The following is a 51,720-nucleotide window of genomic DNA, read 5'->3' on the forward strand; positions in this document are numbered from 1 at the left end:
CCTTGCAAACGGGATGTGTTCATATAAGAGTTATGTATCCCGTCGACCTTCATATGCATACCGTTGCCAGTACACATGCATATAGCACATTAAGTGATTACATTGCCCAGGCCAAACAGAAAGGCATTAAACTTTTTGCGATCACCGATCATGGCCCTGATATGGAAGATGCACCGCATCACTGGCACTTCATTAATATGCGTATCTGGCCGCGAGTCGTCGATGGGGTGGGGATCCTGCGTGGCATCGAAGCCAATATCAAAAATATTGATGGTGAAATTGATTGCAGCGGCAAAATGTTTGACTCGCTGGATCTGATCATTGCTGGTTTTCATGAACCGGTTTTTGCGCCGCATGATGAAGCTACGAATACTCAGGCCATGATTGCCGCGATGGCGAGTGGGCATGTGCACGTGGTTAGCCATCCCGGAAATCCACGATATCCAATTGATTTTAAAGCTGTTGCTGAAGCTGCTGCTAAGTATCAGGTGGCGCTGGAAATCAATAACTCCTCATTCTTACATTCGCGTAAGGGCAGTGAAGATAACTGCCGTGCGGTTGCCGCTGCGGTGCGCGATGCCGGAGGTTGGGTCGCGTTAGGATCGGATTCTCATACCGCTTTTACCATGGGCGATTTTGAAGAATGCCGTAAGATCCTCGACGCAGTGGATTTTCCGGAAGAGAGAATATTGAATGTTTCGCCACGCCGTTTGCTGAATTTCCTTGAATCTCGCGGCATGGCGCCGATTGCGGAATTTGCTGATCTTTAATTGCTATTAACGGAAATAAATTAATGAACGAGTTTTCTATCCTGTGTCGTGTGCTGGGTTCGCTCTATTACCGTCAACCGCAGGATCCTTTACTGGTTCCGCTGTTTACCTTAATTCGTGAAGGGAAACTGGCGGCGAACTGGCCGCTGGAACAGGATGAATTGCTGGCGCGTTTGCAGAAAAGCTGTGATATGGCGCAAGTTTCTGCCGATTACAATGCATTATTCGTCGGTGATGAATGCGCAGTTTCACCTTATCGCAGCACCTGGGTTGAGGGCGCCACAGAAACAGAAGTCCGTACTTTCCTTTCCGAACGCGGTATGCCGTTAGCGGATACGCCAGCCGATCACATTGGTACTTTGCTGCTGGCCGCTTCCTGGCTGGAAGATCTGTCAACAGAGGATGAAAGCGAAGCTCTGGAAACACTGTTTAGCGAGTATCTGTTGCCCTGGTGCGGCGCATTTCTCGGTAAAGTTGAGGCTCATGCGACTACACCGTTCTGGCGCACCATGGCACCGCTAACCCGCGATGCAATCAGCGCAATGTGGGATGAACTTGAGGAAGAATCAGAGGAATAAATGTGATCGGAATCACTCATTACTGCAATCTATATATAGCTGTTGCATAAAATGTGTGCTCGATCTCATTCATAGTCGCGTTTTCTGCTATCATGCGCGGCATGAACATACTTCTCTCTATTGCAATCACAACAGGCATTCTCTCCGGTATCTGGGGCTGGGTGGCTGTTTCCCTTGGCTTACTTAGCTGGGCAGGTTTCCTGGGCTGTACGGCCTACTTTGCCTGTCCGCAAGGTGGGCTAAAAGGGCTGGCTATTTCCGCTGCAACACTGCTTAGTGGCGTGGTGTGGGCGATGGTTATTATTTACGGCAGTGCTCTGGCACCACATCTGGAAATTCTCGGTTATGTCATAACCGGTATTGTCGCTTTTCTGATGTGTATTCAGGCGAAACAGGTATTGTTGTCGTTTGTTCCGGGGACGTTTATTGGCGCATGTGCGACGTTTGCCGGGCAAGGGAACTGGAAGCTGGTGCTACCTTCGCTGGCGCTTGGGCTGGTGTTTGGTTACGCAATGAAAAACAGCGGTCTTTGGCTGGCGGCGCGCAGTGCTAAGTCCGCTCACCGTGAGCAACAAGTCAAAAATAAAGCGTGAGGAGCACTCACGCTTTAGATTGAATCGTAAAGGGCCGGAATAAACTCCGGCTTTTTTATGTATCAGGATTCCGGTGGTACTGATAAGTGACGGTATTTCACCAGAATGTCATTCTGCCGCTCTGATTTATTCTGTAAATCCCACAAGCCACGGTCGATGCCGTCGTTAATCAGGAAGATAACGCCTGTTTCGATGGCGGACATTAGACAGAGCATAACCGGTTCGTTAGAGGTATAACCCACTTCCCCTTCCAGTAACCGCTGGTAGTCAATAAAGCGGAAGACACCCGCCTGGACTTCATAGGAAAGGATCGTCTTACTGGTGTTCACCGAAGAGAGGATCTCACCGGTACTTACATTGACGACGCGCAGGTTCACGGCAATCTGATCAAGTTGGTATTGCGTATCTGCACCAATACCAAAATATCTCGCCCCAACACCGCCCGATTTGACGTTGCTTTCATAACCAATAATAGAGCCTTCAACCATGATATTGGCTGCGGTCAACGATTGAAGCGGGATTCGGTTGTTTACCGCGACAGTGCCGTTTTCCTGTGCCGCACGAATAATCTTGCGTTCGTTGAGCAGGTTTTGTAAGCCCTGACGTTCCAGCGGTATAAACCAGCGAGAATCTTTCAATGCCGTGACCAGCATCGCAGTGGCGCTTTGCGGAACAGCAGTGGAGAAGTTACTCGCCGGGTAGGGTTTAAATTGCCCGGTTTCGTCCTGAATGTTGTATACCGAAACAAAGATCTTACCCGTTGGCGCTGGCAGGTGGGTCAAATCTTTGTAGCTCTGGGCACGAGGCATTAATGTCGGTCTGGCGGCTTCTTTAGGTGGGGCGGTTAAGCATCCGCTCAGCAACATGACGGCAACCAAAACAAATAAGCGCTGCATGATTATTTTCCTTATGAAGCTGGGGCTTAAAAATCGGTTGAGTTATTTTGTAAACCCGAAACCTGGATGGTCGAGGTTTGTCCTGTCTTGCGATCCGTCACATTCAACTGCAATTGACCATCGCGGTTGGCAATATCAACAATATATTCATTGGTTACCATTCTCCCTGGCTGACCCGTGTTAATATTCGACAACAGTCCACCTAAAATTTGGGACTGAATGGCCTGAGTAAAGTTATCTAACGCCGATGGCGTTTCAATACCAAAGTCATCGTCATAGCTCGGATCTTTATACGAGTTCTGCGCCTGGGCACTATTTAATAAAAAAGCGCCGTTATTCGGGTTACCACCAAAGTTTGGATTGCGGAACTGGAAAGTCATATTTCCTGCCCAACTTAATGGTGAAATAAGCATGAGTAGAACTACTGCATGTTTGACACGCATTGCAGCCTCCGAACAATTTTTTATTTAAAATTCATCATGCGCCAAATCGCCCGTACTCAATAACGCCTGATTTATCTGGCGACGATTTAGTGCTTCTTCAGTTTGAATCAGTGCAAAGACAACAGTTTTCTCGAAGTCTCTTTTCAATGGGAATAAAAATGTCTGGAAAATAACGTCCTGATTCACCGTTATTGTGATCCAGCTTCCCCATCGTGCACTGGGTCTTTCATTAATTGTTAAGTTACCGGTGTAGTCACTTTCCCATTTATCACTAAAGGCACGGTAAAAATCATGGCCAATAGAGGAAACAGTATGGTCAGTTAACAATCCCGGTACTTCTACTTCAACGGCGTGAACATTTCCCGCAGCGAAGAGAAGTTCTACTGCTACAATCCAGCATAAATAACGTTTCATGGCTTTATCGCCTGAGGTTATCGTTTGCCCATGAGACCGCTTGTGTTCGGTTTTTAACTGCTATCTTTTTGAAAAGATTATAAAGATGCGTTTTTACCGTGTTTTCGCTGATGAACAGCGAACGAGCAATCTCGTTATTGGAGGCGCCGATACGCAGCTTATTAAGGATCTCTTTTTCCCTATGAGTAAGGAGGGCAGATTCCGTGCTGTTATAACGATAGTTACCGGAATGTGTAATCAAGTAACTGGCAAGCTTTTGCGTAAAGTAGCATTCACCACGTAAGACGCCTTGCAACCCATTGACTACGCGTTCTTGATCCTCCATGGCGTAAAAAACACCATTGATATGCGGCCAGTTTTCAATGTCGCGGTACGGGTAATCATCTGGAGTATTTAACAACAGCGTTTTAATGTTGTTGTGTTTTCTGCTTAATGTATCCTGCCAGTAATGAATGAGCTTTTTATCTGCTTCCATCATATCCAACAGAATAATGCAGCCAGAAGATATATCGTCCAGAGAACGTTGAATATTATGCAGTTTTCCTGTGATTGCCAGCGATTGTTTTAAATGCTGCAATAACGCAGTCGCCTGCAAAGAAGGTTTAGTGATCAACAGTAATGTATGACCATGAATACTATGGACTTCATTAAACATGATGAAACCCCGCTTTTTTTATTAATCGCACACCTGACAGCTGCCTTTATAAAATAGAGGCACCAGAAGTACTGACAGATGTTGCACTGCTGTGTGTAGTAATAAATCAACCCTAAATGGGTAAAATATAAAACTAATGGATTACATCTGATTTCAATCTAGCCATTACAAATCTTAAATCAAGTGTTAAACGTGTAACAAAATGTAATCTGGAATTTTAAAATATTAACGCAGCGTGGTTGTGGAGTTTAGAATTGATAGAAAAGTTGTACATATGGCTTTTATTGCACAATTTTAAAAAGTCATACAAATTACGCTAAGTCCATAATTATCCATATAAAAATTATTTTCACATAGTTCTTTTGTCGTGTGAAAATTTCTTACTTTCTCTGATGTTGCCCATGGACAATTTTTTGCCGTAAAAAGACGATGTTTGTCACGGCTTGTCAAACAGACATATCGACGTAATCTTCGCGAATCATGAAGGAAGGCTGACTGTCGATTTTTTGCTGTCAAAAAACGGTACTTTAAAAGAAAACAAAATAATTTTTGCGTAAATAACAGCGTATTTGCGCGAGTTTTAATACTTTGGTATGAACAAAAAAAGCAAAATACAACGCGCGGGTGAGTTATTAAAAATATTTCCGCAGACATACTTTCCATCGTAACGCAGCGTTAACAAAAAACGGTTTGCGTTAACAACCAAGTTGAAATGATTTAATTTCTTAAATGTACGACCAGGTCCAGGGTGACAACATGAAAAACAAATTGTTATTTGTGATGTTAACAATACTGGGTGCGCCTGGGATTGCAGCCGCAGCAGGTTATGATTTAGCTAATTCAGAATATAACTTAGCGGTAAATGAATTGAGTAAGTCTTCATTTAATCAGGCAGCCATAGTTGGTCAAGCTGGTACTAATAATAGTGCACAGTTACGGCAGGGAGGCTCAAAACTTTTGTCGGTTGTTTCGCAAGAGGGTAATAGCAACCGGGCAAAGATTGACCAGACAGGAGATTATAACCTTGCATATATTGATCAGGCGGGCAATGCCAACGATGCCAGTATTTCGCAAGGCGCATATGGTAATACTGCAATGATTATCCAGAAAGGTTCTGGTAATAAAGCAAATATTACGCAGCATGGTACTCAAAAAACGGCAATTGTAGTGCAGAGACAGTCGCAAATGGCTATTCGCGTGACACAACGTTAATTTCCATTCGACTTTTAAATCAATCCGATGGGGGTTTTACATGAAACTTTTAAAAGTAGCAGCAATTGCAGCAATCGTATTCTCCGGTAGCGCTCTGGCAGGTTCTATTCCTCAGTACGGCGGTGGCGGCGGCAACCACGGTGGTGGCGGCAATAACAGCGGCCCGAATTCAGAGCTGAATATTTATCAGTACGGTGGCGGTAACTCTGCTGTTGCATTGCAGGCTGATGCCCGCAACTCTGATCTGACTATTACCCAGCACGGCGGCGGTAACGGCGCAGACGTAGGACAAGGTTCTGATGACAGCTCAATTGAACTGACCCAGCGTGGCTTCGGTAACAGCGCCACTCTTGATCAGTGGAACGGTAAAAACTCTGAAATGACTGTTAAACAGTTCGGTGGTGGCAACGGTGCAGCAGTTGACCAGACTGCATCTAACTCCAGCGTCAACGTAACTCAGGTTGGCTTTGGTAACAACGCGACCGCTCATCAGTACTAATACAGAATTTGTATGACAGAAACAGGGCGCAAGCCCTGTTTTTTTTCGGGAGAATAGTATGAACGCGTTATTACTTCTCGCGGCACTTTCCAGCCAGATAACCTTTAATACAACCCAGCAAGGTGACATGTACACCATTATTCCTGAAGTTACTCTTACGCAATCATGCTTGTGCCGGGTTCAGATATTGTCACTACGCGAAGGCAGTTCGGGACAAAGTCAGACGAAGCAAGAAAAGACCCTTTCATTACCCGCTAATCAACCCATTGCCTTGACGAAGTTGAGTTTAAATATTTCCCCGGACGATCGGGTGAAAATAGTTGTTACGGTTTCTGATGGACAGTCACTTCATTTATCACAACAATGGCCGCCCTCTTCAGGAAAGTCTTAATGTATTAATAGTTGAGCATAAAACGAGCCGGAAGAGAACGGTCTGATGCGAATCGACCAACCTGAAAGCATGGATAACCCCCTCAAGGATGATTAATCATTGAGGAAACAGAATAGATGTTCAGACCGTTGTTAAACTCCCTTATGCTCGGCAGCCTGGTTTTTCCTTTCTTTGCAACAGCGGAAAGCAATGCGCAAGGTGGCGTGATTCATTTTTATGGTCAAATCGTGGAACCCTCGTGTGACGTGAGCTCCCTGCAAACGCCAGTTGAAATGACCTGTATGCAAAATGGTCCAGTACAGAGCAAAACGTATTCCAGCAAAGAGTTAATGAGTGGCAAAGTTAAAAATGCGCAAATTGCCTCAGTAAAAGTGCAGTATCTTGATGAGCAGAAAAAGCTGGCTGTGATGAACATCGAATATAACTAAGTTTCTGAACTACTCACGTTGCTGACAAGAAAAATGCGATTTACCTAAAAACACTGCTGTACACTTAAGAAACAAGAGGGTGTAAGGAGGCGTTATGAAATCGCGTATTCATGTTGTGCAGGGTGATATTACTAAACTAGCCGTTGATGTTATTGTTAATGCGGCTAATCCGTCACTAATGGGGGGCGGCGGCGTTGATGGCGCTATTCATCGCGCAGCCGGCCCGGCGTTGCTGGATGCCTGTTTGAAAGTTCGCCAGCAACAGGGCGATTGCCCCACGGGACATGCAGTGATTACTCTTGCGGGCGATCTCCCTGCCAAAGCTGTTGTGCATACCGTTGGGCCTGTCTGGCGCGGTGGCGAACAAAACGAAGACCAGTTATTGCAGGATGCCTATCTCAATAGTCTACGACTGGTAGCGGCGAACGGCTATGCGACAGTGGCATTTCCTGCCATCAGCACCGGCGTTTATGGTTACCCGCGTGCTGCAGCGGCTGAAATAGCAGTAAAAACCGTTTCAGAATTTATTACCCGTCACGCTTTGCCTGAGCAGGTATACTTTGTCTGTTATGATGCAGAAAATGCCCACCTCTACGAAAGACTCCTTACCCAACAAGGAGATGAATGATTTGCCCCGGCTGGCGAGCGCGGTGCTGCCGCTGTGCTCGCAACATCCTGGGCAGTGCGGCATTTTCCCCCTTGATAAAAGTCTGGATGCGTTTGCTGCACGATATCGTCTGGCAGAAATGGCGGAGCATACGCTGGATGTTCAGTATTACATCTGGCAGGACGATATGTCGGGGCGATTGCTGTTTTCGGCTCTGTTAGCCGCAGCGAAGCGTGGCGTTCGCGTCCGTTTGCTGCTGGATGACAATAATACTCCCGGTCTTGATGATATTTTACGCTTGCTCGATAGTCACCCGCGTATTGAAGTTCGACTTTTCAATCCTTTCTCTTTTCGCTTGTTACGTCCGCTTGGTTATATCACCGATTTTTCCCGCCTCAATCGTCGTATGCACAATAAAAGTTTTACCGTCGATGGCGTGGTAACGCTGGTGGGCGGGCGCAACGTTGGCGATGCCTATTTCGGCGCGGGAGAAGAGCCACTTTTTTCAGATTTAGATGTCCTGGCAATAGGGCCGGTTGTTGAGGATGTTGCCGATGATTTTGCCCGCTACTGGTATTGCAAATCAGTTTCACCGTTGCAGCAGGTGCTGGATGTTCCCGATGGCGAAATGGCTGACCGTATTGAGCTACCTGCGTCCTGGTACAACGACACCGAGACACATCGCTATTTGTGCAAAATGGAGTTAAGTCCGTTTATAAATCAACTGGTTGACGGAACATTGCCGCTTATCTGGGCAAGAACGCGTTTATTAAGTGATGATCCGGCAAAAGGGGAGGGCAAGGCAAAACGGCATTCACTGTTACCGCAGCGCCTGTTCGATATCATGGGCTCCCCCAGCGAACGTATTGATATTATCTCTTCCTATTTTGTGCCAACGCGCGCGGGAGTGGCGCAGCTTTTACGAATGGTCAGAAAAGGGGTCAGGATAGCTATCTTAACCAATTCACTTGCCGCTAACGATGTCGCTGTCGTTCATGCCGGGTATGCTCGCTGGCGCAAAAAATTGCTCCGCTATGGCGTTGAGTTATATGAACTGAAACCGACGCGGGAACAAAGCAGCACGTTGCACGATCGCGGTATAACTGGTAATTCCGGCGCAAGCCTTCATGCTAAAACATTCAGTGTCGATGGCAAAATAGTGTTTATTGGCTCATTCAATTTCGATCCGCGTTCAACGCTGCTCAATACTGAAATGGGCTTCGTGATAGAGAGCGAAACGCTGGCACAATTAATCGATAAACGCTTTATTCAGAGCCAGTATGATGCGGCCTGGCAGCTCCGTCTGGATCGGTGGGGACGAATCAACTGGGTCGATCGCCATGGGAAGGAGGAAATTATCCTCAAAAAAGAACCCGCCACCAGTTTCTGGAAGCGGGTTATGGTCAGACTGGCGTCAATATTGCCCGTTGAATGGTTATTGTAAGTATGGTTTAGCGAGCTGGCGCTTTGTCATTCTCGCGTTTTACGATCGGTTTGCCGGAGAACAAAAACTTCAACAACGGAATGCGTAAATGAATTTCGTACAGAATTATCGCAATCCCTACCACAAATATCAGACCGCAGAGGAAACCCAGCAGATTTGATGTAATGTGCGGAGTGATGTAAGCACCGAAAAAGAGCGTTAACGGGTGGTGAACCAGATAAATAAATAGCGACGCGTTTACAAAATAGGTTACCCGCGCTGACTGGAAATTAAGCAAACGGTGGCCAAAGGAGAAGACCACATTCACCATCCACAGGCCGAGCACCATCGTGATCACTGACTCGGTTTCATACATCCAGGCATCGCCGCTGCCGTAGCGTTGATTGAGCAAATAAGCAACAAATGCCAGTGCTGCCGCGAGAGTGCATCCACGAGACGGTGTGGTAAACAAGGCTTTTAGATTAGGAAAAATGAAAGCCAGCGCACCGAGAATAAAGAACGGCATATAAAACAGCGTCTGCATGAAAATAAAATTGAACATGCCATCGCTTAAAATGGGTGGATAAACGATAAATAGCGTTCTTCTTATTGCTGCATAGCCAGTTCCCAGACAGAAAAATAGTATCGATAGCTTAACCATCGAGAAAGTTTTATTTGTTTTATCTGAATTTTCTAAATTATTTCTTTTTCGTTTAAATATCCACACGCAAAGTGTCGTCATAACGACCAACACCAGTAAAAACCACAGGTGTGAAATTAACTCCCAGGCCAGAGTATTATATTTGTCATACAATGATAGCCCAGGCCAGCTTTCCGCTTTGCCCTTGACATATTGCAGCATAATGAATTGCGGCAAGGTGAGCAGGGGAATAGCCGTTAACATCGGGATCCCTACGCGTTCAACGCGCACTTTCCACCATTTTTTCAACGGGTAGCGCAAAAACAGCATGTAGGAAAAATATCCGGAAATAACGAAAAATACCTGCATACGGAAGGCGTGGATGAAATCGTTAAAAAGCGTCAGCCACCATGACGGTTCTGCGCTATTCACATGCCAGGTGTGGCTTGAATAGATTAAAGAAATATGAAAAGGGATCCCTAACAACATCAACCATGCGCGGATGGAGTCGAGGAAATATTCACGCTGCGCGGGTACTGGATTCATATATGGTTAACTAATCTCGGATTTTTCGTCTTATCCCCGCCGGGTAATGCCTTTAGGCTTTTGCCGTAACGACACTGACCTGCTGCATGAGGTGCAGGCTTCAAATGTGTTTTTGCGCGGCATAGCCGCAATCACTAACCAAAATGGAAGCGCCTGTAAGACGGTTGATAAATAAATTTGCCGGCAAACCCTACACGAACTCGCTCCTTCTGTCTTTAGGATAAGCACGGAAAGTGAAAACGGTTGCAATCAGGTGCTTAATCCATGAGCCGGCGCGCTGAATAATACCGGGATTCTGTTGTCGGAATGGCTGGTTATCCATTAAAATAGATCGGATCGATATAAGCACACAAAGGGGGAAGTGCTTACTTATTATGAAACATAAACTACAAATGATGAAAATGCGTTGGTTGAGTGCTGCAGTAATGTTAACCCTGTATACATCATCAAGCTGGGCCTTCAGCATTGACGATGTCGCAAAGCAAGCTCAATCCTTAGCCGGGAAAGGCTATGAGGCGCCTAAAAGTAACTTGCCCTCCGTTTTCCGCGACATGAAATACGCGGACTATCAACAGATCCAGTTTAATCATGACAAAGCATACTGGAACAATCTGAAGACCCCATTCAAGCTCGAGTTCTACCATCAGGGTATGTACTTCGACACACCGGTCAAAATAAATGAAGTCACTGCAACGGCAGTAAAAAGAATCAAATACAGCCCGGATTATTTCACTTTCGGCGATGTTCAGCATGACAAAGACACGGTAAAAGATCTTGGTTTTGCCGGTTTTAAAGTGCTTTACCCGATCAACAGCAAAGATAAAAATGATGAAATCGTCAGCATGCTCGGGGCCAGCTATTTCCGCGTGATTGGCGCAGGTCAGGTTTACGGTCTTTCTGCCCGAGGCCTGGCTATTGATACCGCTTTGCCATCAGGTGAAGAATTTCCACGCTTTAAGGAGTTCTGGATCGAGCGTCCAAAACCGACCGATAAGCGTTTAACGATTTATGCGTTGCTTGATTCGCCGCGTGCGACAGGCGCTTACAAGTTCGTTGTTATGCCGGGACGTGACACGGTTGTTGATGTGCAATCGAAAATCTACCTGCGCGATAAAGTCGGCAAACTGGGCGTTGCGCCGTTAACCAGTATGTTCCTGTTCGGGCCGAACCAGCCATCTCCGGCGAATAATTATCGTCCGGAATTGCACGACTCCAACGGTCTGTCTATCCATGCTGGTAACGGTGAGTGGATCTGGCGTCCGCTAAACAACCCGAAACATCTGGCGATCAGCAGCTTCTCGATGGAAAACCCGCAAGGCTTCGGTCTGTTGCAGCGCGGCCGCGATTTCTCCCGCTTTGAAGATCTCGACGATCGTTACGATCTCCGTCCAAGCGCGTGGGTGACACCGAAAGGGGAGTGGGGCAAAGGCAGCGTTGAGCTGGTGGAAATTCCAACCAACGATGAAACCAACGATAACATCGTCGCTTACTGGACGCCGGATCAGTTACCGGAACCAGGTAAAGAGATGAACTTTAAATACACCATTACTTTCAGCCGTGATGAAGACAAACTTCACGCGCCTGATAACGCCTGGGTGCAGCAGACGCGTCGTTCAACGGGGGATGTGAAGCAGTCGAACCTGATTCGACAGCCTGACGGCACTATCGCTTTTGTGGTCGATTTTACTGGCGCAGAGATGAAAAAACTGCCAGAGAATACACCGGTCACTGCACAAACCAGCATTGGCGATAATGGTGAGATTGTAGAAAGCACGGTGCGCTATAACCCGGTCACCAAAGGCTGGCGTCTGGTAATGCGTGTGAAAGTGAAAGATGCCAAGAAAACCACTGAAATGCGTGCTGCCCTGGTGAATGCCGATCAAACGTTGAGTGAAACCTGGAGCTACCAGTTACCTGCCAATGAATAAGACAACCGAGTACATTGACGCAATGCCCATCTCCGCAAGCGAGAAAGCGGCATTGCCGAAGACTGATATCCGCGCTGTTCATCAGGCGCTGGATGCTGAACACCGAACCTGGGCGCGAGAGGATGACTCCCCGCAAGGGTCGGTAAAAGCACGTCTGGAACAAGCCTGGCCAGATTCACTCGCTGATGGACAGTTAATTCAAGACGACGAAGGGCGCGATCAGCTTAAGGCAATGCCGAAAGCAAAACGTTCTTCTATGTTCCCCGATCCGTGGCGTACTAACCCGGTTGGTCGTTTCTGGGAGCGTCTGCGTGGGCGCGATGTGACGCCGCGCTATCTGGCGCGATTGACCAAAGAAGAGCAGGAGAGCGAGCAAAAGTGGCGTACCGTCGGCACCATCCGTCGTTACATCCTGCTTCTTCTCACTCTGGCGCAAACCGTCGTCGCTACCTGGTATATGAAGACCATTCTGCCTTATCAGGGGTGGGCGCTGATTAATCCAGTTGATATGGTCGATCAGGATTTGTGGGTTTCCTTTATGCAGCTTCTGCCTTACATGCTGCAAACCGGTATTCTGATCCTCTTCGCTGTTCTTTTCTGCTGGGTGTCAGCCGGTTTCTGGACGGCGTTGATGGGCTTCCTGCAACTGCTTATTGGGCGCGATAAATACAGTATTTCCGCTTCAACCGTTGGCGATGAACCGTTAAATCCGGAGCATCGCACAGCATTGATCATGCCTATCTGTAACGAAGACGTGAATCGCGTTTTTGCAGGTCTGCGTGCAACGTGGGAATCCGTGAAAGCGACTGGTAATGCCAAACACTTTGATGTTTATATCCTGAGTGACAGCTACAACCCGGACATCTGTGTGGCAGAACAAAAAGCCTGGATGGAGCTGATCGCCGAAGTGCAGGGCGAAGGCCAGATTTTCTATCGCCGTCGCCGCCGTCGCGTGAAGCGTAAAAGCGGTAACATTGACGATTTCTGCCGTCGCTGGGGTAGCCAGTACAGCTACATGGTGGTGCTGGATGCGGACTCGGTGATGACCGGTGATTGTTTGTGCGGTCTGGTGCGCCTGATGGAAGCCAACCCGAACGCCGGGATTATCCAGTCGTCGCCGAAAGCGTCTGGTATGGATACGCTATATGCACGTTGCCAACAGTTTGCGACCCGTGTCTATGGGCCATTGTTCACTGCCGGTTTGCATTTCTGGCAGCTCGGCGAGTCGCACTACTGGGGGCATAATGCGATTATCCGCGTGAAACCGTTTATCGAGCACTGCGCGCTGGCGCCGCTGCCTGGTGAAGGATCATTTGCGGGTTCAATCCTTTCGCACGACTTCGTGGAAGCCGCACTAATGCGCCGTGCAGGCTGGGGGGTATGGATTGCTTACGATCTCCCTGGCTCTTATGAAGAACTGCCGCCTAACCTGCTTGACGAGTTAAAACGTGATCGCCGCTGGTGCCATGGTAACCTGATGAACTTCCGTTTGTTCCTGGTTAAAGGGATGCACCCGGTTCACCGCGCGGTGTTCCTGACGGGCGTGATGTCTTATCTTTCCGCACCGCTGTGGTTTATGTTCCTTGCGCTCTCTACCGCATTGCAGGTCGTGCACGCGCTGACCGAACCGCAATACTTCCTGCAACCACGGCAGTTATTCCCGGTCTGGCCACAGTGGCGTCCTGAACTGGCGATTGCGCTGTTTGCCTCGACGATGGTGCTGCTGTTCCTGCCGAAGTTGTTGAGTATTTTGCTTATTTGGTGCAAAGGGACTAAAGAGTATGGCGGCTTCTGGCGAGTTACGTTATCGCTGCTGTTAGAAGTGCTGTTCTCCGTGCTGTTGGCGCCGGTGCGTATGTTGTTCCATACGGTATTCGTGGTTAGCGCCTTCCTTGGCTGGGAAGTGGTGTGGAATTCCCCGCAACGTGATGACGACTCTACCTCCTGGGGCGAAGCGTTTAAACGCCACGGCTCACAGTTGCTACTGGGGTTAGTGTGGGCGGTCGGTATGGCGTGGCTGGATCTGCGTTTCCTGTTCTGGCTGGCACCGATTGTCTTCTCGCTGATTCTGTCACCGTTTGTTTCGGTGATCTCCAGCCGTACAACCGTTGGGCTGCGCACGAAACGCTGGAAACTGTTCCTGATCCCGGAAGAGTATTCACCGCCTCAGGTACTGATCGATACCGATCGTTTCCTTGAGATGAACCGTCAACGTTCTCTCGACGATGGCTTTATGCATGCAGTGTTTAATCCGTCGTTTAACGCTCTGGCAACGGCAATGGCCACTGCGCGTCACCGCGCCAGTAAGGTGCTGGAAATCGCCCGTGACCGCCATGTTGAACAGGCGCTGAACGAGACGCCAGAGAAGCTGAATCGCGATCGTCGTCTGGTGCTGCTAAGCGATCCGGTGACGATGGCTCGTTTGCATTTCCGCGTCTGGAATTCCCCGGAGAGATATTCTTCATGGGTGAGTTACTACGAAGGGATAAAGTTGAATCCACTGGCATTGCGTAAACCGGATGCGGCTTCGCAATAAAAGTGTAGATACCTGCAATATATTGAATTTGCAAGGTTTCGTAGGCCGGATAAGGCGTTCATGCCGCATCCGGCAAAAACAACAAGCATTTTGTCAGCAATAAAAATACCGGCGTTATGCCGGTATTTTTTTACGGAAGAGGGTTCAAATGCGTTTCATCGTAGTCAGCATCATGGTTACCTTGCTGAGTGGTTGTGGCAGCATCATTAGCCGCACCATACCGGGACAGGGGCATGGCAACCAATATTATCCCGGCGTGCAATGGGATGTACGTGACTCCGCATGGCGCTATGTCACAATCCTTGATCTCCCTTTCTCTTTAGTCTTTGATACCTTACTGCTACCGATCGACATTCATCACGGAGCATATGAGTAATTAACGCTCATCCCACTCATCTGCTGCTGCGCGTCCTTCTTCGGTATCCAGCGGTGGTTCAAGCTGAAATTCACCTTCGTCCCATTCATGCAGGGTATTTTCTTCCTGCCATTCCTGGCGGATTTCAATCTCATCATAGTCGCCATCAAAGATGCTTTGTGCGGCTTCTCCACTGAACATTGGCAGGCATTCACCTTCTTCGCCTTCATCGGCTAAAAACTCAACCTGCCACATAATGTCGCCATCTTGCAGAATATATTTCTGGACATTGAACTGTTGCACATTCGCTTCTTCGGCGTCGATGCCGGGGTTGTCAGCAAGAAATTCTTCGCGTGCGGCATCAATGGCTTCTTCAAGCGTTGCGTACATAGTCATCACGACTCTCCCTTTGATTTGCTGAGGTGTTCAGGGAAAGAATAGCTGATTCTCCGCTTTTGCAAGTATGAAAGGCGAAAAATCAGTTCGATACCTGGGGGAGTCGGCGACGGCGCAGGCTGTTCCACGAATAGACCGCGTTAAACAAAACGACTCCGGCGGTAACCAGAAATACAGCACGAAAGCCGTAGTGTGCTGAAATAGCTGCGCCCATCAACGGCCCCGTAACGTTGCCAATATCGCGAAACGACTGGTTATAGCTGAAAATGCGTCCGGCGATTTGGTTGGTCGAATTATAAACCAGCAACGTTTGTACGGCTGGGAGCAGAGCGCCGTCTGCGGCGCCGAGCAAAAAGCGTAAAATCCCCAGTTGCAGTGGTGTCTGGACATAAGACATTGGGATCAACAGCAGCACAGAAAAGATCAGCGCAGTTATCAGGATCTTTTCTGGCCCGATACGATCGCCAAGTTTACCAAGTCGTGGAGCACTTAGCAGTGCAGCCACGCCGGGCACGGAGGCGATCATGCCACTAATAAAGGCGATATTACTGACATTTCCTGCCAGTTCGCGGACATACAGCGTCAGGATTGGTGCGATAGATCCAGTAGCAATCTGGATAATTAATGTTGTGACAAACAGGCTAAGTACCAGTTTCGGATTTTTAAGCGATGTTACGACTTCCCGCATGTGCAGCATCTCTTTTTTGCTGACGGGCTGGAATTTTTCTCTGATACAAAACAGGGTGACGAAAAAGCAGAGTATGAGCACACTGGCGGTAATAAAGAATACCGGACGTAAGCCGTAGTTATCAGCGAGTAAGCCACCAGCCATCGGGCCGAGCAACGCGCCGCTAACGCCGCCGGTGGAGAGCGTGCCCAGCGCCCAGCCGCTTTTATTACGCGGTACTTGTGTGGCGATAAGAGCATTGGCGTTGGGGACAAATCCGCCAAGCAAACCAAGCAGCGCCCGCAGAATCAAAAACTGCCAGATATTTTGCGCCAGCCCCATCAGCACCATCACGATGCCCATGCCGAGAGCAGAACGCAATAACATGATTTTTCTGCCTTTGCGGTCGGCAAGCCCGCCCCAGAAAGGGGAGGCGATGGCGGAAAATAAAAAGGTAATACTGAAGACAATCCCCGACCACATATTCAGCGCGCTGTGGCCGGTGATGCCAAGTTGCTCAACGTAGAGGGGTAAGAATGGCATCACCAGACTGAAGGCGGCACCGGTAAGAAAACAACCTAGCCAGGCAACGATCAGGTTTCGTTTCCAGTTTATGGGGGTGTCATTTTCACAGAGTGACATAGCAATCCGCTGTTGGTGCGCCAGGCGCGGTGATTAAAAGAAGAAAAAGTAAGCACACTAATTATGCGCCTGACTTATAGGTGACGCAATGTACAGAGCTTTTATCGCTAAATCAGGAGGATTTGTAGTGGTAATGCCGGATGCAGTTCGAAACATCCGGCAAGGGAGATTTAATAGCGTGAAGGTACGCCTTCCGGGCGCGTTTTAAAGCGACGATGCAGCCACATATACTGTTCCGGTGCCATCATGATGCATTTTTCGACCACTTTATTCATCCATGCAGCGGTGATTTCAGCGTTATCCAACGGAGGTGAACACTCTGGCGACAGCATGATCAACTGATACCCTTTGCCGTCTGGCTTACGACGCGGAACAAACGGCACCAGGCACGCACCAGACATTTTCGCCAGCATCCAGGTGCCACTGGTGGTCGCCGCCTGCTCAACAGCAAACAGCGGCACGAAAACACTTGAGCGCGGGCCGTAATCATGATCTGGCGCATACCAGACCACTTCGCCTTTCTTTAGTGCCCGGATCATTCCTTTTAAGTCTTTGCGATCAAGCATCGACTTATTCGAACGCAGGCGCCCCCAGGTTTGCAGCCAGTCGAGCAACGGATTATCGTTTGGGCGATAGACGCCGATACCCGGTTCCTGCATACCAAATTGCCTTGCGCCCAGCTCCAGCGTCAGGAAATGGATGCCGACCAACAGAATGCCGCGCTTTTGCGCCTGCACGTCACGGATATGTTCCATGCCAATCACTTCCGTCCAGCGGGCAATTCGACGATCCGACCAGAACCACGCCATGCCGGTCTCCATCAGCCCCATCCCAACGGATTCGAAATTCTTCACCATCATTTCATGGCGTTCTTGTTCGCTCATCTCCGGGAAGCACAGTTCCAGATTGCGATGTACAATTTTGGCGCGACGTTTCATAACATGTAACGCCAGTTTTCCTAATCCACAACCGAGACGGTAGATGACCGGGTAGGGCAATTGCACGACCAACCAAAGTACGCCAATACCCAACCAGGTTAACCAATAACGCGGATGAAGCAGTGCGGTGGAGAACTTGGGTAGATTCGTCATATAAATCCTGTCTTTCAACCTATACGGGCAATTGTATGTATTGTCGCATTTTTTCGTCCGCAACCAAAATTTGTGACCGAAGACTGGGCGAAATTACCGCGTATGTAAATCATTAATAATTTTTAATGCGCAAATGTAGCGTAAAATGTATGGATGTTAATTGTCGATAATTGCTATATCATGCTGCGGATTTTTACTTTCCCACCCTGCAGGAACCGTACACCATGCCAGTGTTACACAACCGCATTTCTAATGACGCGCTGAAAGCCAAAATGCTGGCCGAGAGCGAACCACGTACCACCATTTCGTTCTATAAATATTTCCACATTACCGATCCCAAAACGACCCGCGATGCTTTATATAAGCTATTTACCGCGTTGAATGTCTTTGGGCGGGTCTATCTGGCGCATGAAGGGATCAACGCACAAATCAGCGTACCGGCGAGCAACGTAGAGACATTTCGCGCACAGCTATATGCTTTTGATCCTGCTTTAAACGGTTTACGTCTGAATATTGCGCTGGATGATGACGGGAAATCCTTCTGGGTGCTGCGCATGAAGGTTCGCGACCGAATTGTTGCCGATGGTATTGACGATCCTCAATTTGATGCCAGTAACGTGGGGGAATACCTGCAAGCAGCGGAAGTGAATGCCATGCTTGATGATCCCGATGCGCTGTTTATCGATATGCGCAACCACTATGAATATGAAGTGGGGCATTTTGAAAACGCGCTGGAAATTCCGGCAGATACCTTTCGCGAACAACTGCCAAAAGCGGTTGAGATGATGCAGGCGCATAAAGATAAAAAAATCGTGATGTACTGTACCGGTGGTATTCGTTGCGAAAAGGCCAGTGCCTGGATGAAACATAACGGATTCAATAAAGTCTGGCATATTGAAGGCGGGATTATTGAATACGCTCGTAAGGCGCGTGAACAAGGTTTGCCTGTCCGCTTTATTGGTAAAAATTTTGTTTTTGACGAGCGGATGGGCGAGCGGATCTCTGACGAAATTATTGCGCATTGTCATCAGTGCGGCACACCTTGTGACAGCCATACCAATTGTAGAAATGATGGCTGTCATCTGTTGTTTATCCAGTGTCCGGCATGTGCCGAGAAATTCAAGGGCTGTTGTAGTGAGATTTGCTGTGAAGAAAGCGCATTACCGCCAGAAGAACAGCGCCGCCGTCGTGCCGGGCGAGAAAATGGCAATAAGATCTTTAATAAATCGCGTGGACGGCTGAACACGACGCTGGTCATTCCTGATCCAACAAAATAAACATTCGTGCCGGATGCGCGTCATCCGGCAACATCTATGCATTACTTCTGCTGTACACCTTCCACCGAAATAATCAGATCAACCTCCTGCGAAGCTGGACCTAAATCAGTCTTAATGTTGAAGTCTTTCAGCTTAATTTTGCCTTCTGCCTCGAAGCCCGCACGTTTACCGCCCCACGGATCGTCGCCCTGACCAATCAATTTTGCTTCCAGCGTTACTGGTTTGGTTACGCCATTGAGTGTCAGATCACCCGTAATATCCAGCTCATCACCGTCTTTCTTCACGCTGGTAGAAGTGAACGTCGCCTGCGGATATTTTGCGGTGTTGAGGAAATCTGCGCTGCGAAGATGCTTATCACGTTCGGCGTGATTGGTATCGACGCTGGTGGTGTTAATTGTCACATTCACTTTATCAGCAGCTGGGTTCTTTTCATCAAAGGTAAAAGTACCGTCGAAATCTTTAAAGGTGCCATATAACCAGCTATAGCCAAGATGCTGGATGCGGAAATTGACAAAGGCGTGCTGACCTTCTTTGTCAATTTTGTAATCGGCGGCGACAGCTGAACCGGCAGAGAACATCAGGGAAGCGAAGGTTAAACCAAGCAGGCTTTTTTTCATTTTATACTCCATAGTCAGATGACGATTTTCCCAGCATACGCTTCAGGGTGTCGTCTTTATCGATGAAATGATGCTTCAGGGCCATAAATCCGTGCATAACGGACAGTACGACGACGCTCCACGCTAGCCAAAAATGCAGGGCACCGGCTAAGTCAGCCTGTGCGCCAGCATCGGCAAGGGTCGCGGGGATGTCAAACCAGCCAAAAACGCTGATTGGTTTGCCATCGGCGGTCGAGATGAGATAGCCGCTGATGCCAATGGCGAAGAGCAAAAGGTATAGCGCGAGATGTCCAATTTGTGCGCCGAGACGCGTCATGGTCGAATAACTTTGCAACGGACCAGGTGGTGGGGATATAACACGCCACAGAATGCGTATAACCAGCCCCATCATGAGCAGAATACCGACGCTTTTATGCAGCTCTGGTGCTTTGTGATACCAGCCATCGTAATAACTGAGTGTTACCATCCATAGCCCTAAAGCAAACATGCAGTAGATAATGATTGCACTCAGCCAATGAAAGGTCATTGATATAACACCATAGCGTTTGGGGGTATTTGTAAGGGACATCAGTGCATCCGAAACTTATTTGCGAAAGAATGAAAATGGCGCGTTGGAGAATGAATTGCAACTTAAAAATAACAATTCAAATGATATTTATTTTTATTTCAATAATTTTGATTTAATAATGAAAGAATCTTCATAAGTTTAGTGGTTTCAGGATGAGGTATGTCTGGGGAATGAAGTTAAGAGAGACATAAGCTTATTCAATTTTTCACACCAAATGAAAGAGAGATTAAGTTTTTGTCAATTTATGTCAGTGCTGCGTGGTTAAAAATAAATCACGTAGATCAGATCCATAATGGCCAATAATCCCCACAGAAAAAGATAAAGCATCAGATGCTCGCGAATATTATTGATGAGATAGTTCAACAGCCGACGCATTAAATACTCCTGTAAAAACGGCCTCATTTTGAGGCCGTGATGATGATTATTTGAAGCGGGAAAGTCTGAATGGCGTCAAATCAAAATCGCTATTTATACCTTGCGCAAAATCGGCGGCTATTTCCCCTAATACCGATGCAAATTTAAATCCGTGACCACTCAGGCCGGTAATCAGCAGCGTATTATCGTGACCGGGCAGGGTGTCGATAATAAAATCTTCATCAGGCGAATTATCGTAGGTACAGGCAGCGCCGTACAGGCAGCAACCAATGCCCGGCAGTATGCTACGTAAGAAGGGAAATGCTTCAGAACCGTCACTGGCGATTTCAGCAAACGGAACGCGTTCATCCGCTGAATGAATCACCTGACCACCATTATGTTTTCCAATTTTCAGAGCGTCATTTTCGGCGGGAAAGCCGTAATACTGATCGCCATTGGGCAGTTCTCCGGTAAAGGCCGGAAATTTATTTTTCACGCTATAACGACCATCGGCCTGATACCAGGCGAACACTTTGCGTACTGGCTGGACAGGCAGTTCTGGCAGCAGGTCTTTTACCCAGGTTCCCGCGCAGACGATCGCTTTTTTCGCCTGATACTCGCCGTCAGCTGTTTCAATAGTTACGCCGTCATCGTCATGACGAATTGCGGTGACCGGGCAGTTGAACAGTTGGGCACAGCCAGCTTCCTTCGCCAGTTGGATCCAGGTTTTAATTGCCAGTTCGCTGCGCAGAAAGCCAGAATCAGCCTCAAACAAGCCGATGTAATTGTCAGGGACGCGTATTTCAGGCCAGCGAGCCATAATGGTTTGCGCATCCAGTTTTTCGACGTTGAGTTGCCATTGTTCCGCGCTGTGGGCGACATTGGCGAGGAATTCGGAGTCGGCTGGGCCGAGGTTAATGACGCCAGAGCGCACAAAAATGGGGTCTTCTTCGTTGTAACGGGAGAGTTCATCCCACAGGGTTTGCGCGCGAAGTACCAACGGAACATACTTTTCACCTTCACCATAAGCATGGCGAATTAATCGTGTATCACCGTGGTGGCTGCCGTGTTGGTGCGGCGGCATATGGGCGTCGGTCATCAGCACTTTCAAACCGGCCCGAGTGGCATAATACCCGGCTGCAGCGCCTACGGAACCGCTGCCAATAATGATGAGATCGTATTTCATTTTTTTCTCTCTGCTCTCATGGTTTAAGCAGAGTAATTAAGTGAATGCAGATATACAACCCAGAAATAGTAAAGGCACCAATCTGGTGCCTTTTGGGTGGATGGTCATGTCAAGTTAATGACGACGATACTCATTTACATGGAAATCACCCGATTCAATTTTGGCGATTCCTGCTTCTAATATCGAAATAAATTGTCTGGCAACATCAGTAGTTAACCAGAGTGTCTGACCAACTTCAGTCCCTTCCTGCTCGGACTTATTTGGGGTCTGGTAGTGCAAACGCAACATCAGAGCATCATAGCTATCAACGGTGCTGATGTCCCACCCTACGAGCGGATGAGTCTGAATGACTTCATTGTTTTTTTCCATCATGGCCCCCTAATTCGTGTTACTAGACAACGTTATTCGAGGTTCAATGCATTTTTATCTGAAGCAACTTCAGTATACCAATAAGTAAGGGTATCCACAGAATTTTTAAAGGGGGAAAGAGATATTTTTTTGTTTTTAAGATTTATATGAACAATAAAACAGCATGTCATTCATATTTTTTTAGCATATCGTGCAATTATTTTGAGGAAGTGTAGAAATTTTGTGCTGAAAATAAAAAAGCCGGGGCGACCCGGCAAAAACAAACATTACTGCATATTATTCGCTAACGAACCAGTCATCTGCGCTTTCCCATGTTTCTTGCAGAATTTCGCTAATGCGCTGTTTATCTTCTTTTGTTGCGCCAATAACCGATAAATTATTAGCTGCGGCATAACGAACAGAAACATGACCTTCGTTATCAGGAAACGCATATTGAATACGGCGGGAAAGTTCAACTGCCAGAGCGTCAATGGCTCCGGCAGGTAATGGAGAAGTTTTCGCTATGGTGACTTCAATTCTCATAATAGCCCCCTGTTTAATGCACTGGTTATTTATACAGGTAAAATAACCTAATGACAACAGGGAACTACGTTTTTTATTGTTTAACTGTCCAGCGTACTGTTTCTCCGGCCAGGAATGGCACCAACGTGTCGTCAGTCAGAGCGATGCTTTCAGCCACTTTCTGCTCTTCGCGTACCAGTTCAATAAACGATTCGTTGACTGGCAAACCATAGAACTGCGGGCCGTTTAAAGAACAGAATGCTTCAAAGTGCTGTAACGCATTCATTTCTTCAAAGACAGTGGCGTAACTGCCCAGCGCCGTTGGGGCATTAAAACAGCCGGCACAACCGCAGCTACTCTCTTTGCGATGACGCGCATGTGGCGCGGAGTCAGTCCCGAGGAAAACGCGACTAAAGCCACTGGCGACCAGTTCACGCAGCGCCTGTTGATGCACATTACGTTTGAGAATGGGCAGGCAGTACAGATGCGGACGTATGCCACCAACCAGCATATGGTTACGGTTAAACATCAAATGCTGGGGTGTAATGGTAGCAGCCAGCAGTTCATTACCGTCACGAACATATTCAGCGGCATCTTTCGTCGTGATGTGCTCAAAAACCACTTTCAGCCCAGCCAGACGTTGGCGTAGCGGCTCCATAACAGTTTCAATAAAGCGCGCTTCACGGTCAAAAATGTCGATGTCGGCGTGTGTCACCTCTCCGTGTACCAGCAGTGGCATACCCATTTTTTCCATTCGCTCCAGTACGGGCATGATAGCGTCAACCGACGTCACGCCGTGGCTGGAGTTGGTGGTCGCGTTTGCTGGGTAAAGTTTTGCAGCGGTGAACACGCCTTCGTTAAACCCTCGCTCCAGTTCGTCTGCATCCAGTGAATCAGTTAGGTAGCAGGTCATCAGCGGGGTGAAGTCGTGCCCGGCAGGGACGGCGTCAAGAATACGTTGACGATAAGCCACGGCAGCTTCAACGGTCGTCACGGGCGGTGCCAGATTGGGCATAACGATGGCCCGACCATAGGTTTGGCTGGTATACGGCACGACAGTTTTTAACATGTCGCCATCGCGGAGGTGAAGGTGCCAGTCGTCTGGGCGGCGGATCTTTAATACCTGGGATGGTGCAGTCATTAATCTCTATGCTCCGGCTGAAGGGATGTTTTTGCCGGACACAAAGGATAAGCGGAAACGTTTTCCTTTGCACGAAAAATAAAGGGCGCGAATGCGCCCTCGTGTTTAATCAGTAAACGGAATGACAATTTCGCCAGGTTTCACCTCAATACCTTTCGCCAGTTTTTTCGCCATTGCTTCACCTTTGCTGCCATCTTCGCGCAGAATGTAAGCCGGTTGCTGGTTAAAGTAGTTGCGTAATGCCTGATTCAAATAGGGGAGCAACGTTTGCATGACTGTCTGCATTTTTTCCGGTTGTACCGTCGCATCGACCACTTCCATTTCCTTCAGGAAGATAGCGCCTTTTTCTTTATCGAAAACCGGCAGTGCTTTCAGTTTTAGTTTCATGGTCGCTTTCTGGCTGCCGAACAGGGAGTTCATATCCAGATTTGCATCCCCGGTTAAGGTTATCTTATTCGGCTCTTCGCGACCAATTTGGCTGGCCAGGTTTGTCAGAACAATATGGGCATCCGCTACGCCGGGCAAACCGATATCTTTCGAGAAATTATTATGTTTCTCAAGTGACTGGTTAATTTCTTGTTCGCTAATCGTGTACTGGGTGAGTTGATTACAGCCAACGAGCAGGCCGCTGACGAGCAATGCAGCGGCAAATAAAAACTTGTTCATGGTAGTCCTCGACATGAAATCTGCGTCAATATCCTGACACAACGCAGCATGTGCCACCAGCGTTAAACTCGCCAGCAGAAAAAACTGAATTCTGCGGCGGCAGGTAATAACAAGCTGTTAAGGCGTGTCAGGTTGACAGGGCGAGCAATGGTAACAGAAAGCATCGCGTTTTCAGGCGTCGCGTTCCAGCAACCGACGCGCCGCGCGTTTCTGGCTAAATTGCCAACCCAGCGCAAGGAAGGTGATTATGCCAATAATGCCCAACATCATCCACGGTAACTCTGGTTGTTGTGCCGACTTTCCCAGATCAAACAGCCAACCGCCGCCGATATAGCCAATAGCGCCGCCAATGGCCAGACCCAGACGGCTAAAACCCATATAGCTGCCGCGTGCTCGCGCATCCGCCAGCGAGGCGCTTAAGGTTTCACGCGCAGGTTCGGCAATGATCGAACCGATATAAAACAGACAAATCAGGGTGAAAAGTTGTTGCAGGCTGCTGACCATGCCCACCGGCATCATGCTTAATGACATTATCAACAACCCAGCCATCAACCGGTGTTCCAGACGAAAACGCCTTTCGCTCCAGCGAGCGATAGGGTAGAGCAAGGTTAAGGAGAGACATGCTTCAATGGCATACATCCATTTAACGGCAGAGGGCGCTCCGGCGACGTCGTTGACCATAATCGGCAGCATCAACATCACCTGAACGGCAAGCATGTAGTAGCCCGCCAGCGTCAGGACGTAGGTGACAAAACGTTTATCACGCATCACGCGAGCCATGCCTTCGCGGACTGGCGTGCGCACGGTAGAGAGTTTCCATGCCGGTAACAACCAGGCATTAAACGCTGCACACAGTACAAATAGAATCGCCCCTGTGGCGCAGACCAGGCGGAAATCATATTGCAACAGCCAGCTTCCCAACAAAGCGCCAATGACCGCACCGGCACTGTCCTGCATCATCAACAACGAGAAAAAGCGCCCACGTTGCTGCGGGCGAATCAATTTGACCACCAGCGCCGAACGCGGCGGATCGAAAAGAGTGCCGCCAAGACCTGAGAGAAGGCAGGAAAACCACAGTAACCAGGGCTCCTGGGCGATGCCCATAGTGGCGAATCCGGCGGCGCGCATCAGCATACCGGTGACAATCATTGGTTTAGCGCCAAAGCGGTCGGCAATTGCGCCGCCAAAAATACCCAACCCTTGCTGAATGAACTGACGCAGACCGAGGGCAATACCGACCATCACGGCGGCCCAGCCCATTTGATCAACGAAGCGGATGGAGATCAGCGGGAAGACAACAAAGAACCCCAGCACGACCAGCATATTATCGATGAGCAGGAAATATTTACCCAGGTTCCTCGCCTGCGACACGCGCGACATTTCCCCTCCCGGGAAATAAAAGATGAGCACTTTCTATTCTGCATGGTCGCTAATACTTTTCCCACAATTCCCGGGACAATATTTTTTTATCGAAAGCCCTCTTTGATAGAGAGTTTTTATCAAATATGTGAATAATGCAGGAAATGGCATTTTGGACTTTTCACAGGCTCTGGTTGCGCAGGTATAGTAATACTTACAGCGTATTAAAGACGTTACGGGAAGGAGTAGGTATAGAATGTTTGGCTATCGCAGTAACGTGCCAAAAGTGCGCTTAACCACGGACCGACTGGTCGTGCGTCTGGTGCATGATCGTGATGCCTGGCGGCTGGCGGATTATTACGCAGAGAATCGCCATTTCCTCAAGCCCTGGGAGCCAGTGCGCGACGAAAGCCACTGCTATCCTTCAGGCTGGCAGGCCAGGTTAAGCATGATTAATGAATTTCATAAACAAGGTTCTGCATTCTATTTTGGGTTGTTCGACCCGGATGAGAAAGAGATTATTGGCGTTGCCAATTTTTCTAATGTGGTGCGAGGATCTTTTCATGCCTGCTATCTCGGTTATTCGATTGGGCAAAAATGGCAGGGCAAAGGGCTAATGTTTGAAGCCCTGACCGCCGCCATTCGTTATATGCAGCGCACCCAACATATTCATCGCATTATGGCCAACTATATGCCGCACAATAAACGCAGCGGTGATTTACTTGCGCGACTGGGTTTTGAAAAAGAAGGCTATGCGAAAGACTATCTGTTGATTGATGGACAATGGCGCGATCACGTACTGACGGCATTAACCACCCCAGACTGGACGCCCGGCCGCTAAGGAGAATCTCATGAAATATCAACTTACTGCACTGGAAGCCCGCGTGATTGGCTGCTTGCTGGAAAAACAGGTGACAACGCCGGAGCAATATCCGCTTTCTGTAAATGGTGTAGTAACGGCCTGTAATCAGAAAACGAACCGTGAACCGGTAATGAATCTGAGTGAATCCGAGGTGCAGGAGCAGCTGGATAATCTGGTCAAACGTCATTATTTACGCACGGTGAGCGGTTTTGGTAATCGGGTCACCAAATATGAGCAACGCTTTTGTAATTCAGAATTTGGCGATCTGAAACTGAGTGCCGCAGAAGTGGCGTTGATAACCACTTTGTTGTTACGCGGTGCCCAGACGCCAGGCGAATTGCGCAGCCGCGCGGCGCGGATGTATGAATTTAGCGATATGGCGGAAGTGGAGTCCACGCTGGAACAACTGGCTAATCGTGAAGACGGGCCTTTTGTGGTTCGCCTGGCTCGTGAACCGGGTAAACGTGAAAGCCGTTATATGCATCTTTTCAGCGGTGAAGTTGAGGATCAGCCGGTGTTAACGGAGTCGTCGAACGCGGTTGACGGCGATTTACAGGCTCGTGTCGAAGCACTGGAAATCGAAGTGGCAGAACTGAAACAGCGTCTTGATTCATTGCTGGCCCATCTGGGAGATTAAAGTGAAAAAATTACGTATCGGCGTAGTGGGATTAGGTGGTATCGCGCAAAAAGCGTGGTTACCGGTGCTGGCGGCAGCATCAGACTGGACGTTACAAGGCGCGTGGTCGCCAACGCGTGAGAAAGCCCTGCCAGTTTGTGAAAGCTGGCGCATTCCCTACGCTGATTCGTTATCCAGCCTCGCCGCCAGTTGCGATGCGGTTTTCGTGCATTCAAGCACTGCCAGCCACTTTGAGGTTGTCAGTGCGCTGTTAAATGCGGGGGTGCATGTTTGTGTTGATAAACCGCTGGCGGAAAATCTGCGTGATGCCGAGCGGCTGGTGGAACTGGCAGCACGGAAAAAACTCACCCTGATGGTCGGTTTTAACCGCCGTTTCGCACCTCTCTACTGTGAGTTAAAAACGCAACTCGCTACGGCGGCCTCGCTAAGAATGGATAAGCATCGTAGCAATAGTGTCGGGCCGCACGATCTTTATTTCACGTTGCTGGATGATTATCTGCATGTGGTGGATACCGCGCTGTGGTTGTCTGGCGGCAAAGCCTCTCTGGATGGCGGCACGCTACTGACTAACGACGCTGGCGAAATGCTATTTGCCGAGCACCATTTTTCTGCGGGTTCTTTGCAGATTACCACCAGTATGCATCGCCGTGCCGGAAGTCAGCGTGAAGCCGTGCAGGCCGTGACTGACGGTGCGCTCATCGACATTACGGATATGCGTGAATGGCGTGAGGAGCGCGGGCAGGGGGTAGTGCATAAACCGATTCCAGGCTGGCTGAGTACCCTTGAGCAGCGTGGATTTGTTGGTTGCGCACGTCACTTCATTGAATGCGTGCAAAATCAGACAGTTCCGCAAACCGCCGGTGAACAGGCTGTGCTGGCGCAGCGCATCGTTGACAAGATCTGGCGCGACGCGATGAGTGAATAAACCCTGTAACATCTGGCGGTAGCAATTCACCATAATCCAGGTAGACTATTCGCCTCTTTCAGCGCCTGCCTTGCAGGCGTTTTGCCCGTGGGTCTGGATTAGAACACCGATGAATTTATTAAAATCGCTGGCCGCCGTCAGCTCGATGACCATGTTTTCGCGTGTGCTTGGCTTCGCACGTGACGCAATTGTCGCCAGAATCTTTGGCGCAGGGATGGCAACCGACGCCTTTTTTGTCGCTTTTAAACTTCCTAACTTGTTGCGCCGTATTTTTGCTGAAGGAGCCTTCTCCCAGGCATTTGTGCCGATTCTGGCGGAATATAAAAGCAAGCAGGGTGAAGACGCCACGCGGGTCTTTGTCTCTTATGTTTCTGGTCTGCTGACACTCGCGCTGGCGGTTGTGACGGTTGCCGGGATGCTCGCCGCGCCATGGGTAATCATGGTGACCGCGCCGGGCTTTGCTGATACTGCCGACAAATTTGCCCTGACTACCCAGCTATTACAGATTACTTTTCCCTATATTTTGCTGATCTCCCTGGCGTCGCTGGTGGGGGCGATTCTCAATACCTGGAACCGTTTTTCGATTCCGGCATTTGCCCCGACGTTACTTAACATCAGCATGATTGGTTTTGCGCTGTTTGCCGCGCCGTACTTTAATCCGCCTGTGCTGGCGCTGGCGTGGGCTGTAACGGTGGGCGGTATCCTGCAACTGGTTTATCAGCTACCGCACCTGAAGAAGATAGGCATGTTGGTTTTGCCACGCATTAACTTCCACGATGCGGGTGCGATGCGCGTGGTGAAACAGATGGGACCGGCGATTCTTGGCGTCTCTGTCAGTCAGATCTCCTTGATCATTAACACCATTTTTGCCTCGTTTTTGGCATCCGGTTCTGTGTCCTGGATGTATTACGCCGACCGTTTAATGGAGTTCCCGTCTGGCGTACTGGGCGTGGCGCTGGGCACCATTTTGCTACCGTCGCTGTCGAAAAGTTTTGCCAGCGGCAATCACGATGAATACAACCGCTTGATGGATTGGGGGCTGCGTCTTTGTTTCTTGCTGGCGCTGCCAAGCGCGGTGGCGCTGGGTATCCTTTCCGGGCCGTTGACCGTTTCACTGTTTCAATACGGTAAATTTACCGCCTTTGATGCGCTGATGACCCAGCGGGCGTTAATTGCTTACTCGGTGGGTTTGATTGGCCTGATTGTGGTGAAAGTGCTGGCTCCGGGCTTTTATTCCCGACAGGACATTAAAACACCGGTAAAAATAGCCATCGTCACGCTGATCCTGACGCAATTGATGAACCTGGCGTTTATCGGCCCGTTGAAACATGCCGGATTGTCGCTTTCCATTGGTCTGGCGGCTTGCCTGAATGCTTCGCTGCTGTACTGGCAGTTGCGTAAGCAGAAAATCTTTACCCCACAGCCCGGCTGGACTGCGTTTCTGTTGCGTTTGTTGGTAGCCGTATTGGTGATGTCTGGCGTGCTGTTAGGTATGTTACACATCATGCCAGAGTGGTCATTGGGCACTATGCCCTGGCGCTTACTACGCTTGATGGCGGTTGTTGTCGCGGGGATCGCGGCATACTTTGCCGCGCTGGCGGTGCTGGGCTTCAAAGTTAAAGAGTTTGCCCGTCGGACGGTGTAATAATGCGTTCCGGCCTGCATTGCAGGCCGGAGAAAATCTTCAGATAGATATCTTTTTACTGCCGCGATGGGACGTTGAGGTTTGACCGTTAGCCCCGTACAGCGTCGGTTCCTGATGCGGTTTCAGCATCTCCAGCGCCTGTTGATTGCGCTCAATCTGTCCTTCCAGAAGCCAGCCGTTATGTTGATTTAACTGGCGCAGTTGCTGCGTTTTCACGGTAATTTCCTGCCATCGCTGTGTGATCTCGTCGCTGTTTACAGTATCCAGTGTTTGCCGACGTAACTGCTCAAGGTAATCCAGCGTTGCCAGCTGTGAGCTTTTTTGTTCTGTAGTCCATTGCAACTGGCTGCCGTTGATCTGCCCCATAGAGAGATGTTGTTGCTCTTGATCCATCACCATTTTAAGCTCGTTAAGCACTGTGGACATCTGGTCGAGGATCTCTGCAAGACGCGTCATAAGCCTATTTACTCAGTAAGTCTTGTTGTACTTCGCTGATCAGCGCGTCGGCAATTTTGCCGATATCCATTTTTAGCTCACCGTTACGAATCGCCTGTCTCAACGCTTCTACGCGTTCAAGATTGATATCACTGCTGCCTGGCTGCATCAATTTTGCCTGCGCATCGCTTAACGTGACGTTGGTGCTGGTGGCTGCGGTCGTTTTAGTCGAGCGGGTATTGGCTACCGGCGCGTCAGTGTTTTCGCGTGGCTGAACGGTGCTTACGGGCTTCAGAGGTGAAGTGCGGTCAATACTCATGGTTTATTCCTCATTGAGGGCGCTTTTATCATTTGTTGCTTATTTATCGGCAATAGTCGGTCAATCTTTAACAGCTTACAGGTTTATAAGAATATTCCCATCAGCATCCACCACGCCACTGACCACCTGACCTGACACCATGCGGACACGAGCATTTTGCGCGACGGCGGCATTGTTCAGTGCCTGACCTTCAGCATTGGCGCTGAATCCCTCCCCGCTGGCAATCACATTGACGCGTTGACCGGCTTTGACTCGCCAGGCCTGGCGCAGCATGGTTAGCTGTACAGGCTGTTCGGGCGCCAGATCGCGCAGGCTGACGGCATCAACAAGTTGATTGACATCCAGTACAGTACGCGGCGGTAAGGTATCCAGCCGTCCGCGTTTTAGTTTGACACTGCCAGATTCCAGTTTTCCCCCACGCACAACGGGCATCGCAGCAACCACATAATTTCCCGTGGCCTGCACATTAACCTGCAAATATCGTTTGTCGTTGCCGCAGCGCGCCAGCACATTCACATTGCCCCACAGGCGGGAATTGCTGGTCATCGACAGCAATGGCTGTTCACACGGAGGCAGTAAATGGGGCGCAGTACGAATAGAGACACGGACTTCATCACTCAGTCCTGCCAGTTGTGCGGCAAAAAAGGTTTGCAATTGTGATGTGAGATCGCCAGCCGCACTCAGCGGACTGAACAGTATCGCGATGATCGCCATACAACGCTTCATTGCCAGCATTTTCACCTCCAGCCATTTCTACAGGCCAAATTGTACCCGCGCGCTGTGACCATCAACGGCATAAATAGCGACCCATTTTGCGTTTATTCCGCCGATAACGCGCGCGTAAAGCCTTTAAGCTGACGGCAGAATTTTGATACCTGCGGAGGAGATATGCTCGATAAGCTCGACGCCGCCTTACGTTTTCAACAAGAGGCGCTCAATCTGCGCGCCCAGCGTCAGGAAGTGCTGGCAGCAAATATCGCCAATGCTGATACCCCTGGTTATCAGGCGCGCGATATAGATTTTGCCAGTGAACTTAAAAAAGTGATGCAGCGTGGACGAGATGAAACCAGCGTGGTTGCGCTGACCATGACCTCAACGCAACACATTCCGGCGCAGGCGCTGACGCCTCCTTCCACAGAACTGCAATACCGTATTCCGGATCAGCCTTCGCTGGACGGCAATACCGTCGATATGGATCGCGAACGTACCCAGTTTGCCGATAACAGCCTGCAATACCAGATGAGCCTTAGTGCGTTGAGTGGGCAAATCAAAGGCATGATGAACGTTTTACAGAGCGGAAATTAACGGATGGCACTGCTGAATATTTTTGATATCGCCGGATCGGCGTTAACTGCTCAGTCCCAGCGTCTGAACGTGGCGGCCAGTAATCTGGCTAATGCCGACAGTGTGACTGGCCCAGACGGACAACCTTATCGGGCAAAACAGGTGGTGTTCCAGGTGAACGCCGCGCCAGGCGCTGCTACGGGCGGCGTAAAGGTTGCCGATGTTATTGAAAGTCAGGCTCCGGACAAACTGGTTTATGAGCCGGGTAATCCGCTGGCGGACGCGAAGGGTTACGTGAAAATGCCAAACGTTGATGTTGTCGGGGAGATGGTTAACACCATGTCGGCGTCGCGCAGCTATCAGGCCAACGTGGAAGTGCTTAACACGGTGAAAAGCATGATGCTGAAAACCCTCACGCTCGGTCAATAAAGGAGAAAGCCATGTCCATTGCGGTAACCACCACCGATCCGACAAATACCGGCGTCAGCACTACCAGCAGTAGTTCGATCACGGGCAGTAACGCCGCAGATTTACAAAGCAGTTTTCTGACCTTGCTGGTGGCACAACTAAAAAACCAGGACCCGACCAATCCAATGGAAAACAACGAGCTGACGTCGCAACTGGCGCAAATCAGCACGGTCAGTGGGATTGAAAAACTCAATACTACGCTCGGTTCGATTTCCGGGCAGATAGACAATAGTCAGTCGCTACAGGCCAGTAACCTGATTGGTCACGGTGTGATGATCCCCGGCACCACTATTCTTGCCGGAACCGGCAGTGAAGAAGGTGCGGTAACCACGACCACACCGTTCGGTGTTGAACTGCAACAGGCGGCAGACAAAGTCACTGCCACTATCACTGATAAAAACGGCGCGGTTGTGCGCACCATTGATATCGGTGAACTGACCGCCGGCGTCCACAGTTTCACCTGGGACGGTACGTTAACTGATGGCACAACCGCTCCAAATGGTTCTTATAACGTGGCGATTAGCGCCAGTAACGGTGGTACGCAGTTAGTGGCTCAACCGCTGCAGTTTGCTCTGGTACAGGGCGTGATTCGCGGCAACAACGGGAATACGCTGGATCTTGGTACTTACGGCACCACCACGCTCGACGAAGTACGGCAGATAATCTAAGCCTTCACATTTCAGGAGTCAGTCATGGCCTTTTCTCAAGCGGTAAGCGGATTAAACGCTGCCGCCACCAACCTCGATGTCATTGGCAACAATATCGCCAACTCCGCCACCTATGGCTTTAAATCCGGCACGGCTTCATTTGCTGATATGTTCGCGGGTTCTAAAGTGGGACTGGGAGTAAAAGTTGCTGGCATCACCCAGGATTTTACCGATGGCACGACCACCAATACCGGACGTGGTCTTGACGTTGCTATCAGCCAGAACGGTTTTTTTCGCCTGGTAGACAGCAACGGTTCGGTGTTTTATAGCCGTAACGGGCAATTCAAACTCGATGAAAACCGCAACCTGGTGAATATGCAAGGTTTACAGTTGACGGGTTATCCGGCAACCGGCACGCCGCCGACCATTCAGCAAGGGGCGAATCCGACCAATATTTCGATTCCAAATACCCTGATGGCGGCAAAAACCACCACCACGGCGTCGATGCAGATCAACCTGAACTCCAGTGATCCGCTTCCGTCGGTGACTACCTTTGATGCCAGTAATGCGGATAGCTATAACAAAAAAGGCTCGGTGACTGTTTTCGATAGTCAGGGGAATGCTCATGACATGAGCGTCTACTTTGTGAAGACCGGGGATAATAACTGGGATGTTTACACCCAGGATAGCAGTGATCCAACAGGCACAGCGAACCACGCAACGACGCTAGCGTTTAATGCCAATGGCATATTGACTTCGGGGGGGACAGCGAACATTACCACCGGCGCAATCAATGGCGCAGATCCTGCCTCATTCTCGTTAAGTTTCCTCAATTCTATGCAGCAAAACACCGGCGCAAACAACATTGTGGCAACCACGCAGGATGGCTACAAACCTGGCGATTTGGTGAGCTATCAAATCAACGATGACGGCACGGTAGTCGGTAACTATTCCAACGAACAAACCCAGCTACTGGGGCAGATTGTACTGGCGAACTTTGCCAACAACGAAGGACTGGCGTCCGAAGGCGACAACGTCTGGTCTGCGACGCAATCTTCTGGTGTGGCGCTGCTGGGGACTGCCGGAACGGGTAATTTTGGCAGTCTGACCAACGGCGCGCTGGAAGCGTCCAACGTCGATCTCAGCAAAGAACTGGTCAATATGATTGTCGCCCAGCGTAACTATCAGTCCAATGCTCAGACCATCAAAACCCAGGATCAGATCCTTAACACGCTGGTTAACTTACGCTAATTGCTGACGGAATAGCTCAATGGATCACGCAATCTATACCGCAATGGGCGCCGCCAGCCAGACGCTGAATCAGCAGGCGGTGACCGCCAGTAATCTGGCAAATGCCTCGACACCGGGTTTTCGCGCGCAGTTAAACGCCTTACGTGCGGTGCCGGTGGAAGGGCTTTCTCTGCCCACGCGCACGCTGGTAACGGCGTCAACGCCGGGTGCAGACATGACTCCCGGCAAGATGGATTACACCTCGCGCCCGCTGGACGTCGCATTACAGCAGGACGGCTGGCTGGCCGTGCAGACTATTGACGGTAGCGAAGGGTATACGCGTAACGGCAGCATCCAGGTTGATCCCACCGGGCAACTGACGATTCAGGGGCATCCGGTGATTGGCGAGGCGGGACCGATTGCTGTACCGGAAGGGGCAGAAATCACGATTGCCGCCGATGGCACGATTTCGGCGCGGAATCCCGGCGATCCGGCAAATACCGTCGCGCCAGTGGGGCGTCTGAAACTGGTGAAAGCCACGGGCAGTGAAGTACAGCGTGGTGATGACGGTATTTTTCGTTTAAATGCGGAAAGCCAGGCAACGCGTGGCACGGTGCTGCAGGCTGACCCGACGTTGCGTGTGATGTCGGGCGTTCTGGAAGGCAGTAACGTCAATGCCGTTTCGGCAATGAGCGACATGATTGCCAGCGCGCGGCGTTTTGAAATGCAGATGAAGGTGATCAGCAGCGTCGATGATAACGCGGGGCGTGCCAATCAACTGCTGTCGATGAGTTAATTCAACGATTGATGACATTGCAATAAAAGCGCGCGGACTATCCCCTCGCCCCTTTGGGGAGAGGGTTAGGGTGAGGGGAAATTCACACTGTCGCGTGCTTTTGCTCTGCTTGTCAGCAATCCACCACAGGATATTTTATGATCAGTTCATTATGGATCGCCAAAACGGGTCTCGACGCCCAGCAAACCAATATGGACGTTATTGCCAACAACCTGGCAAACGTCAGCACCAACGGTTTTAAGCGCCAGCGGGCGGTGTTTGAAGATCTGCTTTATCAAACCATTCGCCAGCCTGGCGCACAGTCTTCCGAACAAACCACCTTACCATCCGGGTTACAAATTGGCACCGGTGTGCGTCCGGTCGCCACTGAACGTTTACACAGTCAGGGCAATCTGTCGCAAACCAATAACAGCAAAGATGTTGCCATCAAAGGGCAGGGTTTTTTCCAGGTCATGTTACCGGATGGCTCATCAGCCTATACCCGTGACGGCTCTTTCCAGGTGGATCAGAACGGGCAACTGGTGACGGCCGGTGGCTTTCAGGTGCAGCCAGCAATCACCATTCCGGCGAATGCGTTAAGTATCACCATTGGTCGTGATGGCGTGGTAAGCGTTACCCAGCAAGGTCAGGCGGCGCCGGTTCAGGTTGGGCAACTCAATCTCACTACCTTTATGAACGACACCGGGCTGGAGAGTATTGGTGAAAACCTCTACACCGAAACGCAATCCTCCGGTGCACCGAATGAAAGCACGCCAGGCCTGAACGGTGCAGGACTGTTGTATCAAGGGTATGTTGAAACATCTAACGTCAACGTGGCGGAAGAACTGGTCAACATGATCCAGGTACAGCGCGCCTACGAAATCAACAGTAAAGCGGTATCCACCACCGATCAAATGCTGCAAAAACTGACGCAACTCTAAGGCATACCGGTGGGGACTCTCACCGGTTTACTGATTTTGAAGATGATAGCCATGCAAAAAAACGCTATGCATACTTACGCCATTTCCAGCTTGTTGGTGCTTTCACTATCCGGCTGTGCCTGGATACCCTCCACGCCGCTGGTGCAGGGGGCGACCAGTGCACAGCCGGTTCCCGGCCCGACGCCCGTTGCCAACGGTTCAATTTTTCAGTCTGCCCAGCCGATTAACTATGGCTATCAACCGCTGTTTGAAGATCGCCGACCGCGCAATATTGGTGACACGCTGACCATTGTGTTGCAGGAGAACGTCAGCGCCAGCAAGAGTTCCTCTGCGAATGCCAGCCGTGACGGTAAAACTAATTTTGGCTTTGATACTGTGCCGCGCTATTTGCAGGGGCTGTTTGGTAACGCCCGCGCCGATGTCGATGCCTCTGGTGGCAATAGTTTCAACGGTAAAGGCGGTGCTAATGCCAGCAATACCTTTAGCGGCACATTAACAGTGACGGTCGATCAGGTGCTGGTCAACGGTAACCTGCATGTGGTGGGCGAAAAACAGATCGCCATTAATCAGGGCACTGAGTTTATTCGCTTCTCCGGTGTGGTCAATCCACGCACCATCAGCGGCAGCAATACCGTACCGTCTACTCAGGTGGCGGATGCACGTATTGAGTACGTGGGTAACGGTTACATTAACGAAGCGCAAAATATGGGCTGGTTACAGCGTTTCTTCCTTAACCTGTCGCCAATGTAAGTGAGGCTGTAGTGATTAAATTTCTCTCTGCGTTCATTCTTTTGCTGGTTGCGACGGTGGCGCAGGCCGACCGTATTCGCGATCTCACCAGCGTTCAGGGCGTACGGCAAAACTCGCTGATCGGTTATGGGCTGGTCGTTGGCCTGGATGGTACAGGCGACCAGACGACCCAGACGCCGTTTACCACTCAAACGCTTAATAACATGCTCTCGCAGTTGGGAATTACCGTTCCGACTGGCACTAATATGCAACTCAAAAACGTGGCTGCGGTAATGGTGACGGCGTCGCTTCCGCCATTTGGTCGCCAGGGGCAAACCATCGACGTGGTGGTTTCTTCTATGGGGAACGCCAAAAGTCTGCGTGGCGGCACGTTGTTGATGACACCGCTTAAGGGCGTTGATAGCCAGGTGTATGCGCTGGCGCAGGGCAACATTCTGGTTGGCGGTGCGGGCGCATCGGCGGGAGGCAGCAGTGTCCAGGTTAACCAACTGAACGGCGGACGGATCACTAATGGTGCGATTATTGAGCGCGAATTGCCCAGCCAGTTTGGCGCTGGCAATACCCTCAATTTGCAGCTAAATGAGGAAGATTTCACCATGGCGCAGGAAATTGCCGATACCATCAACCGCACACGTGGATACGGTAACGCGACGGCGTTAGATGCGCGGACTATTCAGGTACGCGTGTCGAGTGGCAACAGTTCCCAGGTGCGTTTCCTTGCTGATATCCAGAATATGCAGGTTAATGTCATCCCGCAGGACGCCAAAGTGATTATTAACTCGCGTACTGGTTCAGTGGTGATGAATCGTGAAGTGACGCTGGACAGTTGCGCGGTAGCACAGGGGAATCTCTCGGTTACGGTAAATCGTCAGGTTAACGTGAGTCAACCAGACACACCGTTTGGTGGCGGGCAGACCGTTGTCACGCCACAAACCCAGATCGACTTACGCCAGAGCGGCGGTTCGCTGCAAAGCGTACGTTCTAGTGCCAGCCTCAATAACGTGGTGCGCGCGCTCAATGCGCTGGGCGCTACGCCGATGGAGCTGATGTCCATACTGCAATCAATGCAAAGCGCGGGATGTCTGCGGGCAAAACTGGAAATCATCTGATGATTAGCGACAGCAAACTACTGGCAAGTGCCGCCTGGGATGCGCAATCGCTTAACGATCTGAAAGCGAAAGCGGGCGAAGATCCGGCGGCAAATATTCGTCCGGTTGCCCGCCAGGTGGAAGGGATGTTCGTGCAGATGATGCTGAAAAGTATGCGTGAAGCCCTACCGAAAGATGGCCTGTTCAGTAGTGAGCACACTCGCCTCTACACCAGTATGTATGACCAGCAGATTGCCCAACAGATGACGGCGGGCAAAGGTCTGGGACTGGCGGAGATGATGGTAAAACAGATGACGCCAGAACAACCACTGCCAGATGAAGCGACGCCAAGGGCACCGATGAAATTCCCGCTCGAAACCGTGGTGCGTTATCAAAATCAGACACTCACGCAGCTTGTGCAAAAAGCCGTGCCACGTAACTACGATGATTCGCTGCCAGGTGACAGTAAAGCATTCCTCGCCCAACTCTCATTGCCCGCCCAACTGGCAAGCCAGCAAAGCGGTGTGCCACATCATCTGATCCTCGCCCAGGCCGCGCTGGAATCAGGCTGGGGTCAACGGCAAATTCGTCGTGAAAATGGTGAACCAAGCTATAACCTGTTTGGCGTCAAAGCCTCTGCCAACTGGAAAGGGGCGGTGACTGAAATTACCACTACCGAATATGAAAACGGCGAAGCGAGGAAAGTGAAGGCGAAGTTTCGGGTCTACAGCTCTTATCTTGAAGCATTGTCGGATTATGTAGGACTGTTAACGCGTAATCCGCGTTACGCTGCCGTGACGACCGCCACAAGCGCCGAGCAGGGCGCGCAGGCATTACAGGACGCGGGCTATGCTACCGATCCTCATTATGCCCGCAAACTCACCAATATGATTCAACAGATGAAATCGGTAAGCGACAAGGTGAGTAAGACCTACAACATCAGTATCGATAATCTGTTCTGAACAACTCAAGTCCGGCGGGTCGCTGCCGATAATGCTCTGTAATTGAAAGCTTATAAGGAACCTCCATGTCCAGCTTGATCAATAACGCCATGAGCGGACTTAACGCGGCTCAGGCGGCGTTAAATACGGCGAGTAATAATATTTCCAGCTATAACGTTGCCGGATATACTCGTCAAACGACCATTATGGCGCAGGCCAATAGCACTCTGGGGGCAGGCGGCTGGGTTGGCAATGGCGTCTACGTTTCCGGCGTACAGCGTGAGTACGACGCCTTTATTACCAACCAGTTACGTGCGGCGCAGACCCAGAGTAGCGGCCTGACTTCCCGCTATGAGCAGATGTCGAAAATCGACAATATGCTCTCTGGCAGCACCACGTCGCTGGCAACACAGATGCAGGACTTCTTCACCAGTCTGCAAACGCTGGTCAGCAACGCGGAAGATCCAGCAGCACGTCAGGCGCTGATTGGTAAATCAGAAGGGCTGGTGAATCAGTTTAAAACCACCGATCAGTATCTGCGCGACCAGGACAAACAGGTCAATATTGCGATAGGTGCCAGCGTTGACCAGATCAACAATTTCGCTAAACAAATCGCCAGCCTGAACGATCAAATTTCACGCCTGACAGGTGTGGGGGCAGGGGCGTCACCCAACAATCTCCTGGATCAACGCGATCAACTGGTGAGTGAATTAAACCAGATTGTTGGTGTAGAAGTCAGCGTTCAGGATGGCGGCACTTATAACATCACGATGGCCAATGGTTACTCGCTGGTACAAGGTAGTACGGCGCGCCAGCTGGCGGCAGTACCGTCCAGCGCCGATCCTTCTCGTACCACTGTCGCTTATGTTGATGGGACAGCAGGCAATATTGAGATCCCGGAGAAGTTGCTGAATACCGGGTCGCTGGGCGGCATTCTGACATTCCGTTCTCAGGATCTTGACCAGACGCGCAATACGCTCGGGCAACTGGCGCTGGCATTTGCCGAGGCTTTCAATACCCAACATAACAAGGGATTTGATGCCAATGGTAAGGAAGGGCAGGATTTCTTTGCCATCGGTAAGCCGGCTGTACTGGAGAATACTAAAAACCAGGGTAACAGCGCGATTAGCGCCACAGTGACCGATGGCTCTGCCGTGCTGGCGACAGATTACAAAATCTCCTTTAGCAACGATCAGTGGCAGGTCACCCGCCTTACCAGCAATACCACTTTTCCGGTGACGCCGGATGCTGACGGTAAAGTCACGTTTGATGGTCTGGAGTTGACGTTTACTGGCACACCAGTCGCTAACGACAGCTTTACGCTGAAACCGGTAAGCGATGCCATCGTCAATATGGACGTTTTAATCACCGACGAAGCAGAAATCGCCATGGCGAGTGATAAAACGGCTGGTGAGAGCGACAACCGCAATGGTCAGGCGCTGCTGGATTTGCAAAGCAACGGTAAAACGGTGGGCGGGGCGAAATCCTTTAACGACGCCTATGCCTCGTTGGTCAGCGACATCGGTAATAAAACCGCTACGTTGAAAACCAGCAGTACCACGCAAGGTAATGTGGTAACGCAACTTTCTAATCAGCAGCAATCTATTTCCGGCGTCAACCTCGACGAAGAGTACGGCAACCTGCAACGCTTTCAGCAGTATTACCTGGCGAATGCGCAGGTTTTGCAGACGGCGAACGCCATTTTTGATGCGCTGATTAACATTCGCTAAGGGAGAGAAAAAATGCGTTTCAGTACTCAAATGATGTACCAGCAGAACATGCGCGGTATCACCAGTTCTCAGGCGGAATGGATGAAGTACGGCGAACAGATGTCGACGGGTAAGCGAGTCGTTAACCCTTCAGATGATCCCATTGCTGCATCACAAGCCGTAGTGCTCTCACAAGCGCAGGCGCAAAACAGCCAGTACACGCTGGCGCGTACTTTCGCGACTCAAAAAGTATCACTGGAAGAGAGTGTGCTTAGCCAGGTGACCACTGCTATCCAGAATGCTCAGGAGAAAATTGTCTATGCCAGCAACGGCACCTTGAGTGACGATGATCGGGCATCGCTGGCAACGGATATTCAGGGGCTCCGTGACCAGTTGTTGAATCTGGCGAATACCACTGACGGTAACGGGCGCTACATTTTTGCGGGTTATAAAACAGAAACCGCGCCGTTTAGCGAAGAGAAAGGTAAATATGTCGGCGGAACAGAAAGTATTAAGCAACAGGTAGATGCCTCGCGTTCGATGGTGATAGGGCATACCGGCGACAAAATTTTTAATAGCATTACCAGTAATGCAGTAGCGGAACCAGACGGTAGCGATTCTGAAACCAATCTTTTTGCCATGCTGGATAGCGCCATTGCGGCGCTTAAAACACCTGTTGCGGATAGTGAAGCGGATCAAGAAACCTCTGCTGCGGCGTTAGATAAAACCAACCGTGGCCTGAAAAACTCGCTGAATAATGTGCTCACCGTACGCGCGGAATTAGGTACGCAGCTGAACGAGCTGGAGTCGCTGGATTCTTTAGGTAGCGATCGCGCTTTAGGCCAAACGCAGCAGATGAGTGATTTGGTTGATGTGGACTGGAACGCGACTATTTCGTCTTACATCATGCAGCAAACAGCATTGCAGGCGTCGTACAAAGCGTTTACTGATATGCAGGGGTTATCGCTTTTCCAGCTCAACAAATAAGCACTTTTTCAAACATATCATGAAACTGGGTATGTTTTGTCTGCCTGCTCTGGGATCGCCGGGGCGGGCATTTTTTTTGCCTGATTTGAGTAGTTGGCTAGCAAGAATGCCATTTGATGAATTTGAATATGTTGATTCAAAGATGAAATAAAAAGCCCCGGCGGTTGCCAGGGCTTGATTACTTTGAGCTAATGATTACTCAACAGGTTGCGGACGCGCAGGAGCGGCAGAGGCATGATGCGTTGCCGTATGACCACCTGCGGCACCTTTACCTTCGAAGGCAAAAGTAGGGCGCTGCCAGTCACTGTGACGCGGTGCTTCCGGAACATATTCCGGTGCCGGAGCGCGTGTCATCGGTGCGGTAGCGTGGTTATGCTCAACGGTAATCTCAGGTTCAACAGCGGCTACCGTTTCAACTTCTGCTGCGACTTCAGCGACCACAGGTGCGGCAGGTTGAGCGACAACTTCAGGTTCGGCAACTACAACCTCGGCAGTTTCGGCAACTTCTTCAATATCTGCCGTCTCTTCCTGCGGTTCAACTACCGGTTCCGCGTGTTCTGCAACGTCCTGCGCTACAGCAACATCAGCCTCGGCAATCACCTGTGGCTGTTCAGTTACCGCTGCGGCAATCACTTCAGGATGCGTCGTTTCAACCACTTCCGGTTGCGCTTGTGCAACCGGAACCGGTGCTTCTATAGTTTCGGTCACTTCTTCAATAACCGGCGCGGCAACGACAGGTTCGACAGCGGCGGCGACAGGGACTTCAGTCACCATCGGCTGCATCTGTACTTCTTCCTGTTCTCGTTGCTCTTCAACCTGTACATCTTGCGGACGTACAACCGGATAGCGGATCCAGACTTTGCCAGAGGCCAGTTCCGGAGACGCACACGCTACGGTTAACGGCATTGGTGACTGAACCGGATAACGCTCGTCACGATAGCGACGACGACGCTGACCACTCACGCGCAGATGGCGAGGCGAGCGACGAGAACGACGCGGCATACCGCCGTTGTCACGGTTATCGACATTGTTATCTTCTTGTTGTTCCGGCGCAGTTTGTGCAACGACTGGCAATGGTACTTTCACCAGTTCAGTACGTTGGGCAGACGCTTCCTGCATAACAGGTTCGGCGGCGACGGTTTCTTCAACCACCGGAGCGGCTACCACTTCTTCCGCAACGCTTTGCTCGTAACGCACTTTCTGATTTAGCTGGCGCTGTTTACGACGCGGTTGAACCGGACGTACACGCTCCTCCTGTTCTGTTTCCTGAACAGATTGCTCCTCAACATTCAGTGCCTTCGCTTCTTGTTGTACCTGACGTTTATCATCGTTGCGGCGACGACTACGCTCACGACGCGGTGTTTGCTGCTCGTCGGTGGTACGCGCTTTTTCTGTTACATCAGCCTGCTGACGGCTCTCACGCGTCTCGGCAGTTTGCTGCTGTGACTGGCGACGATTACGACGGTTTTCTTCGCGATTATCGCTACCCTCTGTACGTTCGCTACGCGTGTCGCGGCGTTCATTACGGTCACGGCGATTGTTCTGACGAGGCTTACGGCGATCCTGTTGACGTTCCGGTTTCGTTTCTGCTTTTGGTGCAGGTTGCTCGGTTGGTTTGGTTTCTTCACCACCGCTGAACAGCGATTTCAGGGCGCTGAAGAGACGGCTTAACAGGCCTGGTTGTGCAGGAGCAGCAGGTGTTGTCGGCGCGGCTTTAGGCGCTGTGGCTGCCGCAGGCGTTACAGGTTCTGCCGGGGCTGGAGCTGGTGGCACATCCGGCATGGCAAAAGTCGCCAGTGCAGGTTGTTCCGGACGTTTACGCTCCGCAAACTCTTCTTCTGACGGCAGCGCCATTGCTTCTTCATGCAGCTTCGGCAGCATGTAGCTTAAGGTCGGCGTCTCTTCCCCTTTACGCACGCGCAGTACGTGGTAGTGCGGGGTTTCCATCTGATCGTTTGGTACAATCACACAGCGCACGCCGTCCTGACGGGTTTCAATTGCATTTACCGCAGAACGTTTTTCGTTCAGCAGGTAAGAGGCAATAGGGACAGGAACAATGGCGTGGACTTCCTGGGTGTTCTCTTTCAGGGCTTCTTCTTCAATCAAACGCAGAATAGAGAGCGACAGGGATTCATTATCACGCACGGTGCCAGTACCGGAGCAACGCGGGCAGACGTGATGGCTGGATTCACCCAGCGACGGGCTCAGGCGCTGACGGGACATCTCGAGCAGGCCAAAGCGAGAAATATGGCTGATTTGAATACGCGCACGATCCTGACGTACCGCTTCACGCAGACGGTTTTCCACCGCGCGCTGATGGCGTACAGGCGTCATGTCGATGAAGTCGATAACAATCAGACCGCCGAGGTCACGCAGGCGTAGCTGACGAGCAATCTCATCGGCTGCTTCCAGGTTAGTGTTAAATGCAGTTTCTTCGATATCGCCGCCGCGAGTTGCACGCGCGGAGTTGATGTCGATGGCGGTTAACGCTTCGGTGCTGTCGATAACAATGGAGCCACCAGACGGCAGACGGACTTCACGCTGGAAGGCGGACTCGATCTGCGATTCGATCTGGTAGTGGCTGAACAGCGGGATCTCGCCGGTGTACAGTTTGATTTTGCTGCTGAAATCCGGGCGACCCAACGCGGCGATATGCTGACGCGCCAGTTCGAGTACTTTCGGATTATCGATAAGGATTTCGCCGATGTCCTGGCGTAAGTAATCGCGGAATGCACGAACGATAACATTGCTCTCCTGATGGATCAGGAACGGAGCAGGGCGGCTTTCAGCGGCTTTTTTGATGGCTTCCCAGTGTTTCAGGCGGAAGCTTAAATCCCATTGCAGCGCCTCAGCAGATTTGCCGACGCCAGCGGTGCGCACGATAAGCCCCATGCCTTCCGGCAGTTCAAGGCTCGCCAGTGCTTCTTTTAATTCGGTACGGTCGTCGCCTTCGATACGGCGAGAAATGCCACCCGCGCGCGGGTTGTTCGGCATCAGAACCAGATAGCTACCCGCCAGGCTGATAAAAGTGGTTAATGCCGCGCCTTTGTTGCCGCGCTCTTCTTTATCGATCTGAACAATGACTTCCTGACCTTCGCGTAACACATCTTTAATGTTAGGACGGCCATGAGCACTGTAATTAGCAGGGAAATATTCGCGGGCAATTTCTTTTAGTGGGAGGAAACCGTGACGTTCAGCGCCGTAATCAACAAAAGCAGCTTCCAGACTCGGTTCAATGCGGGTGATTTTACCTTTGTAGATGTTCGCCTTTTTCTGTTCATGCCCTGGACTTTCGATATCCAGATCATACAGACGCTGCCCATCTACAAGGGCAACGCGCAACTCTTCCTGCTGAGTTGCGTTGATTAACATTCTTTTCATCGTAACTTACTCATTATTCTTACATTGACGACTAAGCTGCGGGCAAAGTAACGCCTTTCCGGGTGTGAACCGATGGCCTCGTGTCTAGTCGCGTCGCCAACCTCACGGTTATCGTCAGCTCAAAGAGGCGCAGAGTGTCGGTTGCCCGTTTTTCATGCGGAAAAACAGCGCAATTATCAGAGAAACAGACTGGGTATTACTCTCCAGAAATATTTCCATCTACCGGTAAGGACTGCAACCCGCAGCCCGCTAACTGCCTGAAAGATCAATACGTCTTACGCCATTGCTGCGTTGATGATCGGTCGGGCAAAATGGGGTATTCCGTAAAATTTCTTGTTTTAACAAGGTTGGACACGGAAACGTTCTCATTATTCCACTGCAAGCCTTGTTATAGCAAGATGACTTTTACCATTTATCACCCACTTACTCACAGTTTTTTCACTTCTTACTGGCGATTGGTCTAATAACCATCAATTAAGTGATTGCACTGGGAAGTAATAAGGTGCAGAACTAAATATAAGCATAGAAAAATGAGTGGCGCGAATCCTGTTGGCTATTTAGAATCGCCCACCATGAAAACAGAGACTCCATCCGTAAAAATCGTTGCTATTACCGCTGATGAAGCGGGGCAACGTATCGACAACTTTTTGCGCACCCAATTGAAAGGCGTACCAAAAAGTATGATTTACCGTATTTTGCGTAAAGGCGAAGTGCGGGTGAACAAAAAACGTATTAAGCCTGAATATAAACTCGAAGCCGGTGATGAAGTGCGTATTCCGCCGGTTCGCGTTGCTGAACGGGAAGAAGAGGCCGTTTCGCCGCATCTGCAAAAAGTGGCGGCGCTGGCGGACGTCATCTTATATGAAGATGATCATATCCTGGTGCTGAATAAACCCTCAGGTACGGCGGTGCATGGCGGCAGTGGTTTAAGTTTCGGCGTTATTGAAGGGCTGAGGGCGTTGCGCCCGGAAGCGCGATTCCTTGAACTGGTGCATCGACTCGACCGGGACACTTCAGGTGTATTGCTGGTAGCGAAAAAACGTTCGGCGTTACGTTCTCTGCATGAGCAATTACGTGAAAAAGGGATGCAAAAAGATTATCTGGCGCTGGTGCGCGGTCAGTGGCAGTCACACGTGAAGAGTGTCCAGGCTCCGCTGCTGAAGAATATTCTGCAAAGCGGCGAACGTATCGTGCGTGTCAGTCAGGAAGGCAAACCGTCGGAAACACGCTTTAAAGTGGAAGAACGCTATGCATTTGCCACCCTGGTTCGTTGCAGTCCGGTTACCGGACGTACGCACCAGATCCGTGTGCATACTCAATACGCTGGTCATCCGATTGCGTTTGATGATCGTTACGGCGATCGTGAGTTTGATCAACAGCTCACTGAGACCGGAACGGGGCTGAGACGTTTGTTCCTGCATGCGGCAGCGTTGAAGTTTACCCATCCGGGAACGGGTGAGGTGATGCGTATCGAAGCGCCGATGGATGATGGCCTGAAGCGTTGTTTGCAGAAACTGCGTAATGCGCGTTAATACAAGCATATAAGCCAGATATAATGGGCGGTAGGCCTGATACTGCCTCAGGCCGCCAGCACCGATTGCCGGATGCGACGTAACCGCATCCGGCGCAAACAACTATCCCATCAGCGGGTTTTTCCCTTCCCGACGTAACATCTGACAGAGTGCGATAAGCGGCAAACCAACCAGCGTGTTAGGGTCACGTCCTTCTAAACGCTCGAATAACGTAATGCCAAACCCTTCACTCTTAAAACTGCCAGCGCAGTGCAGGGGATGTTCTTTACGCACGTAATTATCAATCTCCGCCTCGCTTAAGTGGCGGAAATGAACGTCAAAAGGTTCCACTTCCGTTTGCAGATGCCCGTTCGCCGAATTAAATAGCGCCAGCCCAGTATAGAAGGTGACAATATTGCCGCTGGCTTTGCGTAATTGCAGACGCGCATTTTCTTCCGTTAACGGTTTACCGGTGATTTCCCCATCAAGAACACACACCTGGTCTGAACCAATAATTAAATGAGAGGGATAACGTGACGCTAAGGATTGCGCTTTTTCTTGCGCCAGCCGGAGCACCAGCTGGCGCGGTGATTCATCGCTATGCGGGGTTTCGTCGACCTCCGGGGCGGCACATTCGAAAGAGATTTGTAGTTTTTCAAGTAGGGCGCGGCGCCAGGGCGAAGTGGAGGCTAAAATAAGTTTAGACATATTTTTTTCCATCAGATATAGCGTATTGATGATAGCCATTTTAAACTATGCGCTTCGTTTTGCAGGTTGATGTTCGTTATCAGCACTGAACGAAAATAAAGCAGTAACCCGCAATGTGTGCGAATTATTGGCAAAAGGCAACCACAGGCTGCCTTTTTCTTTGACTCTATGACGTTACAAAGTTAATATGCGCGCCCTATGCAAAAGGTAAAATTACCCCTGACTCTCGATCCGGTTCGTACGGCTCAAAAACGCCTTGATTACCAGGGTATCTATACTCCTGATCAGGTTGAGCGCGTCGCCGAATCCGTAGTCAGTGTGGACAGTGATGTGGAATGCTCCATGTCGTTCGCTATCGATAACCAACGTCTCGCAGTGTTAAACGGCGATGCGAAGGTGACGGTAACGCTCGAGTGTCAGCGTTGCGGGAAGCCGTTTACTCATCAGGTCTACACAACGTACTGTTTTAGTCCTGTGCGTTCAGACGAACAGGCTGAAGCACTGCCGGAAGCGTATGAACCGATTGAGGTTAACGAATTCGGTGAAATCGATCTGCTTGCAATGGTTGAAGATGAAATCATCCTCGCCTTGCCGGTAGTTCCGGTGCATGATTCTGAACACTGTGAAGTGTCCGAAGCGGACATGGTCTTTGGTGAACTGCCTGAAGAAGCGCAAAAGCCAAACCCATTTGCCGTATTAGCCAGCTTAAAGCGTAAGTAATTGGTGCTCCCCGTTGGATCGGGGATAAACCGTAATTGAGGAGTAAGGTCCATGGCCGTACAACAGAATAAACCAACCCGTTCCAAACGTGGCATGCGTCGTTCCCATGACGCGCTGACCGCAGTCACCAGCCTGTCTGTAGACAAAACTTCTGGTGAAAAACACCTGCGTCACCACATCACTGCCGACGGTTACTACCGTGGCCGCAAGGTCATCGCTAAGTAATCACGCATCTGCGTGATGAAGCTTAGTGAGGATTTTCCCCAGGCAACTGGGGAAAGACCAAACCGGGCGGCGACGATACCTTGACACGTCTAACCCTGGCGTTAGATGTCATGGGGGGCGATTTTGGTCCTTCTGTGACAGTGCCTGCAGCTTTGCAGGCACTGAACTCTAATTCGCAACTCACTCTTCTTTTAGTCGGTAATCCCGACGCCATCACGCCATTACTTGCTAAAGCTGACTTCGAACAACGTTCTCGTTTGCAGATTATTCCTGCGCAGTCAGTTATCGCCAGTGATGCCCGGCCTTCGCAAGCTATCCGCGCCAGTCGCGGTAGCTCAATGCGCGTGGCGCTGGAACTGGTGAAAGAAGGTCGAGCGCAAGCCTGTGTCAGTGCTGGCAATACCGGGGCGCTGATGGGGCTGGCTAAATTATTACTCAAGCCCCTGGAGGGGATTGAGCGCCCGGCGTTGGTGACGGTGTTACCGCATCAACAAAAGGGCAAAACGGTGGTTCTCGATTTAGGAGCCAACGTCGATTGTGACAGCACAATGTTGGTGCAATTTGCCATTATGGGCTCAGTTTTGGCTGAAGAGGTGGTGGAAATTCCCAATCCTCGCGTGGCGTTGCTCAATATTGGTGAAGAAGAAGTAAAGGGTCTCGACAGTATTCGGGATGCCTCAGCGGTGCTTAAAACAATCCCTTCTATCAACTATATCGGCTATCTTGAAGCCAATGAGTTATTAACTGGCAAGACAGATGTGCTGGTCTGTGACGGCTTTACAGGAAATGTCACATTAAAGACGATGGAAGGTGTTGTCAGGATGTTCCTTTCTCTGCTGAAATCTCAGGGAGAAGGGAAAAAACGGTCGTGGTGGCTACTGTTATTAAAGCGTTGGCTACAAAAGAGCCTGACGAGGCGATTCAGTCACCTCAACCCCGACCAGTATAACGGCGCCTGTCTGTTAGGATTGCGCGGCACGGTGATAAAAAGTCATGGTGCAGCCAATCAGCGAGCTTTTGCGGTCGCGATTGAACAGGCAGTGCAGGCGGTGCAGCGACAAGTTCCTCAGCGAATTGCCGCTCGCCTGGAATCTGTATACCCAGCTGGTTTTGAGCTGCTGGACGGTGGCAAAAGCGGAACTCTGCGGTAGCAGGACGCTGCCAGCGAACTCGCAGTTTGCAAGTGACGGTATATAACCGAAAAGTGACTGAGCGTACATGTATACGAAGATTATTGGTACTGGCAGCTATCTGCCCGAACAAGTGCGGACAAACGCCGATTTGGAAAAAATGGTGGACACCTCTGACGAGTGGATTGTCACTCGTACCGGTATCCGCGAACGCCACATTGCCGCGCCAAACGAAACCGTTTCAACCATGGGCTTTGAAGCGGCGACACGCGCAATTGAGATGGCGGGCATTGAGAAAGACCAGATTGGCCTGATCGTTGTGGCAACGACTTCTGCTACGCACGCTTTCCCGAGCGCAGCTTGTCAGATTCAAAGCATGCTGGGCATTAAAGGTTGCCCGGCATTTGACGTTGCAGCAGCCTGCGCAGGTTTCACCTATGCATTAAGCGTAGCCGATCAATACGTGAAATCAGGTGCGGTGAAGTATGCTCTGGTTGTTGGTTCCGATGTACTGGCGCGCACCTGCGATCCGACAGATCGCGGGACTATTATTATTTTTGGCGATGGCGCGGGCGCTGCAGTGCTGGCTGCCTCTGAAGAGCCAGGAATTATCTCAACGCATCTTCATGCTGATGGCAGCTATGGTGAATTGCTGACGTTGCCTAATGCCGACCGTGTGAATCCTGAAAATTCAATTCATCTGACCATGGCGGGCAACGAAGTCTTCAAGGTTGCAGTAACCGAGTTGGCGCACATCGTTGATGAGACGCTGGCGGCAAATAATCTTGACCGTTCTCAACTGGACTGGCTGGTTCCGCATCAGGCTAACCTGCGTATTATCAGCGCAACGGCGAAAAAACTCGGCATGTCGATGGACAATGTCGTGGTGACGCTGGATCGCCACGGTAATACTTCTGCCGCTTCTGTCCCGTGCGCGCTGGATGAAGCTGTACGCGACGGGCGCATTAAGCCTGGGCAGTTGGTTCTGCTTGAAGCCTTTGGCGGTGGGTTCACCTGGGGCTCCGCGCTGGTTCGTTTCTAGGATAAGGATTTAAAGATGACGCAATTTGCATTTGTGTTCCCTGGACAGGGCTCTCAAACAGTTGGAATGCTGGCTGATATGGCGGCGAGCTATCCCATTGTCGAAGAAACGTTTGCTGAAGCTTCTGCGGCGCTGGGCTACGACTTGTGGGCACTGACCCAGCAGGGACCTGCCGAAGAATTGAATAAAACCTGGCAAACCCAACCAGCACTGTTGACGGCATCTGTTGCGCTGTACCGTGTGTGGCAGCAGCAGGGCGGTAAAGCACCGGCGATGATGGCCGGTCACAGCCTGGGTGAATACTCCGCGCTGGTTTGCGCTGGTGTGATTGATTTTGCTGATGCGGTGCGTCTGGTTGAGATGCGTGGCAAGTTCATGCAGGAAGCTGTACCGGAAGGGACAGGTGCAATGGCGGCAATTATCGGTCTTGATGATGCGTCTATTGCTAAAGCGTGTGAAGAAGCTGCAGAAGGTCAGGTCGTTTCTCCGGTAAACTTTAACTCTCCGGGGCAGGTCGTTATTGCCGGTCATAAAGAAGCGGTTGAGCGTGCAGGCGCTGCCTGTAAAGCTGCGGGCGCAAAACGTGCGCTGCCGTTGCCTGTAAGCGTACCGTCACACTGTGCGCTGATGAAACCGGCTGCCGATAAATTGGCTGTTGAATTGGCGAAAATCACCTTCAATACCCCAACCGTTCCGGTTGTGAATAACGTTGATGTGAAATGCGAAACTAATGGCGATGCTATCCGTGATGCGCTGGTACGTCAGCTGTATAATCCGGTTCAGTGGACGAAATCTGTTGAATACATGGCAGCGCAAGGCGTTGAACATCTTTATGAAGTCGGCCCGGGCAAAGTGCTTACTGGCCTGACGAAACGCATTGTCGACACCCTGACCGCCTCGGCGCTGAACGAACCTTCAGCGATGGCAGCGGCGCTCGAGCTTTAAAAGAGGAAAAATATGAATTTTGAAGGAAAAATCGCACTGGTAACCGGTGCAAGCCGTGGGATTGGCCGCGCAATTGCTGAAACGCTCGCAGCTCGTGGCGCGAAAGTTATCGGTACTGCGACCAGTGAAAGCGGCGCTCAGGCGATCAGCGATTATTTAGGTGATAACGGTAAAGGTCTGATGTTGAATGTGACCGACCCGGCATCTATCGAATCTGTTCTGGAAAAAATTCGCGCAGAATTTGGTGAAGTCGATATCCTGGTCAATAATGCCGGTATCACTCGTGATAACCTGTTAATGCGAATGAAAGATGATGAGTGGAACGATATTATCGAAACCAACCTTTCATCTGTTTTCCGTCTGTCAAAAGCGGTAATGCGCGCTATGATGAAAAAGCGTCATGGTCGTATTATCACTATCGGTTCTGTGGTTGGTACCATGGGAAATGGCGGTCAGGCCAACTACGCTGCGGCGAAAGCGGGCTTGATCGGCTTCAGTAAATCCCTGGCGCGCGAAGTTGCGTCACGTGGTATTACTGTAAACGTTGTTGCTCCGGGCTTTATTGAAACGGACATGACACGTGCGCTGAGCGATGACCAGCGTGCGGGTATCCTGGCGCAGGTTCCTGCGGGTCGCCTCGGCGACGCTCAGGAAATCGCCAACGCGG

57 protein-coding genes are annotated in these 51,720 nt (G+C 50.4%); 35 read left to right on the top strand and 22 right to left on the bottom strand.

Going from position 1 to position 51,720, the window contains the following annotated elements; genetic code table 11:
* Positions 1-32 precede the first annotated feature (32 nt).
* From EQY_RS0109330 to EQY_RS0109340, 3 genes are all read left to right on the top strand, one after another.
* Entirely contained in the window at positions 33-770 is a 738-nt protein-coding gene (locus tag EQY_RS0109330) for a phosphatase (protein ID WP_000283652.1), read from the top strand.
* 23 nt (positions 771-793) lie between these two features.
* Positions 794-1,348: a molecular chaperone YcdY gene (ycdY, locus tag EQY_RS0109335; protein ID WP_001001897.1), complete on the top strand. Its 555-nt coding sequence runs from the start codon at positions 794-796 to the stop codon at positions 1,346-1,348.
* A gap of 101 nt (positions 1,349-1,449) precedes the next feature.
* Entirely contained in the window at positions 1,450-1,941 is a 492-nt protein-coding gene (locus tag EQY_RS0109340; RefSeq protein WP_032147879.1) for a DUF1097 domain-containing protein, read from the top strand.
* A 62-nt stretch (positions 1,942-2,003) separates the two neighbouring features.
* On the opposite strand, the gene csgG is transcribed toward EQY_RS0109340, so the two are convergent.
* The 4 genes from csgG to csgD are packed head-to-tail and all read right to left on the bottom strand — an operon-like array spanning position 2,004 to position 4,349.
* Positions 2,004-2,837, bottom strand: a complete 834-nt coding sequence (gene csgG / locus EQY_RS0109345; RefSeq protein WP_001189336.1) for a curli production assembly/transport protein CsgG — start codon at positions 2,835-2,837, stop codon at positions 2,004-2,006.
* A 26-nt stretch (positions 2,838-2,863) separates the two neighbouring features.
* Positions 2,864-3,280, bottom strand: a complete 417-nt coding sequence (gene csgF / locus EQY_RS0109350) for a curli production assembly/transport protein CsgF (RefSeq protein WP_001264078.1) — start codon at positions 3,278-3,280, stop codon at positions 2,864-2,866.
* A 24-nt stretch (positions 3,281-3,304) separates the two neighbouring features.
* Positions 3,305-3,694, bottom strand: coding sequence for a curli production assembly/transport protein CsgE (csgE, locus tag EQY_RS0109355; RefSeq protein ID WP_000833234.1), 390 nt, complete (start codon positions 3,692-3,694; stop codon positions 3,305-3,307).
* 4 nt (positions 3,695-3,698) lie between these two features.
* The gene (gene csgD, locus EQY_RS0109360; protein ID WP_000481491.1) at positions 3,699-4,349 is read right to left on the bottom strand and encodes a biofilm master transcriptional regulator CsgD; all 651 of its coding nucleotides are present in this window, start codon (positions 4,347-4,349) and stop codon (positions 3,699-3,701) included.
* Between the two features lie 756 nt (positions 4,350-5,105).
* Between csgD and csgB the strand changes: the two genes are divergently transcribed.
* The 6 genes from csgB (at position 5,106) to clsC (ending at position 8,930) form a co-directional block, all read left to right on the top strand.
* The gene (csgB, locus tag EQY_RS0109370; RefSeq protein WP_010345644.1) at positions 5,106-5,561 is read left to right on the top strand and encodes a curli minor subunit CsgB; all 456 of its coding nucleotides are present in this window, start codon (positions 5,106-5,108) and stop codon (positions 5,559-5,561) included.
* Between the two features lie 40 nt (positions 5,562-5,601).
* On the top strand, positions 5,602-6,060 hold the full coding sequence (csgA, locus tag EQY_RS0109375; RefSeq protein WP_000771421.1) for a curli major subunit CsgA: 459 nt from the start codon (positions 5,602-5,604) through the stop codon (positions 6,058-6,060).
* A gap of 58 nt (positions 6,061-6,118) precedes the next feature.
* Positions 6,119-6,451: a curli assembly chaperone CsgC gene (gene csgC / locus EQY_RS0109380; protein ID WP_000992819.1), complete on the top strand. Its 333-nt coding sequence runs from the start codon at positions 6,119-6,121 to the stop codon at positions 6,449-6,451.
* A gap of 116 nt (positions 6,452-6,567) precedes the next feature.
* Positions 6,568-6,879 (top strand): YmdA family protein, encoded by a 312-nt coding sequence (locus EQY_RS0109385; RefSeq protein ID WP_000489603.1) that lies wholly within the window; start codon positions 6,568-6,570, stop codon positions 6,877-6,879.
* A gap of 94 nt (positions 6,880-6,973) precedes the next feature.
* The gene (ymdB, locus tag EQY_RS0109390) at positions 6,974-7,507 is read left to right on the top strand and encodes an O-acetyl-ADP-ribose deacetylase (RefSeq protein ID WP_000842234.1); all 534 of its coding nucleotides are present in this window, start codon (positions 6,974-6,976) and stop codon (positions 7,505-7,507) included.
* Positions 7,449-8,930, top strand: a complete 1,482-nt coding sequence (gene clsC, locus EQY_RS0109395; protein ID WP_123056765.1) for a cardiolipin synthase ClsC — start codon at positions 7,449-7,451, stop codon at positions 8,928-8,930. The genes ymdB and clsC overlap by 59 nt, the downstream gene beginning before the upstream one ends.
* 7 nt (positions 8,931-8,937) lie before the next feature.
* On the opposite strand, the gene mdoC is transcribed toward clsC, so the two are convergent.
* Complete coding sequence (gene mdoC / locus EQY_RS0109400; protein ID WP_001070368.1) at positions 8,938-10,095, bottom strand: glucans biosynthesis protein MdoC; 1,158 nt, start codon at positions 10,093-10,095, stop codon at positions 8,938-8,940.
* Positions 10,096-10,487: 392 nt separating this feature from the next.
* Here mdoC and mdoG point away from each other — a divergent pair, with 392 nt between their 5' ends.
* From mdoG to EQY_RS0109420, 3 genes are all read left to right on the top strand, one after another.
* Positions 10,488-12,023 (top strand): glucans biosynthesis protein MdoG, encoded by a 1,536-nt coding sequence (mdoG, locus tag EQY_RS0109410; RefSeq protein ID WP_077629659.1) that lies wholly within the window; start codon positions 10,488-10,490, stop codon positions 12,021-12,023.
* Positions 12,016-14,559 carry a glucans biosynthesis glucosyltransferase MdoH gene (mdoH, locus tag EQY_RS0109415; RefSeq protein WP_071987932.1) on the top strand — a complete coding sequence of 848 codons (2,544 nt, stop codon included), beginning with the start codon at positions 12,016-12,018 and terminating at the stop codon, positions 14,557-14,559. The genes mdoG and mdoH overlap by 8 nt, the downstream gene beginning before the upstream one ends.
* Positions 14,560-14,707: 148 nt before the next feature.
* Positions 14,708-14,935: a YceK/YidQ family lipoprotein gene (locus EQY_RS0109420; RefSeq protein WP_001211109.1), complete on the top strand. Its 228-nt coding sequence runs from the start codon at positions 14,708-14,710 to the stop codon at positions 14,933-14,935.
* Here the strand turns inward: EQY_RS0109420 and EQY_RS0109425 are convergent, their stop codons facing one another.
* The 3 genes from EQY_RS0109425 to lpxL all read right to left on the bottom strand — a co-directional run bounded on the left by EQY_RS0109425 (position 14,936) and on the right by lpxL (position 17,710).
* Entirely contained in the window at positions 14,936-15,310 is a 375-nt protein-coding gene (locus EQY_RS0109425) for a MysB family protein (protein WP_000180062.1), read from the bottom strand. It abuts the gene before it with no gap.
* 82 nt (positions 15,311-15,392) lie between these two features.
* The gene (mdtG, locus tag EQY_RS0109435) at positions 15,393-16,619 is read right to left on the bottom strand and encodes a multidrug efflux MFS transporter MdtG (protein WP_000050573.1); all 1,227 of its coding nucleotides are present in this window, start codon (positions 16,617-16,619) and stop codon (positions 15,393-15,395) included.
* 170 nt (positions 16,620-16,789) lie between these two features.
* Positions 16,790-17,710: a kdo(2)-lipid IV(A) lauroyltransferase gene (gene lpxL / locus EQY_RS0109440; protein ID WP_024212494.1), complete on the bottom strand. Its 921-nt coding sequence runs from the start codon at positions 17,708-17,710 to the stop codon at positions 16,790-16,792.
* Between the two features lie 224 nt (positions 17,711-17,934).
* Here lpxL and trhO point away from each other — a divergent pair, with 224 nt between their 5' ends.
* Complete coding sequence (gene trhO / locus EQY_RS0109445; RefSeq protein ID WP_024212495.1) at positions 17,935-18,987, top strand: oxygen-dependent tRNA uridine(34) hydroxylase TrhO; 1,053 nt, start codon at positions 17,935-17,937, stop codon at positions 18,985-18,987.
* 41 nt (positions 18,988-19,028) lie between these two features.
* Here trhO and EQY_RS0109450 read toward each other — a convergent pair whose 3' ends face one another.
* The 9 genes from EQY_RS0109450 to mdtH form a co-directional block, all read right to left on the bottom strand.
* Positions 19,029-19,604 (bottom strand): YceI family protein, encoded by a 576-nt coding sequence (locus tag EQY_RS0109450; protein ID WP_000749261.1) that lies wholly within the window; start codon positions 19,602-19,604, stop codon positions 19,029-19,031.
* A 1-nt stretch (position 19,605) separates the two neighbouring features.
* On the bottom strand, positions 19,606-20,172 hold the full coding sequence (locus EQY_RS0109455) for a cytochrome b (RefSeq protein ID WP_000060038.1): 567 nt from the start codon (positions 20,170-20,172) through the stop codon (positions 19,606-19,608).
* A 261-nt stretch (positions 20,173-20,433) separates the two neighbouring features.
* Entirely contained in the window at positions 20,434-20,547 is a 114-nt protein-coding gene (locus tag EQY_RS0109460) for a YceO family protein (protein WP_001253424.1), read from the bottom strand.
* Between the two features lie 46 nt (positions 20,548-20,593).
* Positions 20,594-21,712 carry an N-methyl-L-tryptophan oxidase gene (gene solA / locus EQY_RS0109465; RefSeq protein WP_000872755.1) on the bottom strand — a complete coding sequence of 373 codons (1,119 nt, stop codon included), beginning with the start codon at positions 21,710-21,712 and terminating at the stop codon, positions 20,594-20,596.
* 114 nt (positions 21,713-21,826) lie between these two features.
* Entirely contained in the window at positions 21,827-22,081 is a 255-nt protein-coding gene (gene bssS, locus EQY_RS0109470; protein ID WP_000414435.1) for a biofilm formation regulator BssS, read from the bottom strand.
* A 276-nt stretch (positions 22,082-22,357) separates the two neighbouring features.
* Positions 22,358-22,603, bottom strand: a complete 246-nt coding sequence (dinI, locus tag EQY_RS0109475) for a DNA damage-inducible protein I (protein ID WP_001217767.1) — start codon at positions 22,601-22,603, stop codon at positions 22,358-22,360.
* 73 nt (positions 22,604-22,676) lie between these two features.
* Complete coding sequence (gene pyrC / locus EQY_RS0109480) at positions 22,677-23,723, bottom strand: dihydroorotase (RefSeq protein ID WP_000126574.1); 1,047 nt, start codon at positions 23,721-23,723, stop codon at positions 22,677-22,679.
* Between the two features lie 105 nt (positions 23,724-23,828).
* Entirely contained in the window at positions 23,829-24,389 is a 561-nt protein-coding gene (locus EQY_RS0109485) for a lipoprotein (protein ID WP_010345626.1), read from the bottom strand.
* A 171-nt stretch (positions 24,390-24,560) separates the two neighbouring features.
* Positions 24,561-25,769: a multidrug efflux MFS transporter MdtH gene (mdtH, locus tag EQY_RS0109490; protein WP_000092224.1), complete on the bottom strand. Its 1,209-nt coding sequence runs from the start codon at positions 25,767-25,769 to the stop codon at positions 24,561-24,563.
* Positions 25,770-26,004: 235 nt separating this feature from the next.
* Between mdtH and rimJ the strand changes: the two genes are divergently transcribed.
* The 4 genes from rimJ (at position 26,005) to murJ (ending at position 29,817) form a co-directional block, all read left to right on the top strand.
* Positions 26,005-26,589: a ribosomal protein S5-alanine N-acetyltransferase gene (gene rimJ / locus EQY_RS0109495; RefSeq protein WP_000468197.1), complete on the top strand. Its 585-nt coding sequence runs from the start codon at positions 26,005-26,007 to the stop codon at positions 26,587-26,589.
* Positions 26,590-26,599: 10 nt separating this feature from the next.
* Positions 26,600-27,247: a YceH family protein gene (locus tag EQY_RS0109500; protein ID WP_000877121.1), complete on the top strand. Its 648-nt coding sequence runs from the start codon at positions 26,600-26,602 to the stop codon at positions 27,245-27,247.
* A 1-nt stretch (position 27,248) separates the two neighbouring features.
* A complete protein-coding gene (locus EQY_RS0109505) occupies positions 27,249-28,172 on the top strand; it encodes a Gfo/Idh/MocA family protein (protein WP_000736171.1) in 924 nt (307 codons plus the stop codon).
* A 109-nt stretch (positions 28,173-28,281) separates the two neighbouring features.
* Positions 28,282-29,817 carry a murein biosynthesis integral membrane protein MurJ gene (gene murJ / locus EQY_RS0109510; protein ID WP_001050689.1) on the top strand — a complete coding sequence of 512 codons (1,536 nt, stop codon included), beginning with the start codon at positions 28,282-28,284 and terminating at the stop codon, positions 29,815-29,817.
* A 39-nt stretch (positions 29,818-29,856) separates the two neighbouring features.
* On the opposite strand, the gene flgN is transcribed toward murJ, so the two are convergent.
* The 3 genes from flgN to flgA all read right to left on the bottom strand — a co-directional run bounded on the left by flgN (position 29,857) and on the right by flgA (position 31,306).
* Complete coding sequence (gene flgN, locus EQY_RS0109515) at positions 29,857-30,273, bottom strand: flagella biosynthesis chaperone FlgN (RefSeq protein ID WP_000197371.1); 417 nt, start codon at positions 30,271-30,273, stop codon at positions 29,857-29,859.
* 4 nt (positions 30,274-30,277) lie between these two features.
* Positions 30,278-30,571, bottom strand: a complete 294-nt coding sequence (gene flgM / locus EQY_RS0109520; protein WP_000020870.1) for a flagellar biosynthesis anti-sigma factor FlgM — start codon at positions 30,569-30,571, stop codon at positions 30,278-30,280.
* Positions 30,572-30,646: 75 nt separating this feature from the next.
* Positions 30,647-31,306: a flagellar basal body P-ring formation chaperone FlgA gene (gene flgA, locus EQY_RS0109525; RefSeq protein ID WP_000880636.1), complete on the bottom strand. Its 660-nt coding sequence runs from the start codon at positions 31,304-31,306 to the stop codon at positions 30,647-30,649.
* A 153-nt stretch (positions 31,307-31,459) separates the two neighbouring features.
* Here flgA and flgB point away from each other — a divergent pair, with 153 nt between their 5' ends.
* From flgB to flgL, 11 genes are all read left to right on the top strand, one after another.
* Positions 31,460-31,876, top strand: a complete 417-nt coding sequence (flgB, locus tag EQY_RS0109530) for a flagellar basal body rod protein FlgB (protein ID WP_000884706.1) — start codon at positions 31,460-31,462, stop codon at positions 31,874-31,876.
* Positions 31,877-31,879: 3 nt separating this feature from the next.
* Positions 31,880-32,284: a flagellar basal body rod protein FlgC gene (gene flgC / locus EQY_RS0109535; protein ID WP_001196460.1), complete on the top strand. Its 405-nt coding sequence runs from the start codon at positions 31,880-31,882 to the stop codon at positions 32,282-32,284.
* A gap of 11 nt (positions 32,285-32,295) precedes the next feature.
* Entirely contained in the window at positions 32,296-32,991 is a 696-nt protein-coding gene (gene flgD / locus EQY_RS0109540) for a flagellar hook assembly protein FlgD (RefSeq protein ID WP_000020458.1), read from the top strand.
* Between the two features lie 24 nt (positions 32,992-33,015).
* Entirely contained in the window at positions 33,016-34,221 is a 1,206-nt protein-coding gene (gene flgE / locus EQY_RS0109545; RefSeq protein WP_000885864.1) for a flagellar hook protein FlgE, read from the top strand.
* A gap of 19 nt (positions 34,222-34,240) precedes the next feature.
* On the top strand, positions 34,241-34,996 hold the full coding sequence (gene flgF, locus EQY_RS0109550; protein ID WP_000349335.1) for a flagellar basal-body rod protein FlgF: 756 nt from the start codon (positions 34,241-34,243) through the stop codon (positions 34,994-34,996).
* A 137-nt stretch (positions 34,997-35,133) separates the two neighbouring features.
* Positions 35,134-35,916, top strand: coding sequence for a flagellar basal-body rod protein FlgG (flgG, locus tag EQY_RS0109555; protein WP_000625837.1), 783 nt, complete (start codon positions 35,134-35,136; stop codon positions 35,914-35,916).
* A gap of 51 nt (positions 35,917-35,967) precedes the next feature.
* Positions 35,968-36,666, top strand: coding sequence for a flagellar basal body L-ring protein FlgH (gene flgH, locus EQY_RS0109560; protein ID WP_024212497.1), 699 nt, complete (start codon positions 35,968-35,970; stop codon positions 36,664-36,666).
* Positions 36,667-36,677: 11 nt separating this feature from the next.
* Complete coding sequence (flgI, locus tag EQY_RS0109565; RefSeq protein WP_000589296.1) at positions 36,678-37,775, top strand: flagellar basal body P-ring protein FlgI; 1,098 nt, start codon at positions 36,678-36,680, stop codon at positions 37,773-37,775.
* Positions 37,775-38,716: a flagellar assembly peptidoglycan hydrolase FlgJ gene (gene flgJ / locus EQY_RS0109570; protein ID WP_024212499.1), complete on the top strand. Its 942-nt coding sequence runs from the start codon at positions 37,775-37,777 to the stop codon at positions 38,714-38,716. Before flgI ends, flgJ begins: the two co-directional genes overlap by 1 nt.
* Positions 38,717-38,781: 65 nt before the next feature.
* Positions 38,782-40,425 (top strand): flagellar hook-associated protein FlgK, encoded by a 1,644-nt coding sequence (flgK, locus tag EQY_RS0109575; RefSeq protein ID WP_000096513.1) that lies wholly within the window; start codon positions 38,782-38,784, stop codon positions 40,423-40,425.
* 12 nt (positions 40,426-40,437) lie between these two features.
* Entirely contained in the window at positions 40,438-41,391 is a 954-nt protein-coding gene (flgL, locus tag EQY_RS0109580) for a flagellar hook-associated protein FlgL (protein WP_001212795.1), read from the top strand.
* A 195-nt stretch (positions 41,392-41,586) separates the two neighbouring features.
* Here the strand turns inward: flgL and rne are convergent, their stop codons facing one another.
* A complete protein-coding gene (gene rne, locus EQY_RS0109585; protein ID WP_000827349.1) occupies positions 41,587-44,772 on the bottom strand; it encodes a ribonuclease E in 3,186 nt (1,061 codons plus the stop codon).
* 572 nt (positions 44,773-45,344) lie between these two features.
* Between rne and rluC the strand changes: the two genes are divergently transcribed.
* The gene (gene rluC, locus EQY_RS0109595; protein ID WP_024165114.1) at positions 45,345-46,304 is read left to right on the top strand and encodes a 23S rRNA pseudouridine(955/2504/2580) synthase RluC; all 960 of its coding nucleotides are present in this window, start codon (positions 45,345-45,347) and stop codon (positions 46,302-46,304) included.
* Positions 46,305-46,406: 102 nt separating this feature from the next.
* Here rluC and yceF read toward each other — a convergent pair whose 3' ends face one another.
* Positions 46,407-46,991: a 7-methyl-GTP pyrophosphatase gene (yceF, locus tag EQY_RS0109600; protein ID WP_010345602.1), complete on the bottom strand. Its 585-nt coding sequence runs from the start codon at positions 46,989-46,991 to the stop codon at positions 46,407-46,409.
* A gap of 198 nt (positions 46,992-47,189) precedes the next feature.
* On the opposite strand from yceF, the gene yceD reads away from it, so the two are divergent.
* The 6 genes from yceD to fabG form a co-directional block, all read left to right on the top strand.
* Positions 47,190-47,711, top strand: coding sequence for a 23S rRNA accumulation protein YceD (gene yceD / locus EQY_RS0109605; protein ID WP_001174481.1), 522 nt, complete (start codon positions 47,190-47,192; stop codon positions 47,709-47,711).
* A 51-nt stretch (positions 47,712-47,762) separates the two neighbouring features.
* A complete protein-coding gene (gene rpmF, locus EQY_RS0109610) occupies positions 47,763-47,936 on the top strand; it encodes a 50S ribosomal protein L32 (RefSeq protein ID WP_000290727.1) in 174 nt (57 codons plus the stop codon).
* Between the two features lie 80 nt (positions 47,937-48,016).
* The gene (plsX, locus tag EQY_RS0109615) at positions 48,017-49,087 is read left to right on the top strand and encodes a phosphate acyltransferase PlsX (RefSeq protein ID WP_000197578.1); all 1,071 of its coding nucleotides are present in this window, start codon (positions 48,017-48,019) and stop codon (positions 49,085-49,087) included.
* Between the two features lie 67 nt (positions 49,088-49,154).
* Positions 49,155-50,108: a beta-ketoacyl-ACP synthase III gene (fabH, locus tag EQY_RS0109620; protein WP_000288132.1), complete on the top strand. Its 954-nt coding sequence runs from the start codon at positions 49,155-49,157 to the stop codon at positions 50,106-50,108.
* Positions 50,109-50,123: 15 nt separating this feature from the next.
* Positions 50,124-51,053, top strand: a complete 930-nt coding sequence (fabD, locus tag EQY_RS0109625; RefSeq protein ID WP_000191375.1) for an ACP S-malonyltransferase — start codon at positions 50,124-50,126, stop codon at positions 51,051-51,053.
* Positions 51,054-51,065: 12 nt separating this feature from the next.
* Positions 51,066-51,720: 3-oxoacyl-ACP reductase FabG (gene fabG, locus EQY_RS0109630; RefSeq protein ID WP_001008543.1), on the top strand; the 655-nt coding region annotated here is incomplete at its 3' end.

The sequence above is a fragment of the Escherichia sp. TW14182 genome (assembly GCF_000208525.1).
Taxonomy (GTDB): Bacteria; Pseudomonadota; Gammaproteobacteria; order Enterobacterales; family Enterobacteriaceae; genus Escherichia; species Escherichia ruysiae.

Excerpts from the sequence above, each read along its gene's own strand:
- EQY_RS0109330 (WP_000283652.1), top strand. The coding sequence starts at position 33 with ATGTATCCCGTCGACCTTCATATGCATACCGTTGCCAGTACACATGCA.
- ycdY (WP_001001897.1), top strand. The coding sequence starts at position 794 with ATGAACGAGTTTTCTATCCTGTGTCGTGTGCTGGGTTCGCTCTATTAC.
- EQY_RS0109340 (WP_032147879.1), top strand. The coding sequence starts at position 1,450 with ATGAACATACTTCTCTCTATTGCAATCACAACAGGCATTCTCTCCGGT.
- csgG (WP_001189336.1), bottom strand. The coding sequence starts at position 2,837 with ATGCAGCGCTTATTTGTTTTGGTTGCCGTCATGTTGCTGAGCGGATGC.
- csgF (WP_001264078.1), bottom strand. The coding sequence starts at position 3,280 with ATGCGTGTCAAACATGCAGTAGTTCTACTCATGCTTATTTCACCATTA.
- csgE (WP_000833234.1), bottom strand. The coding sequence starts at position 3,694 with ATGAAACGTTATTTATGCTGGATTGTAGCAGTAGAACTTCTCTTCGCT.
- csgD (WP_000481491.1), bottom strand. The coding sequence starts at position 4,349 with ATGTTTAATGAAGTCCATAGTATTCATGGTCATACATTACTGTTGATC.
- csgB (WP_010345644.1), top strand. The coding sequence starts at position 5,106 with ATGAAAAACAAATTGTTATTTGTGATGTTAACAATACTGGGTGCGCCT.
- csgA (WP_000771421.1), top strand. The coding sequence starts at position 5,602 with ATGAAACTTTTAAAAGTAGCAGCAATTGCAGCAATCGTATTCTCCGGT.
- csgC (WP_000992819.1), top strand. The coding sequence starts at position 6,119 with ATGAACGCGTTATTACTTCTCGCGGCACTTTCCAGCCAGATAACCTTT.
- EQY_RS0109385 (WP_000489603.1), top strand. The coding sequence starts at position 6,568 with ATGTTCAGACCGTTGTTAAACTCCCTTATGCTCGGCAGCCTGGTTTTT.
- ymdB (WP_000842234.1), top strand. The coding sequence starts at position 6,974 with ATGAAATCGCGTATTCATGTTGTGCAGGGTGATATTACTAAACTAGCC.
- clsC (WP_123056765.1), top strand. The coding sequence starts at position 7,449 with ATGATGCAGAAAATGCCCACCTCTACGAAAGACTCCTTACCCAACAAG.
- mdoC (WP_001070368.1), bottom strand. The coding sequence starts at position 10,095 with ATGAATCCAGTACCCGCGCAGCGTGAATATTTCCTCGACTCCATCCGC.
- mdoG (WP_077629659.1), top strand. The coding sequence starts at position 10,488 with ATGATGAAAATGCGTTGGTTGAGTGCTGCAGTAATGTTAACCCTGTAT.
- mdoH (WP_071987932.1), top strand. The coding sequence starts at position 12,016 with ATGAATAAGACAACCGAGTACATTGACGCAATGCCCATCTCCGCAAGC.
- EQY_RS0109420 (WP_001211109.1), top strand. The coding sequence starts at position 14,708 with ATGCGTTTCATCGTAGTCAGCATCATGGTTACCTTGCTGAGTGGTTGT.
- EQY_RS0109425 (WP_000180062.1), bottom strand. The coding sequence starts at position 15,310 with ATGACTATGTACGCAACGCTTGAAGAAGCCATTGATGCCGCACGCGAA.
- mdtG (WP_000050573.1), bottom strand. The coding sequence starts at position 16,619 with ATGTCACTCTGTGAAAATGACACCCCCATAAACTGGAAACGAAACCTG.
- lpxL (WP_024212494.1), bottom strand. The coding sequence starts at position 17,710 with ATGACGAATCTACCCAAGTTCTCCACCGCACTGCTTCATCCGCGTTAT.
- trhO (WP_024212495.1), top strand. The coding sequence starts at position 17,935 with ATGCCAGTGTTACACAACCGCATTTCTAATGACGCGCTGAAAGCCAAA.
- EQY_RS0109450 (WP_000749261.1), bottom strand. The coding sequence starts at position 19,604 with ATGAAAAAAAGCCTGCTTGGTTTAACCTTCGCTTCCCTGATGTTCTCT.
- EQY_RS0109455 (WP_000060038.1), bottom strand. The coding sequence starts at position 20,172 with ATGTCCCTTACAAATACCCCCAAACGCTATGGTGTTATATCAATGACC.
- EQY_RS0109460 (WP_001253424.1), bottom strand. The coding sequence starts at position 20,547 with ATGCGTCGGCTGTTGAACTATCTCATCAATAATATTCGCGAGCATCTG.
- solA (WP_000872755.1), bottom strand. The coding sequence starts at position 21,712 with ATGAAATACGATCTCATCATTATTGGCAGCGGTTCCGTAGGCGCTGCA.
- bssS (WP_000414435.1), bottom strand. The coding sequence starts at position 22,081 with ATGGAAAAAAACAATGAAGTCATTCAGACTCATCCGCTCGTAGGGTGG.
- dinI (WP_001217767.1), bottom strand. The coding sequence starts at position 22,603 with ATGAGAATTGAAGTCACCATAGCGAAAACTTCTCCATTACCTGCCGGA.
- pyrC (WP_000126574.1), bottom strand. The coding sequence starts at position 23,723 with ATGACTGCACCATCCCAGGTATTAAAGATCCGCCGCCCAGACGACTGG.
- EQY_RS0109485 (WP_010345626.1), bottom strand. The coding sequence starts at position 24,389 with ATGAACAAGTTTTTATTTGCCGCTGCATTGCTCGTCAGCGGCCTGCTC.
- mdtH (WP_000092224.1), bottom strand. The coding sequence starts at position 25,769 with ATGTCGCGCGTGTCGCAGGCGAGGAACCTGGGTAAATATTTCCTGCTC.
- rimJ (WP_000468197.1), top strand. The coding sequence starts at position 26,005 with ATGTTTGGCTATCGCAGTAACGTGCCAAAAGTGCGCTTAACCACGGAC.
- EQY_RS0109500 (WP_000877121.1), top strand. The coding sequence starts at position 26,600 with ATGAAATATCAACTTACTGCACTGGAAGCCCGCGTGATTGGCTGCTTG.
- murJ (WP_001050689.1), top strand. The coding sequence starts at position 28,282 with ATGAATTTATTAAAATCGCTGGCCGCCGTCAGCTCGATGACCATGTTT.
- flgN (WP_000197371.1), bottom strand. The coding sequence starts at position 30,273 with ATGACGCGTCTTGCAGAGATCCTCGACCAGATGTCCACAGTGCTTAAC.
- flgM (WP_000020870.1), bottom strand. The coding sequence starts at position 30,571 with ATGAGTATTGACCGCACTTCACCTCTGAAGCCCGTAAGCACCGTTCAG.
- flgA (WP_000880636.1), bottom strand. The coding sequence starts at position 31,306 with ATGCTGGCAATGAAGCGTTGTATGGCGATCATCGCGATACTGTTCAGT.
- flgB (WP_000884706.1), top strand. The coding sequence starts at position 31,460 with ATGCTCGATAAGCTCGACGCCGCCTTACGTTTTCAACAAGAGGCGCTC.
- flgC (WP_001196460.1), top strand. The coding sequence starts at position 31,880 with ATGGCACTGCTGAATATTTTTGATATCGCCGGATCGGCGTTAACTGCT.
- flgD (WP_000020458.1), top strand. The coding sequence starts at position 32,296 with ATGTCCATTGCGGTAACCACCACCGATCCGACAAATACCGGCGTCAGC.
- flgE (WP_000885864.1), top strand. The coding sequence starts at position 33,016 with ATGGCCTTTTCTCAAGCGGTAAGCGGATTAAACGCTGCCGCCACCAAC.
- flgF (WP_000349335.1), top strand. The coding sequence starts at position 34,241 with ATGGATCACGCAATCTATACCGCAATGGGCGCCGCCAGCCAGACGCTG.
- flgG (WP_000625837.1), top strand. The coding sequence starts at position 35,134 with ATGATCAGTTCATTATGGATCGCCAAAACGGGTCTCGACGCCCAGCAA.
- flgH (WP_024212497.1), top strand. The coding sequence starts at position 35,968 with ATGCAAAAAAACGCTATGCATACTTACGCCATTTCCAGCTTGTTGGTG.
- flgJ (WP_024212499.1), top strand. The coding sequence starts at position 37,775 with ATGATTAGCGACAGCAAACTACTGGCAAGTGCCGCCTGGGATGCGCAA.
- flgK (WP_000096513.1), top strand. The coding sequence starts at position 38,782 with ATGTCCAGCTTGATCAATAACGCCATGAGCGGACTTAACGCGGCTCAG.
- flgL (WP_001212795.1), top strand. The coding sequence starts at position 40,438 with ATGCGTTTCAGTACTCAAATGATGTACCAGCAGAACATGCGCGGTATC.
- rne (WP_000827349.1), bottom strand. The coding sequence starts at position 44,772 with ATGAAAAGAATGTTAATCAACGCAACTCAGCAGGAAGAGTTGCGCGTT.
- rluC (WP_024165114.1), top strand. The coding sequence starts at position 45,345 with ATGAAAACAGAGACTCCATCCGTAAAAATCGTTGCTATTACCGCTGAT.
- yceF (WP_010345602.1), bottom strand. The coding sequence starts at position 46,991 with ATGTCTAAACTTATTTTAGCCTCCACTTCGCCCTGGCGCCGCGCCCTA.
- yceD (WP_001174481.1), top strand. The coding sequence starts at position 47,190 with ATGCAAAAGGTAAAATTACCCCTGACTCTCGATCCGGTTCGTACGGCT.
- rpmF (WP_000290727.1), top strand. The coding sequence starts at position 47,763 with ATGGCCGTACAACAGAATAAACCAACCCGTTCCAAACGTGGCATGCGT.
- fabH (WP_000288132.1), top strand. The coding sequence starts at position 49,155 with ATGTATACGAAGATTATTGGTACTGGCAGCTATCTGCCCGAACAAGTG.
- fabD (WP_000191375.1), top strand. The coding sequence starts at position 50,124 with ATGACGCAATTTGCATTTGTGTTCCCTGGACAGGGCTCTCAAACAGTT.